At 44.7% G+C, this 41,927-nt stretch carries 34 protein-coding genes (1 of these 34 only partly in view); 18 read left to right on the top strand and 16 right to left on the bottom strand.

What is annotated here, in order from left to right; translation table 11 throughout:
- Window positions 1-762, top strand: the 3' portion of a protein-coding gene (locus EKG38_RS18690) for a PstS family phosphate ABC transporter substrate-binding protein (RefSeq protein ID WP_126521886.1). It extends 210 nt beyond the left edge of the window; the window shows 762 of its 972 coding nt (coding positions 211-972); the start codon falls outside the window, past its left edge; its stop codon occupies window positions 760-762.
- Between the two features lie 1,267 nt (window positions 763-2,029).
- On the opposite strand, the gene EKG38_RS18695 is transcribed toward EKG38_RS18690, so the two are convergent.
- Window positions 2,030-2,914 carry a collagenase gene (locus EKG38_RS18695; RefSeq protein WP_126521888.1) on the bottom strand — a complete coding sequence of 295 codons (885 nt, stop codon included), beginning with the start codon at window positions 2,912-2,914 and terminating at the stop codon, window positions 2,030-2,032.
- 200 nt (window positions 2,915-3,114) lie between these two features.
- Here EKG38_RS18695 and EKG38_RS18700 point away from each other — a divergent pair, with 200 nt between their 5' ends.
- The gene (locus EKG38_RS18700; protein ID WP_126521890.1) at window positions 3,115-4,908 is read left to right on the top strand and encodes a M1 family metallopeptidase; all 1,794 of its coding nucleotides are present in this window, start codon (window positions 3,115-3,117) and stop codon (window positions 4,906-4,908) included.
- An 860-nt stretch (window positions 4,909-5,768) separates the two neighbouring features.
- Here the strand turns inward: EKG38_RS18700 and EKG38_RS18705 are convergent.
- A complete protein-coding gene (locus EKG38_RS18705) occupies window positions 5,769-6,263 on the bottom strand; it encodes a glutathione peroxidase (protein ID WP_126521892.1) in 495 nt (164 codons plus the stop codon).
- Between the two features lie 309 nt (window positions 6,264-6,572).
- Between EKG38_RS18705 and EKG38_RS18710 the strand changes: the two genes are divergently transcribed.
- Both EKG38_RS18710 and EKG38_RS18715 read left to right on the top strand, forming a co-directional pair.
- Window positions 6,573-7,112 (top strand): YfaZ family outer membrane protein, encoded by a 540-nt coding sequence (locus EKG38_RS18710; RefSeq protein ID WP_126521894.1) that lies wholly within the window; start codon window positions 6,573-6,575, stop codon window positions 7,110-7,112.
- Window positions 7,113-7,398: 286 nt separating this feature from the next.
- A complete protein-coding gene (locus tag EKG38_RS18715) occupies window positions 7,399-9,069 on the top strand; it encodes a diguanylate cyclase (RefSeq protein ID WP_439332668.1) in 1,671 nt (556 codons plus the stop codon).
- Between the two features lie 55 nt (window positions 9,070-9,124).
- Here EKG38_RS18715 and EKG38_RS24995 read toward each other — a convergent pair whose 3' ends face one another.
- Entirely contained in the window at window positions 9,125-9,295 is a 171-nt protein-coding gene (locus tag EKG38_RS24995; protein WP_185826904.1) for a hypothetical protein, read from the bottom strand.
- Window positions 9,296-9,405: 110 nt separating this feature from the next.
- Here EKG38_RS24995 and EKG38_RS18720 point away from each other — a divergent pair.
- Both EKG38_RS18720 and EKG38_RS18725 read left to right on the top strand, forming a co-directional pair.
- Window positions 9,406-10,517, top strand: a protein-coding gene (locus EKG38_RS18720) for an IS3-like element ISSse3 family transposase (protein ID WP_126521896.1) whose coding sequence is annotated in 2 segments (ribosomal slippage) — window positions 9,406-9,667 and window positions 9,667-10,517 — 1,113 coding nt in all. Because the reading frame shifts where the segments join, the coding sequence is not laid out codon by codon here.
- Between the two features lie 406 nt (window positions 10,518-10,923).
- Window positions 10,924-11,376, top strand: coding sequence for a DUF924 family protein (locus EKG38_RS18725; RefSeq protein WP_126521898.1), 453 nt, complete (start codon window positions 10,924-10,926; stop codon window positions 11,374-11,376).
- 59 nt (window positions 11,377-11,435) lie between these two features.
- Here EKG38_RS18725 and EKG38_RS18730 read toward each other — a convergent pair whose 3' ends face one another.
- Entirely contained in the window at window positions 11,436-12,311 is an 876-nt protein-coding gene (locus tag EKG38_RS18730; RefSeq protein WP_126521900.1) for a LysR family transcriptional regulator, read from the bottom strand.
- An 84-nt stretch (window positions 12,312-12,395) separates the two neighbouring features.
- Here EKG38_RS18730 and EKG38_RS18735 point away from each other — a divergent pair, with 84 nt between their 5' ends.
- From EKG38_RS18735 to EKG38_RS18745, 3 genes are all read left to right on the top strand, one after another.
- Window positions 12,396-12,806 (top strand): PACE efflux transporter, encoded by a 411-nt coding sequence (locus EKG38_RS18735; protein ID WP_126521902.1) that lies wholly within the window; start codon window positions 12,396-12,398, stop codon window positions 12,804-12,806.
- A gap of 397 nt (window positions 12,807-13,203) precedes the next feature.
- Window positions 13,204-13,773 (top strand): OmpA family protein, encoded by a 570-nt coding sequence (locus EKG38_RS18740; RefSeq protein WP_126521904.1) that lies wholly within the window; start codon window positions 13,204-13,206, stop codon window positions 13,771-13,773.
- A gap of 141 nt (window positions 13,774-13,914) precedes the next feature.
- On the top strand, window positions 13,915-14,739 hold the full coding sequence (locus tag EKG38_RS18745; protein ID WP_126521906.1) for a mechanosensitive ion channel family protein: 825 nt from the start codon (window positions 13,915-13,917) through the stop codon (window positions 14,737-14,739).
- Window positions 14,740-15,271: 532 nt separating this feature from the next.
- Here the strand turns inward: EKG38_RS18745 and EKG38_RS18750 are convergent.
- Window positions 15,272-15,919 (bottom strand): trimeric intracellular cation channel family protein, encoded by a 648-nt coding sequence (locus EKG38_RS18750; protein ID WP_126521908.1) that lies wholly within the window; start codon window positions 15,917-15,919, stop codon window positions 15,272-15,274.
- A gap of 349 nt (window positions 15,920-16,268) precedes the next feature.
- Between EKG38_RS18750 and ltaE the strand changes: the two genes are divergently transcribed.
- Window positions 16,269-17,279, top strand: coding sequence for a low-specificity L-threonine aldolase (gene ltaE / locus EKG38_RS18755; protein ID WP_126521910.1), 1,011 nt, complete (start codon window positions 16,269-16,271; stop codon window positions 17,277-17,279).
- A 120-nt stretch (window positions 17,280-17,399) separates the two neighbouring features.
- On the opposite strand, the gene EKG38_RS18760 is transcribed toward ltaE, so the two are convergent.
- From EKG38_RS18760 to EKG38_RS18770, 3 genes are all read right to left on the bottom strand, one after another.
- Window positions 17,400-18,176: a hypothetical protein gene (locus EKG38_RS18760; RefSeq protein WP_126521912.1), complete on the bottom strand. Its 777-nt coding sequence runs from the start codon at window positions 18,174-18,176 to the stop codon at window positions 17,400-17,402.
- A gap of 126 nt (window positions 18,177-18,302) precedes the next feature.
- Window positions 18,303-19,934, bottom strand: a complete 1,632-nt coding sequence (locus tag EKG38_RS18765) for an alkaline phosphatase (protein WP_126521914.1) — start codon at window positions 19,932-19,934, stop codon at window positions 18,303-18,305.
- Between the two features lie 17 nt (window positions 19,935-19,951).
- Window positions 19,952-21,457 carry an alkaline phosphatase gene (locus EKG38_RS18770; RefSeq protein WP_126521916.1) on the bottom strand — a complete coding sequence of 502 codons (1,506 nt, stop codon included), beginning with the start codon at window positions 21,455-21,457 and terminating at the stop codon, window positions 19,952-19,954.
- Window positions 21,458-21,594: 137 nt separating this feature from the next.
- Between EKG38_RS18770 and EKG38_RS18775 the strand changes: the two genes are divergently transcribed.
- A complete protein-coding gene (locus EKG38_RS18775; protein ID WP_185826905.1) occupies window positions 21,595-21,750 on the top strand; it encodes a hypothetical protein in 156 nt (51 codons plus the stop codon).
- 58 nt (window positions 21,751-21,808) lie between these two features.
- Here the strand turns inward: EKG38_RS18775 and EKG38_RS18780 are convergent, their stop codons facing one another.
- From EKG38_RS18780 to EKG38_RS18790, 3 genes are all read right to left on the bottom strand, one after another.
- Window positions 21,809-22,024, bottom strand: a complete 216-nt coding sequence (locus tag EKG38_RS18780) for a hypothetical protein (protein ID WP_012141599.1) — start codon at window positions 22,022-22,024, stop codon at window positions 21,809-21,811.
- A gap of 159 nt (window positions 22,025-22,183) precedes the next feature.
- Window positions 22,184-23,485 (bottom strand): NAD(P)/FAD-dependent oxidoreductase, encoded by a 1,302-nt coding sequence (locus tag EKG38_RS18785; RefSeq protein WP_126521918.1) that lies wholly within the window; start codon window positions 23,483-23,485, stop codon window positions 22,184-22,186.
- A gap of 411 nt (window positions 23,486-23,896) precedes the next feature.
- On the bottom strand, window positions 23,897-24,259 hold the full coding sequence (locus tag EKG38_RS18790; RefSeq protein WP_126521920.1) for a cytoplasmic protein: 363 nt from the start codon (window positions 24,257-24,259) through the stop codon (window positions 23,897-23,899).
- A gap of 653 nt (window positions 24,260-24,912) precedes the next feature.
- On the opposite strand from EKG38_RS18790, the gene EKG38_RS18795 reads away from it, so the two are divergent.
- From EKG38_RS18795 to cspE, 3 genes are all read left to right on the top strand, one after another.
- The gene (locus EKG38_RS18795) at window positions 24,913-26,091 is read left to right on the top strand and encodes an efflux RND transporter periplasmic adaptor subunit (protein WP_126521922.1); all 1,179 of its coding nucleotides are present in this window, start codon (window positions 24,913-24,915) and stop codon (window positions 26,089-26,091) included.
- Window positions 26,092-26,269: 178 nt separating this feature from the next.
- Entirely contained in the window at window positions 26,270-29,386 is a 3,117-nt protein-coding gene (locus tag EKG38_RS18800) for an efflux RND transporter permease subunit (RefSeq protein WP_126521924.1), read from the top strand.
- Window positions 29,387-29,716: 330 nt separating this feature from the next.
- Window positions 29,717-29,929, top strand: a complete 213-nt coding sequence (gene cspE, locus EKG38_RS18805; protein ID WP_012141604.1) for a transcription antiterminator/RNA stability regulator CspE — start codon at window positions 29,717-29,719, stop codon at window positions 29,927-29,929.
- Between the two features lie 589 nt (window positions 29,930-30,518).
- Here cspE and yiaY read toward each other — a convergent pair.
- On the bottom strand, window positions 30,519-31,667 hold the full coding sequence (yiaY, locus tag EKG38_RS18810) for an L-threonine dehydrogenase (RefSeq protein WP_126521926.1): 1,149 nt from the start codon (window positions 31,665-31,667) through the stop codon (window positions 30,519-30,521).
- A gap of 380 nt (window positions 31,668-32,047) precedes the next feature.
- Here yiaY and EKG38_RS18815 point away from each other — a divergent pair, with 380 nt between their 5' ends.
- The gene (locus tag EKG38_RS18815; protein WP_126521928.1) at window positions 32,048-33,211 is read left to right on the top strand and encodes a porin; all 1,164 of its coding nucleotides are present in this window, start codon (window positions 32,048-32,050) and stop codon (window positions 33,209-33,211) included.
- A 264-nt stretch (window positions 33,212-33,475) separates the two neighbouring features.
- Here EKG38_RS18815 and EKG38_RS18820 read toward each other — a convergent pair whose 3' ends face one another.
- From EKG38_RS18820 to EKG38_RS18830, 3 genes are all read right to left on the bottom strand, one after another.
- Window positions 33,476-33,955: a YbaK/EbsC family protein gene (locus EKG38_RS18820; protein ID WP_126521930.1), complete on the bottom strand. Its 480-nt coding sequence runs from the start codon at window positions 33,953-33,955 to the stop codon at window positions 33,476-33,478.
- Window positions 33,956-34,104: 149 nt separating this feature from the next.
- On the bottom strand, window positions 34,105-34,584 hold the full coding sequence (locus tag EKG38_RS18825) for a LabA-like NYN domain-containing protein (protein ID WP_126521932.1): 480 nt from the start codon (window positions 34,582-34,584) through the stop codon (window positions 34,105-34,107).
- Between the two features lie 120 nt (window positions 34,585-34,704).
- Window positions 34,705-35,139 carry a GNAT family N-acetyltransferase gene (locus EKG38_RS18830; protein WP_126521934.1) on the bottom strand — a complete coding sequence of 145 codons (435 nt, stop codon included), beginning with the start codon at window positions 35,137-35,139 and terminating at the stop codon, window positions 34,705-34,707.
- A 323-nt stretch (window positions 35,140-35,462) separates the two neighbouring features.
- On the opposite strand from EKG38_RS18830, the gene EKG38_RS18835 reads away from it, so the two are divergent.
- The 3 genes from EKG38_RS18835 to EKG38_RS18845 all read left to right on the top strand — a co-directional run bounded on the left by EKG38_RS18835 (window position 35,463) and on the right by EKG38_RS18845 (window position 40,332).
- Window positions 35,463-36,578, top strand: a complete 1,116-nt coding sequence (locus EKG38_RS18835; protein WP_126521936.1) for an efflux RND transporter periplasmic adaptor subunit — start codon at window positions 35,463-35,465, stop codon at window positions 36,576-36,578.
- Window positions 36,578-39,685 carry a multidrug efflux RND transporter permease subunit gene (locus EKG38_RS18840; protein WP_126521938.1) on the top strand — a complete coding sequence of 1,036 codons (3,108 nt, stop codon included), beginning with the start codon at window positions 36,578-36,580 and terminating at the stop codon, window positions 39,683-39,685. Before EKG38_RS18835 ends, EKG38_RS18840 begins: the two co-directional genes overlap by 1 nt.
- A gap of 248 nt (window positions 39,686-39,933) precedes the next feature.
- Window positions 39,934-40,332 (top strand): MmcQ/YjbR family DNA-binding protein, encoded by a 399-nt coding sequence (locus EKG38_RS18845; RefSeq protein ID WP_126521940.1) that lies wholly within the window; start codon window positions 39,934-39,936, stop codon window positions 40,330-40,332.
- A gap of 82 nt (window positions 40,333-40,414) precedes the next feature.
- Here the strand turns inward: EKG38_RS18845 and EKG38_RS18850 are convergent, their stop codons facing one another.
- The gene (locus EKG38_RS18850; protein WP_126521942.1) at window positions 40,415-41,800 is read right to left on the bottom strand and encodes a hypothetical protein; all 1,386 of its coding nucleotides are present in this window, start codon (window positions 41,798-41,800) and stop codon (window positions 40,415-40,417) included.
- Window positions 41,801-41,927: the final 127 nt, after the last annotated feature.

The following is a 41,927-nucleotide window of genomic DNA, read 5'->3' on the forward strand; positions in this document are numbered from 1 at the left end:
ATCCAAATTCAAGCGGCAGGCTCCTCTACAGCGCCACCGGCACTGACAGAAGGTACTTCTCAATTTGGCCCTATGAGTCGTAAGATGAAGCCAAATGAAGTAGAAGCATTCGAGAAGCATTATGGCTATCAGCCAACGGCAATTCGTGTGGCTATCGATGCCCTTGCAGTATTCGTTCATAAAGACAACCCTATCAAAGGGTTAAGTATTGAGCAGATAGATGACATCTTCTCTGCTACTCATAAATGTGGCGGCAGCGACGTTAAGCGTTGGGGGGATCTTGGGTTAGAAGGAGGCTGGTCTGCCAGAGATGTGCAGCTTTATGGCCGTAACTCAGTGTCGGGTACCTATGGTTACTTTAAGAAAAAAGCACTCTGTAAAGGCGACTTTAAGGCTAATGTGAATGAACAACCAGGTTCCGCCTCTGTCGTTCAGTCGGTCTCTCAATCGCTAAACGCTATCGGTTACTCAGGTATTGGTTATAAGACGGCTGGCGTTAAAGCGGTAGCAATCTCTAAGAAAGGGACTAAGTTCATCGAGGCAACACCTGCGAATGCGGCAAGTGGTACTTATCCTCTGTCACGCTACCTTTATGTTTATGTGAATAAGCATCCAAACAAAGACTTAGCGCCTATGGACCGTGAGTTCCTTAAGTTTGCATTGTCAAAGCAAGGTCAGCAAATTGTTGAGAAAGATGGCTATGTTCCACTCCCTCGCAGTGTAACGGCAAAAGACTTAGAGAAAGCGGGTATCCGTCTTTAAGCACTAAGTACTAGTATTAAGTTCTACGCTCGCGCACTCATTCGATTTTAAAGAATGCGATTTAGAATAAAGTGATTTAAAAGGCCTCATCAGAGGCCTTTTTTGTGTTTGCAGATCGGTTTTCCCGTCATTCTGAACTCATTCATTGCAAAGAGCAGAATTCATATACTCTTCAGGTAGGAGTGACTTCAGCCGCAACTCCTCGTTACTCGCAACTCGTTACTTTCTTAGCTTTCAAATTTCAGGCAAAAAAAACGACCCGATTAAGGTCGTTACAAGTTCCAATATTTGGAATAGGGTGGGCAGTTACGCTAGAAACTACCAAAAAGTGGAGAATGATGATGAACAGTGAAAAAGCGGTAATCGATAACTATTAAGTACTAACCATCGAAGCCATAAATTCGGTTCATATACTCAGAGTGCGCCAATCTTAGAAAGTTCATTCGTTTTTTCAAAAACTGCAAAAATAATCAAAAAAACTCATTATTTTTATCTAGCGTCGGTTTGGCTGCTAGGTGAGGCGACTAGTTAGAGCTAAGGCGGTTCGTGAGAGCAGTGAGGCATAATCAATCGAACTGGGCTCAGGTAGAAAGCAGGCAAAAAAAATGGCAACCCTTATCGGGTTGCCATAAAAAGTTCGATAAACTTAAAAGAAGAGTCTGACTTAACGCTAGCAATGTCTGAATCTTCTTAGATAACCCAAATAGGTTACCAAGGGAGATGATGATGAACAGTGAAAAAGCGGTAATCGATAACTATAAAGTGCTAACCATCGAAGCCATAAATTCGGTTCATATACTCAGAGTGCGCCAATCTTAAAAAGTTCATTCGCTTCGTTTAAAAAAATCAAAAAAATTCAATATTTCTTATCTCACTGGGGAGCGGGCTATTCGGTGAGGCTGTTAGTTAGGACTGAGGCGGTTAGTCAACGCTAAGGCGGTTTATTAGAGTGGTTAGATATAATCCATCGAACTGATGCTGGAGATAGAAAACGGGCAAAAAAAATGGCAACCCTTATCGGGTTGCCATAAAAAGTTCGGTAAACTTAAAAAGAAGAGTCTGACTGAGCGCTAGCAGGGCCTGAATCTTCTTCAGATAACCCAATCGGGTTACCAAGGGAGATGATGATGAACAGTGACAAAACAAAAAATGATGCAATGTAACGGATTCATAAAATAAGACAGACCATTTTTTAATTGGTTCAATCTTTTATCCCTTTTTTCTCTATTTTTTATTATATCTTTTAAAACTATTGGAAATAGAGGGCTTAACTTAATGTTTTTAACCAGCGTTGAAACTCTTCATCCATACTGGTTCCCCATTCGTTAACCAGGGCCTGATATCGTGGATAGTCGCCCTTGCGGGTAAATGAAAGCATGGTATCGATCTTATCTTTATGTTGTTCCATCATAAAGCGTACTGCCAGATATCCCCATCTATAGACACGTTCGGTGCCGCCATTTTTTTCATAACTGGTGTTAAACAGCTCACTCAGTTGGTAGTTTTCTCCTTCGCTGGTGGGCCTTTTCGCGATGGAGATGGCGGGGGCATTATCATCGCCATGAGAGATGTACTCGCCTAAGCCTTCACTCCACCATACTAAGTGGGGGAGCAGAGGTGCTGGCTTTGGGCAGTATTCGGGGGCGCTATGGGAGTCATGTAGTGACGCACAAAAATCGCCATACAAGTTGAAGTGACCATCTAAATAGTGCACATATTCATGTGCCAGATTCCAGATCTGCCCCTTTTTTTCATAGGCAACAAATTCAGCTTGATTGTCAGCCCTGTGCGGCAACCCCTCTAAAAACATGCCTCCGTTGTCACTGGGGACATCGAAATGAGCCGTGACGTAGCGTTTGTACTCGTCGCTGGAGTGGTAGACATTGGCTCGCATGCTCACATTGTTATCATTAGTTACCGGTTTACCTTGAGTACCAAAAAACTGATGAAACTTAATCTCCTGCTTACTCATTAATTCGCACGCTTGTTCTATCTGAGCTTTCGTCAGTGCTTGAGAGCGGATCACTATGGTGTCGCTGCATGCATGGTTCTGTATAAGCACTTCAGATAATGGGGCGATTTCCTGACCTTGAACCACAGATGAGCACAAACATAAGATGCCGGCGATAGGGAGTAAATGAGATCTGTTCACTAAATATTTCCTCAAAATGATCTTTGTATACAATATTCATCGAGTGTTTCATCTTAGTGTATTTATGTCAATTACCATGACAAGCTAGGTTGTCATGGTTAATATACCCAAGTCACTTCTCGACATGCTGAATCCTGCATTTTGAGATCGTTTGGGTAAAAAAATACTGATTACTCTGCCGCTTTTAAAAGGAAGAACCTGTGCCAAATCGATGGGATAACAATCATGACTATCATTCATTTTCCAACGTAGATGAAGTTAGAGTTCGACACCTTGCTCTCACACTCGATGTCGATTTTCACGCTAAGCAGTTATCGGGTATCGCCGAACTCTACCTGGAATTTATCGATAAATCCTGTCGAGAACTTTGGTTGGATCTACGCGAACTATCGATTACTAAGGTGGTGGATGATAATGAAGATCTGTTAACCTTTAACATAGACGCAGAGGACCCTGTTTTAGGGCAAAGGCTTAATATTTCGTTAAAGTCGACGACCAGCAGAGTCAAGGTTCACTATCTGACTTCCCCTGGTGCACAAGGTTTACAATGGCTGACGCCGGAGCAAACCAGCGGTAAAAAACTGCCATTTCTGTTTAGCCAATCTCAGCCGATTAATGCCAGAAGTTGGATCCCACTGCAAGATAGCCCTAAGGCCCGAATAACCTTCGAAGCCAGTGTTACCGTGCCACTTGGTATGCGCGCCGTTATGAGTGCGATGAACGATGCCGATGCGGATTTTAACGGGCTGTTTACCTTCTCGATGGAGAAGGCGATGCCGACTCACTTGTTAGCGATAGCGGTGGGAGAGCTTGCCTTTGGAAAAATAGGAGGGAGAACCGGTGTTTATGCCGAGCCGGAAGTGCTAGCCGCTGCAGTAAGAGAGTTTGAAGACACCGAGCAGATGGTTGAAATTGCCGAATCCTTACTTGGACCCTATCCCTGGGGCCGATATGACATGATTGTATTGCCACCCAGCTTTCCGTTTGGGGGAATGGAGAACCCACGATTGGCATTTATCACTCCGACCTTAATAGCGGGCGATAAGAGTTTAGTTTCCACCGTTGCCCATGAGTTGGCACATTCATGGACCGGAAACTTAGTCAGCAACGCCACCTGGCGAGATCTGTGGTTGAACGAAGGCTTTACGACTTATTTCACTAACCGGATAGTCGAGGCGGTATTTGGTAAAGAGCAGGCTGAGCTAGAAGTGGTCATAGAGTATGGCCGCTTGAAAGAGGAGTTGGCGACAACAGAGTTTGATGCTCAAAACCTCCCCGCGAATGTGCAGACGCAAGATCCCAATGATGCCTTCAATCGTTTTACCTATGACAAGGCGTCCATGTTTGTTCACGATCTAGAGAAACGGCTAGGTAGAGCAGCATTCGACAAGTTTCTCTATCACTATGTTCAGCATTTCGCATTTCAGGCGATAACGACCGAAGTGTTTGTTGAATACGCCAGAGAGACATTGTTGGTCCAACACGACGATAAAATTACCGAGGCTGAGCTGTTAGAGTGGATCTATGGTTGTGGTATGCCTCCGTGTTTTACACCTCCTCAATCCGATAGTCTTGATAAGGTCGATGACGCGCTTTCAATGTGGTTGAAAGGGGCTAGCGCCGAATCATTAGCGACGCAGAGTTGGCGTGTACACCATTGGCAATACTTCCTGAATAGCTTACCGGAAGTATTACAGCAGGCTCAGTTGATGGAATTAGATGACTGCTTCAAGCTGACAGAGTCTACCAATGCTGAAATCGCATGTGACTGGTTCCGTGTGGCGATTCGAAACCATTATGACCCGGTCCTACCGGCATTGACTGAGTACTTAATCCGTATCGGGCGAGGTAAGTTTGTCAGACCCCTGTTCTCTGAACTTCAGGTGGCTGGCTACGATACAGACATTAAAGAGATTTATGCGAAAGCCAGAGAGGGTTACCACCCATCTATCGTCGTTCAACTGGATAAGAGTTTAAAGTTCCCCTCATCATGAAAAACAGATCGTCATGAAAAAATAGGTCGTCATGAATAGTACTCGTCATGAATAGTACAGTGCGGCTGTTCAGCTTGGTAAGGTGACGTTATCGGCGCGGATAGACCGCCTGTTTCGTGAAGCATAGGCTTTACAGTTTCAAACAGGCAAAAAAAATGGCATCCATTTTCTCTATCGAGGTGGGATGCCATAACATTCTTAATAAGAATCAGTATCTGGAATCGTTAAGCAATTAGCGCTAGCAGTTTACTTAACTCTTCCTACGGGTACTCAGTTGAGACCCTAATGGGAGGTGATGAACCATGATGAAAACATTAACATGTAACACTTAACTCGCTACATATACTCAGAGTGTCACTACGGGGAAAAGTTCAAATCAGGTCATAAATAGTTAAAAAATATTTTTGAATCGATAAATATTTTTCGCCATCATTTTGGTGAAGACAAAAAAAGGGCAACCATCTGGCTGCCTGATGATCTCGAAAGATCAAGGGGACCGCGCTAGAAGTCCCGGGAGAATGATGAACAAGAAAAAGCATTTCGCTGTTCATATATTTTGATGCTCCGGGGACGTAAAAGTTCAAAAAACAACCAAACTTTTTTGTGTTTTTTTCAATTTTTTTTTATCTTGTTGTTTATTTTAACCTGAACTAGGGTTAACGAATTAAGTAACTAATTGATAATTAAGGTACCTTAAGATATAGGTATGGCATTCTCGAACAATTGTCTCAGTTCAGATAACCCAGTGACGCAATTTAGGTGATTATCAAGGCGTTTATGTGAGTCAATAACGAGTTATTGAGAGCAAAAACAACGTAGATAGGTGCTTAAATGGCGTTATTGGGCGACATGGCTTAACCCTAGTTCAGGTTATTTAGTAAACTAATTATTCTTTTTTCTATCGAATCGGGTTTAGTGGTTGAGGCGTACCGTTCGAGTACCGCTCCGTTTGCATCGATTAAGAATTTAGTAAAATTCCATTTGATCCCTTCACTGCCCAATACGCCTTTAGCCGATGACTTCAGATATTGATAGAGCGGGTGTGCCCCTTCGCCATTGACCTCTATTTTTTCAAACAGTGGAAAACTGACTCCGAAGTTCAGCTCACAAAAAGATTGAATTTGATCTTCACTACCGCTTTCTTGTTCACCGAATTGATTACAGGGAAAACCCAGTACGACGAAATTGTCTGGTCCATACTTTTCGTAGAGCTCCTGCAGGCCTTTGTATTGAGGCGTGAAACCACAGGCACTGGCGGTATTCACTATGAGTAGCACCTTGCCTTTGAATTGAGAAAGCGAGACTGCTTCTCCCTGAATATCCTTGACCGAAAAATCATAAATGGATGTCGTCATTTGTTTTTCCCTATCTGTTATTCCTTATCTGTTATTCCTTATCTGTTTTATTGAATATAACAACATAATCAGTATTGCGCAACCAAGTTGCGCGCAACTCATTTTCCATGTTTAATCTCTTGGGACGCCGCGATACAGCTTGTCACATGAACTCCGGCTTTTGATTGAATGTTGTCATCTAAACGTGGATGTGACCATTTAATTACTGCTTTGTTTGTATTTGACTTTATTTATCTTTTTAAAACAAAGAGATATTCTTTGGGTGGGGCGATTTTGATATTATTGTGAAAACGAAAAATTGAGATTTATATGAAATTTAAAATGTGGGGTTGCGCGCTCCTTCTATCCAGTGTTGCCATTACCGCTCATGCCAGTGATTTAAGTGTTGGCCTGAACGATAATGTGATCTCCACCGATCTTATCTTCGACCTTAACAAGCACTCCAATGCCTCTGTGGGTTATATCTACTCTAACGATGGCGGTCACCTGGCCTCCGGTGCGATGCACATAGAGCACGATGCAGGCATACATCACTTTGAAATTGGTGCTAAATTCTCTTATGTTTGGGCAAAACACAGTGCAAATGGAAGTGTAGTGGGGATTGGCGGTCGCTACGCAATGGACCTAGGCTCAAATTTATCATTTCATGCCTCAGGCTATTATGCGCCAACGGTACTCTCTTTCGGTAGCGTCGATGGCCAGTACGAATTAGACAGCAAGGTGCAGTTCAAACTTAATCCGAATCTGGCGTTGTTTGCAGGTTATAGAAATATTCGTTTCCAATATGACAATGCCTCAAACTCAACGTTTGATAGTGGTTTCTATCTCGGCGGGCAGGTGAGTTTCTAAGTTTGCTGCCGGGTAAGATTATCTATAAGGTCGCTCGGCTTTTTACTGTGTTATCGCGCCAATAAAGGGCCGGTAACACGTCTATCCCTTCTTCTCTTTGGCTGTTCCGGCATCTCAATTCCCCCATCCATATTTGAAACTCAGTAAATATTCCTGATTATGTTGCAAACCTTTAGTCGTATTAATAGAATTACTGTTTGTTGTGAACGTTTTGTATCGGGGCTAGCTTCGGGGAGCCGGGAACAGCAACACCTATGTTGGCAAAAAATATGGAGGCTAATCGCAAATGTTCCATAGAGCGTGTGTTTCATTATTTCTGTGCTTGAGCCTTATCGGGTGCAGTTTCGCTACCTTCGCGGCGCCCTCCCTGGACCAATCGTTTCTGTTTCGCGCCTCTCCCCATGAAAGTGCTCCCTCTAAGCACAGCGATGTGATGACGTGGTTGTCATCATTGGAAAAAGCCAACAAGATCAGTCTAACGGGTGGGAGTTATTGGTTAGCCATGCCAGTTTTGATGTATGAAGCCGAGCCAGAGTGGGTGGTCAATGTTAGAAACTCAATCGTGGAGTCACTGGATTACTACGTTATCGGAGATGATGGCAGTTATCAAAAGGCACACACTGGCTACGATGCACCCTATGAATTTCTGTTCGATTATGGTCGTAAAGTTGAATTGAATTATGGTGTGGAGTACTGGCTAATCGTTCGAATAGAGAGCCGCTACTTCTCCTCTGTCCCCAAGGTAGAGCTAAAATCATACGACGAACATAAGAGAAGTTCAGATCTGGAGGCGATGGCGGTGATCTTGTGCCTCGGCGGCCTCTTATTTATTGCTCTATATAATTTACTCATTTACACCTCAATTTTAGACCGTGCCTTTCTCTATTATGGCTTATATGTATTGGTCTACTTTGTGGGGTGGGGCTTAACTTTCCATATCCCGGCTCACTTAATGAGCTTTCATAACTTAGAGCTTCACCATCTGTTCTTTATCGGATTGCCGATTTTTAATATCCTATTTTATAAGCACTTTCTCCAGCTTCCTGAATATTCACCTAAGTTATGGTTTTTAAGTAAAGTGCTGCTGTGGGCCTGCGTGATTGCCTTGCCTACCAGTATCTTTCTGGTCTCTCATACGGCGCTTATCGCCTCAGTGTTAATCATGCTCTGGATCGTGCTTGCCATCACCTGTGGTAACGTTTGTCTGCTCAAAGGGTTTTCCCCAGCGCGTTATTTTATCTTTGCCTTTACCTGCCTGTTACTGCCGGCCGTGATTATCTTGCCCGGTAATCTGGGGCTCACTCCGGATTTTTTTGCGTACGCCGAGTTGGCCACCTTAGTGGGCGGCACCGCCGATGCCCTGCTTTTATCATTGGCGCTGGCAAATAAGATAAAGTTACTCTCCGAAGAGCGGCAAACATACATAGAAACATTAGGAGAAGCCTGGGAAAAAGTGCGTCAAGATCAACTGACCGAACTACCGAATCGTCATGCGTTCGATGAATTTATGCAGTCTGAGGCACGACTAGGTAAAGATGCGAAGCAAACTCAACATCTGTTTTTATTAGATCTCGATGGCCTCCAGCAGGTCAATCACCAGCTTGGACATCAAGAGGGGGATTGTTTATTGCAGTATGCGGCTAAACAATTGACAGCGATCTGTGATGCGTTTGAAAGCACGAGTCTGTTTCGTATCGGAGGCGATAACTTTGTTATTCTGGTATCGGTCGAACAGACTCCCGATATCGAAGCCCGGTTAGCTGAACTCTCAATAACTATCGAAAAAGAGGGCGGTAAAGATACCGGGCTCAGCTATGGTTATGCCTTAAATCAGGATGCGAATGATGCCAGTGAGTGGTTGAGAACCGCAGATATGAATATGTATATTCGTAAGGCGGAAAAACGTCGACTCAAGCATAGCCAAAGCAGAACGATTCCAATGGATTCTCTGGTATAGCGCTTCGAGCCTGTGCCTATGTCAATGCTTAGCCTTAAGCCGCCAGCTCTCCTTTTTACTGCCACTTTTGCTCTTGATGCTCGCCTTCGAGCCCCTCGAAGTACTGACGCTTCTGAACTGCTTCTTGCCTGCGTCTGTGCTTATTTTGCTTAGTTCTCTGTTTACCTTGACTATTTTCGTCTTCATTCTCCCTGAGTGAATAACTCTTTTCATAGAAGCTTGTCATATTCATCTCCAATTAAAGCTGCGACCAATAGAATGTGTAACCCTCCCCTAAAATAGTCCCATGCATAATTAGAGTTCTCCCGGTACACTGAAATCTCAAGGAGAATGATAATGAAGAAATCACGCTATACCGAAACTCAGATAATTAAGATCCTGAAAGAAGTAGAAGGTGGTCGTCTGATCAAGGAAGTCAGCCGGGAATATGGTATTTCAGAGGCTACCTATTACAACTGGAAGAGTAAGTTCGGTGGTATGGAAGCCTCAGACATTAAACGCTTACGCGAGCTTGAAGATGAAAATCGACGCTTAAAACAGATGTTTGCAGACATCAGTTTGGAACATAAGATCCTCAAAGATCTCGTCGAAAAAAAGCTCTGAAGCCAGCGGTTAGGCGCGAACTGGTTGATTATGTGCTCAATGTACATCAAACCAGTATTCGTCTTGCCTGCCGCGTTGTTGGCATCAGTCCATCGGTATACCGCTATCAGCCTGATAAGTGCCGGGATGACCCCGTTATTGCAGCGCTTCAGGAGCATGCCGAAAAATATCCGGCATACGGGTTTGGCAAGCTGTTTAAAGTCCTTAGACGCAAGGGAAAGTCATGGAACCATAAACGTGTTTACCGCGTGTATTGCGAGCTTAAATTGAACTTCCGACGTAAGGGCAAGAAGCGCCTGCCTAATCGCAATCCCGCACCGTTAGCGGTTCCTGAGGCAATGAATCAATGTTGGTCGATGGACTTTATGTGTGACAGTTTACACTGCGGGCATCGCTTCCGAACGTTTAATGTCATTGATGATTTTAACCGGGAAATATTGGCTATCGAAGTCGATTTAAGCCTCCCGGCCCAACGCGTTATCAGAGTGCTAGAGCGGATTATTGCCTGGCGTGGTATGCCACAAAAGCTGCGGATGGATAATGGTCCGGAGTTTATCTCTCTGGCTTTAGCTGATTGGGCGGAGCTCAACCGAGTTCAACTGGAGCACATCAAACCGGGAAAACCGACACAGAACTCGTATATCGAGCGATTTAATCGCACATATCGAACAGAAGTTTTGGACATGTATCTGTTTAAAAGTCTCAGGGAGGTACGTGAAATTACAGATAATTGGATGAATGAATATAACGAAGAGCGGCCACATGATTCACTTGGAGATCTAACTCCGTGGGAATATTTGGCGAGCAAGAAACAGGGAGGAAACTCTACTTTTAAGTGGAACTAAAATAGGGAGGTTTACAAATGTATCGCTGTCCTTTTCTCATTTCTGTGTTGATTTGTTTTCTGAGGGAGTAACCGTGAGTTCAACAACGCGCCTTGAATTCAAAAATCAGAGAGGCTCTGAATGGAGCATTCTTCAATGAAGAGTGGCAATTATTTTATTGCTCAGTATTACAGGGCAAATGACTCTGTAAATAGGAGGTTGTAAAAGCAGCTATTGGGATTTCATATTACTAAACAAGAGCTAAACAAGAGCTAAACAAGAGCTAAACAAGAGCTAAACAAGAGCTAAACGAGAGATAAATTTTTGTGAACTCATCCCCATCTAGACTAAAGTCCAACATCTTAGTGCTTGCTGTGAATGATACTCTCGATTTTTATGACTGTATTGTTGAAGTGAGTGGTGCGAAATGGAGCAGTTTCTAAAACAGTGGTTTACAGAGTATGAAAAGGGCGAGGGAGTGGAGGCTAAGTCGCTTTCGACTCAAGTTCAATCAGAGTGGGGTACGCTTTTAGAGAAGGCCAAACAGGGGAAACTCAATGATTGGCAGAGAACACCACCCGGACGAATGTCACTTATTCTTTTGATGGGGCCGGTTGCTCATCTGTTAGCCGATACCGACGTGCATACTCTGCATGGCAAGGCCAGAGAGTTATGCCTGAAAGGTGTCGATCTGGGCTTTGATACCCAATTGGAACCTGTTCAACGTCGTTGCTTTTATGATCCACTCTTTTACTCGACCATAGCGGAAGATCGCCAGTTATTGATACGCTTACTCGAGGGGATGCAATCACAAGTCGAGGCACCGGAAAAACCTGTATGGTCGAACTGGTATGCTCAGGCTTCATCTTTAAACTCTTGACGTTAAAAGTGCCAGTAAGCTTTTCTGGAGTGCTTGAGGGCTACCTGCTTTCAAGCGCTTTAACTTAGTAGCCTTCTTAATAGCTTTCTAAGAGAGCGGTTAGCCGAGGTTTCCATCGCAGTATGTTGAATAACGTCCACATTTGCCTGCCAACCAAGCTGCTCGAATTGCACCGGAACTCTACAGAGCTGTTTTTTGTTAATGGCATCCTCCGCTAAATGCAGTGGAAGCAGTGTCCAACCAAACCCTGACTTTGCCAATTCCAGTAATACATAGTAGTTATCTGCATACCAAACATCGGGAGAGTGGGCTTGATTAAACCAGGTAACTTTTGAGCCCTGAGAGCCGATAACCAGTTGTCTGTGCAGTTTCAAAATATCGACATGGGCGGCATCAGTTTGTGCCAGAGCATGTTTTGGGCTAACTAATAGCTCGAATTGAACCGTGCCCAGAGTTTCGAAGTCGAGCATCTCGGGATAGACATTTTCGCTGAACACCAGACCGGAAGTCGCTCGTTTATCGGCCACTAACTGAATAACGTCCTGGCTCGATGCACAGAGAAACTCCAGTTGAAGTTGCGGGTGTTGTGCCTCCAGTTGTGGCAGAAGGTCGACCAACCCTGAGTAGGGGATCCCCTCATCGATAGCAAGAGTCAGTTTTAGCTCCTCCTCCGATTCTAATGCTTTTACCTGTTGATCCAAGCGTCTATGTTGCGCTATGACTGCTTTCGCCTGTGGCAGAAGCTTCTCTCCGGCCTTGGTGAGTTTTGGGTAACGTCCGCTTCTGTCAAATAACTGCAGGTCAGTGTCTATCTCCATATTCATGATATTTTGACTGACCGCTGATTGTACTTTACCTAACTTTCTCGCGGCCGCAGAGAATGAGCCCGATTCAACGGTGGTGACGAATGAGGTGAGCTGTTCAATGGTAGACATATCAGTAATTGTGATGGTATCCAATTTTTAAGTATCTTACATCCAGATGATAATGGCTTCAAGTTAAGAGATTGGAGTATTGATATGAAAACCAGAGAGAGAGTATTTCACGCAATTTTATTTGAAATAATAGCGTTGGCGATCGTGGTGCCCGCGGCCGCAATGTTCAGTGATAAAGACGCCTCTTCATTGGTTGCGGTGGGAGTGGGTTTAAGTGTTTACGCCGTAGTTTGGAATTATTTTTACAATATCTGGTTTGATAAGCAATTTGGTGCAGAGCGTTCATCACGTAGCTTGTTAATGAGGTTTGGACATACCCTTGGCTTCGAAGGTGGGATCATTTTTGTCACTGTGCCTTTGGTTGCATGGTTTTTAGGGATAAGTTTAACCGCAGCCCTGCTTCTTGAAGCGGCATTCTTAATATTTTTCTTTGTTTATGCGATTGTGTTTAACTGGTGTTATGACTATTTCAGAGCCCAGATGCAAATAGTATAAATCTGCGCTAATAGCCCTGAAACCGGGGGAGAGTATTCTGCAGCGATGATTATTAAGTTTTTACTGCTTTAGCTTTGATAATTACGCAGACAGATATAAAATACTCTTCGGCCGCGGGAGGGGCAAAATAACACTATGTTGATAAGGGCGAGGAGTGACAGGCTGGCAAGTGTCACTGTCTATTGCGTATTTTCCTGTTAAACATTTTGCAATCCGCAAGAATATTTCCTTTCCCTTTGTTAGTTCAGGCTACCCTTGCTGTTTCTGTTAAAATAAGTACTTAACATCGATAGAAAAATCATGAAGACAAGTATTTAAGTTGGCTTGTTCGGATATGATATAAATCTTTTAGTTTATAGTTTTAATTATTAACTATATAAGGCTGCGGGATAGAGTGATGAAACAACTTATGCTCAGTTTTCTATGTATTGCAGGCATGACACTTAGTTTTTCGGCATTTAGCTTGAGCGATAGCGACCAAGATGGCGTTCCCGATATGAAGGATGCCTGTCCTGACACTCGCCCAGGTGCTCGGGTCGATGCCGCAGGGTGTGAGAAAAAGACCGAATTTGAAAGTATATGCTTAAGCACAACTGCTGGTGAAGTTTATCCTCCCAGTTGTAGTGAACTCAGTGAGTTGCCGCTGAATTTTGAGTTTGCTAAGGCTGAAGTGCTGTTTTCTCAGTGGAAAACCTTGGCAAGATTAAAGCAGTTTCTGCAACGCTATGATGTGAACCTTTGCCTTCTGGGTTATACAGACGCTATGGGAAGTTTGGACTTAAACCAAAAGTTATCGGCTCAGCGAGCCACTGCTGTAAAGCAAATTTTGGTGGAGGATTATGGCTTTAGTGCTTCTCGTTTTATTGTAAAAGGGATGGGGAGTGAATCACCTGTTGCCAGCAATGAAAAGCCCGAGGGGAGAGCCTCAAATCGACGAGTCGAGTTTGTCGTAGATTTGAATAGATAGTTGAGCTGGATAAACTTTGAACTATAGGCTTTTTGATTTATAGATAATTGAATTTGATTTATTAGATGATTAAATTTAAATCATCTAATAGAGTTTTGATATGTCCAAACGGTGTTTGGTTAATTTTTAGGGAGTTATTTAATGGAAAACTTGGAAGGTTTGATCGAGCAAGCACCAGAGCTTATCGTGGCCTATGGAATGAAAATTATTTTTGCAATTGTCATCTTTCTTGTCGGTAAGTATCTGGCGGGTGTAGCTAAAAAAATATCAGATAAGTTAATGACTAAGCGAAAAATTGACCCAACTGTGGTCTCTTTCGTCTCTAATATTGCCTGGGCGTTGGTATTTGCGTTCACGGTCGTTGCGACATTGGGACAGTTAGGCGTTCAAACTGCGTCTTTAGTCGCCGTAATTGGTGCCGCCGGTTTAGCCGTTGGCCTGGCGCTGCAGGGTTCACTGTCTAACTTTGCTTCTGGCGTCTTGATGGTACTGTTTCGTCCCTGTCGTGTGGGTGATTATGTGGATGCAGCAGGTATCTCGGGTACCGTCGATGAGATCACTATTTTCTCGACCAAGCTGTTAACACCGGACAATAAGCTGATTATTGCGCCTAACTCGGCGATGATGGATGGGACTATTGTTAACTATTCTGCCATGGATACCCGTCGTGTCGACTTGGTGATAGGTGTGTCATACGATGCCAATTTAGCCGAAGCTAAGAAGGTATTGACTACAATCGTTGAGAATAACCAGTACGTCTTAAAAGATCCTGCTTATACGATTGCTATCTCAGAGCTGGCCGATTCTTCGGTTAACTTTGTTGTACGTCCCTGGGTTAAGGGCAGTGATTATTGGCCTGCATATTTCGAACTGCTTGAGCAGATTAAACTCGCTCTCGATGAAGCCAATATCGGTATTCCATATCCACAGATGGATCTTCATCTGAAGGAGACGCCTTCAGTGTGATCCGGTAGGGTTATCGGGTAAGCGTTAAGAACAGATAAGGTCGGCATATGCCGACCTTATCTATGTCTGGAACATTTATGCCTATTTGGCAGGGATGCACACTAATAGGCGTTATGTCTGGAACATTTATGTCGGTTTCCCAGGGAAGGATAGAAACCGGCTTTATGTCTGGAACATTTATGGAAGTCACCCATGGCCTAAAATGTTCCCTGCATTTACAGGCATTCCCTCCATCCATGGAGGTCAGATAGGGAGAAAGTGACTTTCGTTGTGTCTGGAACACTTATGAAAGTCACCCATGGCCTAAAATGTTCCCTGCATTTACAGGCATTCCCTCCATCCATGGAGGTCAGATAGGGAGAAAGTGGCTTTCGCTATGTCTGGAACATTTATGAAGTCCACCCATGGCCTAAAATGCTCCCTGCATTTACAGGCATTCCCTCCATCCATGGAGGTCAGATAGGGAGAAAGTGGCTTTCGCTATGTCTGGAACATTTGTGTCTGGCTTTTTTTTGAATGCTTAAGGCTAACTTTAATGTGACGCGCCATCATGGCCGTGTTCGTATTGGTAATCAAACTTGGGCATGCCCCAGTGAAATTTAATCGCCAACATTCTGAAGCTGAAACCAAATGATAAGCAGATAGCTAAGTTGATCGACTCGGCTATTTCAAAAGACTTAAGGCCAACATATAGGCCCGCGGTTAGCAGTGCTACTAAGGCGTAAAGCTCTTTCTTGAAAATCAAAGGTACCTGGTTACACAAGATATCGCGGATCACGCCACCAAATACTCCGGTGACAACTCCCATGACGACAGCGACAACCGGGCTAAAACCTAACATTAAGGTTTTCTGGGCACCTATGATGGAAAATACGGCTAAGCCGAGTGCATCGATAGCCAGAAACAGCTTGGACAGATAACGCATTACCGGTGCGATTAATACGGTTAATAGCGAAGCAAACGCTATGGCTATCAGGTAATGTACGTTCTCGACCCATATTAGCGGGTAGTTACCCAGTAGCATGTCTCTTAGGGTTCCGCCGCCTATCGCGGTGGCGCAACCAATAATCACAACACCAAAAAGATCCATCTGTTTTTTTCCGGCGGATAAGGCTCCCGTCATCGCTTCAGCAATGATACCGACAAGCCAGAGAAGGCTGATAAATTGAACTTCTTGCATTGGAATACGCCATCGTGAGAAAAGAGCAGAGATTTTGCACTAAAATCCCGGTGGTGGGAACTGACATTTTTTGTGTTTTGATATTAGTTTAACTAATCTATTTATGTACGGCTTAATTGTTGATCTCTGTTGTGTCGCGGGCTCTAGAGGTTGCCGCGCCTATTATTGCTAATCACCAATGTTGTTACGTTGTTAAAATGCTTGTTTTGGTTTGATATGGTTGAAATTCACCCAAAATAACCTTGTTATATTTGATGCCAGCACTCTGCTCTTTTAACAGTAGCACCTTGTCAGCAGTAAGGTTAGTATGCCTAATCTCGAAATATTTTATTTGTTGTAAAGGGGCCTGATGATAGATTTTCGTAGCGATACCGTGACCATGCCGACAGAGGCGATGCGTAAAGCGATGGCGACTGCCGAAGTTGGGGATGATGTTTATGGTGATGACCCAACAGTAAACCGTTTAGAGGCACAGGCTGCTGAAATGTATGGTTTCGATGGCGCCTTGTTTACCTCATCGGGTACACAAGCTAATTTGTTAGCCCTGATGTCACATTGTGACCGTGGTGATGAATATATCTGTGGTCAACAGGCACATAACTATAAATTTGAAGGTGGCGGCGCCGCGGTGCTTGGTAGCATCCAACCTCAGCCCCTGAACAATCAAGCCGATGGCTCGATTTTACTGTCGGATATCAAAGGAGCAATAAAGCCCGATGATGTGCATTTTGCCAATACGCGATTGGTGAGTTTAGAAAATACTATCGGCGGCAAGGTGCTTCCCCAGAGCTATATTGCCGAGGCGCAACAGTTAGCTTTTAACCATGGGTTGAAAATTCACCTCGACGGGGCTCGAGTGGCTAATGCGGCCGTTGCCCAGAATATTGCGATTAGCGAGATCACTCAATATTTTGATTCTGTCTCTATCTGCTTATCTAAAGGCCTTTGTGCTCCGGTGGGATCTATCCTGTTGGGTGATGAACGCTTGATAGGTAAAGCGAGGCGCTGGCGTAAAATGTTAGGTGGCGGAATGCGTCAGGCTGGTATACTTGCTGCGGCAGCGGGTTTAGCTATAACGGATCAGGTTGAGCGCTTAGCCATCGATCATGATAATGCCCGTTATCTTGCAGAGCAGCTGTCGACACTGACAGAGTTCAGAGTCGATATCCTATCGGTTCAGACAAATATGGTATTCGCACATGTAAATGATGGCGTGGATATCGCGTCTCTCGCAATGAAACTAAAGCTGAGCGGCATCTTGATAAGCTCTGGTTCCACACTTAGGTTAGTGACTCATGCCGATATAAGTCGCGCCGATATTGATACCTTTATTGATGAACTTAAGCGTTATCTGAAATAGCTTGGTCAGGCAATTTCCCCGATTGGTTTTATATGAAAAAAGTCTGCATCGGCAGACTTTTTTATTTGCAGGTCTGTGTATCTAAAGGCCAGTGTATGTCACGGCTAGTGTCTATAACGTTTAGTGAGCATGACTGCCTTGACCATCAGATAGCCGATTGCCATTACTGTCATAAAAACCTGAATTACCATGTTGGATAAATCCCTGAGTTATCATCTTAGCGATAAAAGGGTCTGATTCACTATCGCCGACATCGGCGAAATCCAAATCATTATAATCTCTGGTGAGGGCATCGAATTCGTTCTTGCTGATGGTGTTAGCCGAGATTAAGCGATAGGTTCTCCGTTGCTTGCCCTGCCCTAAGGTAAGTAGATAGGGGAGCGAAAGTGATGCTATCCACTCCAGCTCTATCTCTTGTCCATCTTGTTTGCCTCGGTATTTATTCACTGTAAAACATGAACGCCCGATACTCTCAGTCGGCTCTAGTTGTGATTTGAGCTTAGGCGATACTAAGTGGAAAAGTTGCTCAAGGTCATAGGTCATATTGAGAGAGCGGAGGTCGCTTGGCCGATAAGTGATTGAGCGCTGCTCCTGTGGAAAATAACGTACATATTCGCCATTTCTATCCCAAGCCTCAAACGCTATGGGGGATTTTTTGTAGATCACTCTATTCTGGCTTTTAATGAGTCGAATATCCCTATTGCTCACCTCACCGCCCGATTGAGGTTGGCCACTAAAAACGGCATATCGGACATCTATGTTGTCAGAGGTTAACTCTTCGCACTCAAATGAAGACACTGGCGTTTGTTGTAGCTCTTGATCCTCCGTTGCTGAATGGGCAAGAGAGGGGAGGCTAATCGAAAACAATATCGCAGCGCCAAGTAAAGTGTACTTCATGAAAACTCCACTACTTTTTTAAGGAAAAATAAAATCAAGGTCATCAAAACTCATCTTTGTGACCCTGATTGACTAAACCATATCTTTAAGTGCAATGATTTAGTTTGTTAATCTCTCTGTCGATATTTACTGGGTCGCTTGTGCTTTTACCACTAAGTTTGCCGCGTGATTCATCACATGGAAGATATGGTTTTGCTCTACCGTTCCCTGTATCAGGTGTGAGCCGGGACCGCTTGCGAATATCCCGACATCTTCACCGGCGTGAGTTTCACTTTCTAATGGAATGAGCGCCTCTTGATGGAAACCGGCATTAAGCGTGTCGACATAGTTCAGATCCACCCGACCCGTCTGGATAGGGTAACCATAACGCTCATCGCCACCCGTGTTTAGGTTGGCAAACCCGCGTCCATTGGTATATCCAACGGAGGTATAGGGCAGGCCGTTAGAGTCCGTCGAGTTGGTGACTATCGGCAGGCCTGCAGAGTCGTTTCCTTTCACCAGACCGAGTATCGGGTTACCACGGGTTGGATAGCCCGCAATGGTAAATACATGGCTGTGATCGGCGGTGACCATAAGCAGAGTATCTTTAGAGGAGGTCTTCTCCATCGCGACACGCACAGCTTCAGAGAGTGCAATGGTATCGTGAAGGGCTCTGGCTGCATTACCCGCATGGTGTGCATGATCGATTCGACCGGCTTCGATAATAAGCACAAAGCCTTTATCATTCTTCTTGAGAATGTCGATGGTTTTAGCCGTCATCTCGGCCAGTGAAGGTTCTCCCGTTACCCCTTGTGTCGTCCGGTCGTAGTCATACTCCATGTGGGATGAGTTGAACAGGCCAAGGGCATGGTCGGTCGTTGTTGGGTCTAGTGCCAGAAAACTGTCTCTGTCTTCAACGTAGGCCGCATTGGTGTATTTTGCCGTCCATTCTGCGGTGAGGTCTCGTGCATCTTTACGTTTACCTGTTTTACCTTCGCCGTCGATAACGGTATTTGGAATAAAGGCGCGTCGACCTCCCCCCATGACCACATTTATTCCAGTGCCGTAGCTATAGTCTAATAGTTGAGCGGCAATATCTTTACATCCATTTGTTATCGCTTCAGCGGGTAGGTCGGCATCACTTTCCCAGTTGCGCTCCGGTGAGTGAGCATAGGTCGCAGCTGGGGTTGCATGGGTGATTCTGGCGGTTGAGACTACCCCTGTCGATAAGCCGGCCATTGAAGCGAGCTCGAGTGAGGTCATCAGGTGCTGGCCCGAGGTTGAGCCGCAGTTTCCACGGATGACTCCCTCGGCCTGAGATATCACACCGACATCGGTTTTAACGCCTGTGACCATCGCCGTCATGGTACCGGCAGAATCCGGCGTTTGGCCATCGATATTGTAAGTCTTAGCCAGGCCGACATGGGGAAGGGTTTCAAAAGAGAGTGAGTTCTCCTCCCCCGTATCTCCTTTTAACTGCCCTTCAAGAATGCGCGCGGCGGTAATAGTGGAGATCCCCATACCATCACCAACGAACAATATGATGTTCTTAGCAGCGCCTGCTTGGTTGTTTACTTTGGTGTCGGCCGCTTTTGTTACGCGACGCTGGCCATCGATATACCACTCGTTAACGGCTGTCCAATCTTTACCATCACTGCCGTTACTACCATCGCTGCCATTGTTCCCATCGTTGCCGTTTACGCCATTGTCACCATCGCTGCCACATGCCGCCAGACCTAGTATTGCTGCCATAGACAGTACGAGTAATTTCTTATTCATTTTATTGCTCCAGAATTCTAGTATTTCGTGCCGCCAAGGGATTGGGCCTGATTGATGATATGGAAAATAACATTTTGCTCGATAACGCCCTGGGCCAGATGTGAACCCGGGCCTGTGGCATGTAAGCTGATATCTTCACCCGCATGAGTTTCACTTCCCATTGGAATAAGCGCCTGTTGCATAAAGTCTTTATCTTGAGTGTCTACCGATGAAAGATCGTCACGCAGACCAATCACGGCACCGGGACCATTGGTGTAACCTAACGTGGTGTATGGCTTTCCATCGTCGGCGCTGGCCAGGTTGCCATCGACATTGTGAACTAAGCCTAAGATAGGATTTCCGCGTTTCGGGTAACCGGCAATAGTGAATACATGGCTATGATCCGCGGTAACCATGATTAAGGTCTCTTCAGGATCGGTATTGTCGAGTGCGGCCTGCACCGCGTTTGAAAGCTCAACTGTGTCAGCCAGTGCACGGTGTGCGTTGCCAGCATGGTGGGCGTGGTCTATTCGACCCGACTCAACAATTAACAGGTAGCCCTGCTCATTCTTCTTTAGTATGTCGATAGACTTAGTGGTCATCTGTGTAAGCGAGGGCTCACCGGCCGTATCATCGGCCCTGTCTGCCTCATACTCCATGTGTGAAGAGTTAAACAAGCCCAGCAGGTGGTCCGTCGCACTTGTGTCTATGGCATCGAACTCGGCCTTATTCCACACGTAAGCAGAGTTGCTGAAGTTTTCGGTCCAGGTTCTAGTCAGGTCTACGCCATCGGCTCGACGGCCTGACTTGTCTTCGCCATCTGTAACCGTATTCGGGAGGAAGTTACGTCGGCCGCCACCGAGAGCCACAGAAAGCGCATTTGCTTCATCACGCATCACAAGCTGGTATGCGATATCTTTGCACTCATTTGCAATGGCCTCCGCCGGTAGATTGCTGTCAGCTTCCCAGTTACGTTCCGGGGTATTTGAGTAGGTGGCTGCCGGCGTTGCATGGGTAATACGTGCGGTACTGACAACACCAGTGGATAGTCCTTTTTCATTGGCAAGGTCGACGAGAGTGATCAATTCATTCCCTTTAGATGACAAGCAGTTACCGCGTAGGCTGGTATCGGAGACAGATAATACGCCTGCCTTAGACTTAACGCCTGTGGCCATCGCTGTCATGGTGCCTGCAGAATCAGGAGTCTGCTGGTTGGTATTATAGGTTTTAACTAATGCCGTATTTGGAAAGTTCTCGAAGCTGAGAAAGTTCTCTTCACCACCTTTATTGCCTTGAACTTGTTGCCCCTGATAGATCCTGGCGGCGGTCAAGGTTGAGATCCCCATACCATCACCGACAAAAAGAATGACGTTTTTAGCCTTCACTTTAGTCTGTTGTTCAGTTTTTTCCGCGACCTTAAGCGCGCTGGCTTTAAACCATTCGCTGTCAGTCTGCGTCGATGGTAACAGGGCAGCATTGGCTGCCATAGTCACTAAACTGCATGAAACGAGCGCAGCTACAGTTTTCATATTAATCACTATCATCACCCTTAAATTATTGAGTTTATTTTGAGACTAGCTGGTTAACGCGATGATAGTCGGTGATCTATATGACGAGCAGAGGACACTAATGTTGAGCTTTTGTGACTGTGAAATGAGTTAGGTTAGGGACTAGATGGGCTATGGTATTTCGTCTGGAGTTAATCAGTGACGGCAACACCTCTATTCTTGTTCGATGTGAAGTGAGAAATAAAGTGACTCATTTGTCGATGGTTTGCATGAATGTCGACGAGAAAGGTATGCCACAGGCACATGGGAAAAGAGCCAGCGCCGCTTAGCGGGCAATAAACATTACCTATTTCGGCCCGGAGCGATAACCGGGCCAACTATACAGAGTTAGTCTTTTTTGCTTAGATCGTCGTTAACCGATTTTACAGCATCGCGGGATGCATGACCTATGGCCTTAGTTGTGTCTCTCGTCGCATGACCAATTTCAGTTGTCACCTCTTTGGTGGTGTCTCCGATTATACGTCCCGTTTCTTTAAGCTCCGCACAGGCTGATAGGGTAATGAGAGTGGCAAGGATCAATGTTAGTGATAGTGATTTAGTCATGGTTACTCTTATGTGAATTGCTTATGCCAATAACTCAATAAGGTGATTGGTATGAGTGATAAATGTTGTCGATTGTTTGTTATTTTAACCTTTTTTTCAGAAATGAAAAAGCCTCCCTTCGGAGGCTTCATGTGACAACTGTTGGTTTACTCCCCGAGGTTAGTGAAGCTTCAGGTGAGGATGAATAATGCGGCTGATCCCCTTGGCAAACATCAGCAAGGTCCCTTTAAATACACCGTGAAGCTCGATCAAGTGTCTGCGATACAAGGAGGTATAGACGAACCTGGCTATCTTACCTTCGACCAATACGCCTCCTCCCATGAATGACATCAAGTTACCCACGGTATGAAATTTAGACAAGTTAACCAATGAGCCCAGATCTTTATAAACGTATTCGTGGCAAGGTGATTTATCTTCCAGCATCAGGCTGATGTTATCCGCCGTCATCAATGCCATCTGTCTTGCCGACTGGCCTCTTGGCGGGACCCAGCTTCCATCTTCCTGTGGGCAGGCTGCGCAATCTCCAATGGCAAAGATATGGGGATCGCGGGTTGTCTGCATATTTTGCTTAACCATAACCTGGTTGATATGGTTACTCTCAAGCTCACCAATTTCATTCAAGAAATCGGGTGCCTTAACTCCCGTTGACCAAATAACCATATCCGCAGGGATCTGTTGTCCCTCGGTAGTATGTAATCCTTCGGGGGTGACTTCACTGATACGGGTACTGGTAAGCACATTGACACCAATTGCGGTAAGCTCCTTCGCTACCGAATCCGAGATCTCTTTTTTCTCTACTTTAGGTAAAATTCGCTCATCGGCTTCGACCAAGGTTATCTCTAACAGGCTGCTATCGATTTTGTAACCAAAACCGCTGAGCTGATCGACGGCGTGATGCATTTCGGCAGACATCTCAACTCCGGTGGCCCCCGCTCCAACAACAGAAATTTTTATCTTCTCATCCAGCTGGTGGTGGCTCGCATAGCGCATGAATTTATTGAGTAACATGCTGCGGATCTGCATAGCCTGCTCTGTACTGTCTAAGAAGACACAGTGCTCGCGCACACCCGGGATCTTGAAGTCATTGGCAATACTGCCGATGGCAATAACCAGATAGTCATAACTGATACGACGTGCCGGCAACAGTTCTTCACCGGAATCATCCATAATAGGCGCTAAGATAACCTGTTTATTATCACGATCAATATTGGTCATAGCACCTTGCTGAAAATGATAACCATGATTGGCGGCATGACCTCGATAACTGAGGGCATCTATACCGATATCCAGTGCGCCGGTGGCAACCTCATGGAGCAATGGCTTCCAGACGTGGCTCTCGGCACAATCAATTAGAGTGACCCGAGCTTTCCCCTTTTTTCCAAGTTTACGACCTAGTTTTGTGGCGATCTCCATACCACCAGCACCACCACCGACGATGACTATATTGACCATTTCTTGCATGAGTTTAATTATCCTTTAACTAATTAATAATGAAGAGGTTTAATCATACATAGGATTGGCAGATGACTCTGTTTCGTTGTTTTCCAATCACGACCAATAATGTTTTCTAATTTTTATGAACAGATTAATGGCTGAAAAAGTGTAACAGTACCTATAAAAATCGGCAATTGGATAGAAATGAGTGGTAAAGTCGTTAGATTTTACAATGTTTAGTGTTAGTTATTGATTTTTTATGGTGTTATTTTTTTACCATTAAACTTATCTGGTGCTTTTCCTGGGGGAGGGAAAGTATGAAAGTGTGATCTGTGCAGAATTTGGTCGGGTTGGAACGTGAACTGCCTCATCAATTGAGGCAGTTTCATTATATATTAAAGGCATTTAATTGCTAAAGAGTGAAAACGTTCATCTATATTAAAGACCTGCGATCTTGTCGCTATAGTCTGCGATAAGGTGCTGCATAATCTCTTCGACTGATGTGTCTTTAGTCGCGTCATCCATAAATATTTTGAAAGTAACCAAAGCGTGGCCATCGCCTCTGAGTCGACTGGTTTGCATCGCAAAGTATGCGCTTTCATCCTCGGCTTCACGAACGACAAAACCATCAATCTCAAAAATACGGTGACCCGAACGGCCATGCCATTTAGTGATTCTGCTTAAGCCAATTTCGCAAGACTGATTAAATTCTACATGGTTTTGCCAGGTGGTTGGATGTGCAGGGTCCTTAATGTGTGGGCATCGAACTGTATAGTTGTAGACATGGGAAATTGCTGTCATATATTACCTACCTGTTTTCGGATACTGTTGCCATCATAGGCATCGCTATTCAATTTGGTCAACTTTATTTGTTCTTATTCATATACGTTTACTCTTCCGGTTAACGTAATAAGTCAGAAGTTATTCAAGCTGGTCTGACTCTTTTTTAGCATGAGTTTATTACCTATAACCTTGTGCTAGATCTCACTTTTACCACTGTTTTAAAACTTGCTTCGCTTTCGGTTAATAAAGCAACAGCTAATTGACAGTTTTTTGATTTATTTGGTCAATGATCATTAATACCAATCGGTATAAAGATGATTTTTCCTGAGAGTTTTTGAGGATTTGTGAATAGAGCTTATACCGATTGGTATTATCTATCAGTAAAGCTGATGCTATCTGATTTTCCTACTTTTGATTTTTAAAGGAGAATTCACCAGATTCAAAATCTAGAATAAAGCTAGGCTAAATATCTTTGCTTTTGCATCACTTTAGAGTCGTTTACCCGTATTGGGAGCTTAAGGCTTAAGGAATAGTTGCATTAAAAGGTTTGTCACCGTTTTTTGACTGTTAGTATTATGAAATAAACTTGTAAACAGGTTTCAATAAATCTTTTATCTGCTTATAATTTCTTGAAAATAATCTAAATTTATAAACTCTTATCGGAGGCCTGTATGGCTGTTCAAACCGTTTCAAAATTTAAATGGGGAATTCTCTTCATCGCAGGTTTACAGCTTACTGCATGCGGTGAGGCTCCGGCGCCCAGACAGGCCATGTTACCAAGTGTGATAGTCAACACCGCTAAAACGGAAGAGATCCAGTCAAAAACGGAGATTGTTGGCCGTACCAATGCGTCAGAAGATGTCACCATAAAATCTCAAATTCAGGGGCAGTTACTTCAAAGAACGTTCGTCGAAGGTGACGATGTGACTGCTGGGGATCTTCTGTTCGAGATAGACCCTGCTACGTACGTCGCTGAGTTAGCTCAACACAAAGCAGTGTTAAAGCAGGCATTCGCTTCGCGTGATGTCGCCGTCATGAACTGGGAGCGTGGTAGACGCTTACTGCCAGACGGCATGATCAGCGCTCAGGATATGGATGAACTCACCACGCGTAAACTCACGACTGCGGCAGGTGTTGTTCAGGCTGAGGCTGCGGTGCAAGGTGCCGAGCTGCAGTTAAGCTATACCAAGGTATATGCACCTATTTCCGGACGTATCAGTAATGCTATGGTCAGTACCGGTGACATCATCACCCCAAATTCAGACATGGCTAACCTGGTTCAACTGCAACCTATGTGGGTTAATTTTCAGGTTGCTGAAAAAGCCTTGATTAACGCTAAGCAAAACTTTTCTAAGGCGGCCGATAGAGAGATACAGATTTCGGATATCGTTATCAGCCTGCGACTGCCAAATGGCTCTATGTTTAACGAAACGGGTTTTATCGATTTTGTAAGTAACAGAGTCGATGCGGCGACGGGCACTTTACCCATTCGAGCCACATTCAAAAACGGTGCGAAAATGATGTTGCCGGGAATGTTTGTCACGCTCGTGATTGAATCTCCGGTAAAAGAGAACGCATTGCTAATCCCACAAGCGGCGGTTCAGGAAGATCAACAGGGCCGATTTGTGATGGTGCTAAATGATCAAGATATGGTTGAAAAACGAATTGTTGAACTTGGAGAGCGTTTTGGTATCGATTGGCGTGTGATAAGCGGATTGAATGATGGAGAACGCATCGTCGTAGACGGACTGCAGAAAATTCGCCCGGGTATTCAGGTGAAGGCGGTTGAGCAAGAAGTTGTGCCGTTTAAAGAGTCTCAGTCATCACCCGATAGTAATACGTCAAAATAAGGACCGCCATGATGAGTGATTTTTTTATAAACAGGTTCATAAAATTGAGCGTTTGTTTAGACGGGCAGGATCTGAATCTGAGTGAAGGGGGCTGTAATGATTAGTGAGTTTTTTATTAACAGATTCATAAGATTGAGCGTTTGTTTAGGCGGGTTGGGTCTGAATGAAGGGGACTGCAATGATTAGCGAGTTTTTTATTAACAGGCCTAAGTTCGCGTTTGTTATTTCGACTGTGTTGACCTTGGTTGGACTTATCTCGATTCCTATTTTGTCGGTGTCTGAATTTCCTGAAATTGCGCCACCGCAAATTAACGTGTCTACGAGTTATTCCGGTGCGAGTGCCGGTGTGGTTAAAGATACCATAGCTCAGCCACTAGAGGCTGAGGTCAATGGCGTCGAAGGCATGCTCTATATGGAGTCAAAGAGTGCCAACGATGGAAGTTATGCATTAAATGTGACATTCGAAGTGGGCACCGATGCCGATATGGCACAGGTTAAAGTACAAAACAGAGTGCAACAGGCGATGCCGCGTCTGCCCGAAGAGGTTAAACGTCAGGGGGTTAAAGTCGAGAAGCAGAGCCCGAATATGTTGATGGTCGTGAATCTGGTTTCCCCCAACGAGACCTTCGACTCGCTGTTTATTACTAACTATGCCGGATTGAATATCAAGGATGCGCTTGCTCGTCAAAATGGTGTCTCTAAGGTTCAGGTTATCGGCTCGCTCGATTACGCAATTCGGATCTGGCTCGATCCCAATCAAATGGCCAGCTTTGGCGTGACAGCAAAGGACGTTATTGCTGCTTTGCAGGAGCAAAATATTCAAGTGGCAGCAGGACGCATCGGTGCGGCGCCTGTGGATCCTGACCAGCAGTTTCAATACACCTTACAAACTAAGGGGCGCTTGAAAGATCCACAGGAATTTAAGGATGTTATGATCCGAGCGAACAACGATGGTTCCAAAGTCGTTGTCAGCGATGTGGCCCGTGTCGAGTTAGGTTCTCAAACCTATGATGCACAGGGTAAGTTAAACAATAAGCCTTCGGCAATTATTGCTGTTTATCAGTCACCTGATGCTAATGCATTGGAAGTCGCCGCCGGAATTAAAACCGAAATGGCTAAGCTGTCAGAGCGTTTTCCAACGGATCTGGAATACGAAGTGCTTTATGACACGACTGAGTTCGTTGAAACTTCGATTAAAGAGGTAGTACAAACACTCTTTATCTCTATCACACTGGTTGTGTTAGTTGTTTATATCTTCCTGCAGGATGCCCGCTCGACTCTGGTTCCCGGTATTGCGATTCCGGTTTCCTTGATTGGTACCTTTGCGTTCCTGCTTCTGTTTGGCATGAGCATTAATACCGTGTCTCTGTTCGCTTTAATCTTAGCCATTGGTATTGTGGTCGATGATGCGATCGTGGTGGTAGAGAACGTGACTCGTCTGATGCAGGATGAAGGCCTATCTCCAAAGGAGGCGACATCTAAGGCGATGAAGGAGGTTACCGGCCCCATTATTGCCACCACGCTGGTGTTGCTTGCCGTATTTGCTCCCACGGCCGTTATGCCCGGGATCACGGGGCAGATGTATGCGCAGTTCTCTGTGACCATCTGTATCGCCGTACTTATCTCCTCGATAAACGCGCTAACCTTGAGTCCGGCGCTATGTGCCTCACTACTCAGAGCACCTAAACAACATGAAACAGGTTTTCATGCCTCGTTTAATAAATACTTTGAACGTTTCACCGGTAAGTACATGGGACTCGTCTCATCATTGACCCGTAAACTTTCTTTAGTGGTTGTGGTTTATGTGTGTTTAATTGCGGTCACGGGCGGAGTGGCAAAAATCTTACCTTCAGGTTTTGTGCCTATGGAAGATAAGAAAGCCTTTATGGTCGATATCCAACTCCCCGATGGTGCATCACTTAACCGCACCGAAGAGGTGATGAAAGAGTTAGTCGAGTTGACTCTGGCTGAACCTGGTGTTGAGAATGTGATCCACGCCAGTGGTTTCAGTATCTTAACCGGTTCTGTATCGTCCAATGGTGGTTTGATGATCGTTACTCTCTCCTCCTGGGAGGAGCGAGATACTCCAGATATGGTCGAGGCGGCTATCGTGGCTAAGCTGCAGGTTAAATATGCGGCTAATCCTTCGGTGAAAGCCATGGCGTTCTCATTGCCTCCAATTCCAGGTGTGGGTAGCGTGGGAGGATTTGAGTTTGTGCTGCAGGATACTCAAGGTCGTTCACCTCAAGAGTTGGCTTCTGTTATGCGAGCCTTGATCATGGAAGCTAATTCACAGCCTGAAATTGCCATGGCGTTTAGTAACTTCCGTGCCGATGTCCCGCAGATGTATGTGGATGTCGATAGGGATAAAGCCAAGGCGTTAGGGATCTCATTGAACGAGATATTCACAACTATGCAGACCATGCTTGGGTCTATGTATGTGAATGACTTTAACCGTTACGGTAAGGTGTTTAGAGTTATTGTGCAGGCCGAAGGTGAGTTTCGTAATTCGGATAGGGATATTTCCAGTTTCTACGTGCGCTCGGCAAGTGGTGAGATGGTGCCTCTGAGTACGCTGGTGACGGTGACGCCTATCTTAGGCCCCGATGTGATGAACGCTTATAATATGTTCAACTCAACCACGATTAACGGTTTCCCTGCGGCTGGGTTTAGCTCTGGTGATGCGATTCAGGCGATGGAGCGTGCGGCTGCGATTAGCTTACCGACGGGGTATACCTACGAATGGACGGGTCAAACCTATCAAGAGATTAAGGCGGGTAACCTTGCGCCGTTGATCTTTGGTCTGGCGTTAGTGTTCACTTATCTGTTTCTGGTGGCTCAGTATGAGAGTTGGACTATTCCGTTTGCGGTCATGCTGGCGGTACCTATTGCTTTGCTTGGGGCCTTCCTCAATATTTGGCTGATGGGAACAGACTTGAACCTCTATGCCCAGATTGGTTTGGTACTCTTGATAGGCCTCGCTTGTAAGAATGCTATTTTGATCGTTGAGTTTGCAAAGCAGTTAAGAGAGGAGGGTAAGAGTATTCTCGATGCGGGTGAAACGGCTGCCAGACTGCGTTTTCGTGCGGTATTAATGACCGCCTTCTCCTTCCTGCTTGGTGTGCTTCCTCTGGTCATCGCGACTGGTGCAGGAGCGGGAAGTCGTCGTGCTCTGGGTTACTCTGTGTTCGGCGGCATGCTTGCAGCGACTATTGTAGGTACTCTGCTGGTTCCTGTGTTTTATGTGATGATGCAAAAGCTCAGAGAGCGAGTGAAAGGTGAGGCGAAAGCTTAGCAATAGGAGATAAACTCAGCTCTGAAAAAGGCTCACGAATTATCGTGGGCCTTTTTGTTATATCTTAAATCTAGCCCGCTGCCTCTTTACGGCTGAAACCCTTAATTTGGTTTATCTGAATAGTTTATGTTTACAAATCGTGAATTCGTGGTATTCTACGCATCGCTCTGTTGTTTGGAGTTATTAAAGAATCAAGTAAAGTAAACCCGCGTCAGATCTTCGAAAGTTTTTGTCCGTAGTGTTTCCCTTAGCTTCATCGTAATAATTCAACTTCTCAGCACTTCGCATTTTCGCGATATTTTTTTTAATGAATTTAATAAGGGGCAATACATGTCTAATTCAACTACTGGTACAGTAAAATGGTTTAACGAAGAGAAAGGTTTCGGATTTATTTCTCAAGAAAATGGCGGTGATGACGTATTCGTTCATTTCCGTGCTATCGCTTCAGATGGTTTCAAAACTCTTGCAGAAGGTCAGAAAGTATCTTTTGAAGTTGAGCAAGGCCAAAAAGGTCTTCAAGCTGCAAACGTAGTAGCTATCTAATCTGGAATTTATCCAGATAATAATTAAAGGCTGCCTTCGGGCGGCCTTTTTTATGTCTATCGATTATTGAAATATATTTCTGCTTTGTCATTACCTAAGCTAAGCATCTAAAATCTGCACCAGTGATTTAATCAGAGCGTTTTCTCCATACAAACACTCTATCCTCAGTCGATGTCATCTCAACCAATCTCATTTCATAAGAGTGTGATATGCATTCTTGACTGCATCCGGTAATCAAATAAAAACTAATAGAGAAAATAAATGAAAAAGGCCCGTCCACTCATATAGAGTAAACAGGCCTTCTAGCTTGCTGATTCTTTGCAGGGAAAAAGCTAACTGACGACAAGGTATAACACTTGTATCACTATGTGTAATTGTTTATATCGAAATTTTGAGTTAGATCGCTAGTTATCTCATCATTTGTCCATTTTGTTGGCATATTTGATGGTTATAGGCTAAGTGAAAGGGATAACCGGGCAAAAGAAAAGGCCCATTCCTAATGAAATGGACCTTTGGGTTACGCTCTCAAGTGCAGGGAGAAAACGAAACGACTTCATTTGCGCCTATTTTATTGGCGCAAAGAGTATTTTTACAAAGCGTTAGTAAAGATCTGACAGATCTCTTCATGTGTCGCTTGCTTAGGGTTAGTGAAACCACATGCATCTTTAAGAGCGTTATCGGCGAGTGTTGGAATATCTTCCGCTTTCACGCCTAACTTAGTGAGGTTTTCAGGGATCTTCACAGCCACAGAAAGTGCTTTGATAGCATCAATTGCCGCTTTAGCTCCTTGTGCATCATCCATCGCTGACACGTCAACACCCATAGCTTTAGCAACATCTTTCAGACGTGGTGCAGCAACTTGTGCGTTGTACTCTTGAACGTGTGGAAGTAGCAGCGCATTACATACACCGTGTGGAAGGTCATAGAAACCACCGAGTTGGTGTGCCATAGCATGAACATAACCAAGGCTTGCGTTATTGAATGCCATACCCGCGAGGAATTGGGCATAAGCCATCTGATCGCGAGCATCGATATTCTGACCATTATCTACAGCTTCAGCTAAGTTAGCTTTGATAAGCTCGATAGCTTTGATGGCACAAGCATCGGTAATTGGGTTAGCAGCGATAGAAACATAAGCTTCAACTGCGTGAGTCAGTGCGTCCATACCAGTAGCAGCCGTTAGGCCGGCAGGTTTTGCTAACATCAACTCAGGATCGTTGACTGATAGAATCGGAGTGGTGTGCTTATCGACAATGGCCATCTTAATATGACGGTCTTCGTCGGTGATGATACAGAAACGTGTCATCTCGCTGGCAGTACCTGCTGTCGTGTTGATAGCAACAAGCGGCAGTTGAGGTTTAGCAGAGACATCAAGACCTTCATAATCTTTAATGCTGCCACCGTTAGTAGCCACTAAGGCGATACCTTTAGCGCAATCATGAGGTGAACCACCACCTAGTGAAACCACAAAGTCACAGTCATTAGCTTTGAGTAATTCGAGACCAGCTACGACGTTACCCGTTGTTGGGTTTGGTTGAACGCCATCGAAGATTATGACTTCGATACCCGCTGTGCCGAGCTTATCTGCAACTTGTCCAACGAGACCAATTTCGACAAGTGGTTTATCGGTAACAATTAATGCTCTTTTGAAGCCTAATGTCTTGATATCTCCGATAGCTTCGTCAACGGCATTTTGTCCTAATACGTTGACCGACGGTATGAAAAATTTAGCAGCCATAAATTCACCTTTTATGCTTAAAGTTTAAAGTTGTAATATTCTGGTAACTAAAGTACCAACCTTGATTTGCCAAAGGTGTGATCGAACTCTAAAAAGTCGCGGTAATAGTATGGAAGTTGGTCCAAAGTTAGATCTGTATTACTAAATCTGTAAATTTATGACCAATGTAGCGGAATTGACTGTCTAAATTCTGAAAAATAAAAATACTTCTTAATTAAATTTCAATTTTATCCTTAACTTAGCTGGAAACAGCACCTGTTTTCTTGTTGTTAGTATTAAATTTGATACTTCTGAACATGAAGCTTCTGTTTCATCTAAGTCTTATCTTTAAAAAGAATGGTCTATACTTTTTCTACCGCTAGTTATCCCGGGAAAAAATTATGCGAAACAATCTACTCGCAAATTTAATCATTATATTAATTTGTGTAGGAGCTTTTAGTACAAGAGCTGTTGGGGCCGATATAACGCTCGAATCATTGAAGCTGCAAATAGAGAAGTTACAGGACCAGGTCAAACAGCTAGAGGAAGCACAACTCCAAGCGCAACAACAGCAAGTTCAAGTCGTGGCTGTCCCAGCTGTTGAGCCTGCGCCGGATAAGTTAACCAGTGATACTTCCAAGAAAACCAACAATACCATTAGCGCCTACGCGACGATGAGGCCGACTTTCGGTTACATCGATGAGGATGGTGACTCGTTTTATGATGTTCGTGATGCACTGTCTCGTGCGGGGATTAGGGCAACCAATGAGTTTATGCCTGGATGGACAGCCGAATTGCATGGCGAATGGAGCATAGACATGGCAAATAGTGGTGATTTTGGTAAAGCCAGAAAGGCATATGCCGCTGTGGCCAGCCCCTATGGCAGAGTGGGTATAGGTAAAGATAGACCCCCTCAATATCTTCTGATCGCCGAATATGTGGATATCTTCAATCACGCCAATAGTCCGTTTGCCTATGATGCCGAGAGCGTCTTCTTCGTCGATAATATGCTTACCTATCATTTGCAAACCGGCAAGTTTAGTTGGCTTGCGGCTGGACAGTTTGATGGCGGGAGTGGCAGCGATGATGCCGATCTGGTTAATCTTGGGGTTGGTTTTGATCATGGTGAGTTTCACGGGGCTATCAGCTATCTGATTGAGGATAGTCTGGCTTCTGAGGTGATCACCGGTGAGGATGAAGTGTGGGCTGCGTCGCTGGCTCATGGTTTTGATAATGGCCTGTATTTAGCCGCAGCTTATCAGGAGCGAACCTACAAAAGGGATCAAATATCTCAAGACCGTGATGGCCATACCATTGACTTGGCGGCGGCTTATCCTTTGGGTGAGCAGTTTAAGGTTAAGTTAGGCTACTTCGAATTTGATGATGGCTATGGGCAATTCATTAGTCGCAAGTTCGATGGTTACAACACCACGCTGGAATGGTTACCGGACGAAAATTTACGCTTCCATATCGAGTATCTGTATCGTGATATGGATTACTTCGAGGACTTCTCATCTTGGGTGGTTGGCTTCAGGTATGATTTTGCTAAAGAGTGGCAGTTTTGATTTAGAGATTTAGCATAGTGCTATATAACAGTGCGAAAGCAGCGGGAAGCAATTAAAGGAGCTTCCCGGTTGCAGGAGGTTGAGGTCACATCCAGCTAAAGCTCACATCTCACACTTTTTTCACCCACAGACATTCATGCAACCACTTTAATTGGCCTGCACTGGTCCTGTGAAAAGTGCAGCTCTCATCCTCAGTGGCAGTCTTTAAAGAAACGATAGGAACCTATGTGGAAATATTCATAGGTTCCTTATTGCCTGCCCGAGCTAATGGATGGTCTGATGGCTGAATCTAAGATGTTTGGCATCTTTAATCAGTCGAACGAAATCTTTCCTTTCCATATGGATAAAGCTACTGTGATCACCCGCCTCCAAATACAGCTCACTGGACTCCACTAGTAGATCATCGTAAACGGCATCCATATTGTAGACATCACCGATAGGTGGTATCGCACCATGTTCACAGTCATTGAACATCCGGTAGACGGCTTGTTCTTTTATCAGGTGGAAATCTCGATTAAGTTTTTCGCTGAGTGCCCCTAAGTTGATCTTATGATCGGCTGGGAGGACCGCCATCATTCTTCGTCCCTCATGGTCTTCCAGAATTACGGCTTTCGCCACTTGTGCCGGAGAGATATGAGCGGCAATCGCAGAACTCAGAGAGTTAAAGCTATGGGGGTGAGCCACGAGGTTATAGTTGACCTCGTTATCGCTAAGATAATCATTCAAACGTGTCGAAATAGTCATGATGTTACCTCAAAAAGACAATATGACCTTTCAATTATAGCTGCTCTGTCTCAACTCTACTCTCTATTGCTCTTTATATCGGGGAAAGGGGAGCGTTATCCATTTCTGCACTATATATCTGTACAATCTCTTTACTACAAGAATCTTCACTACAACAGCAGAGCGTCATCAATTTCATGGTATTGACATGCCGAGTCGATGAGTGACTTTGCTGTTAGCGTTGGGACGCCATAGACTTGGGTATCGATGCCATACTTTTGATGAATCTTTAGCATAAGGAGACCGAAGTCACCGTCGCCAGAGAGCAAAATAACGCTATCGACTTCGCTTGCAGCCTCCATGATATCGATGGTGATACCCACATCCCAGTCACCTTTCGCACTTCCATCACTTCTCTGAATAAAGGGCTTTAGCTTAACATCGAAGCCGATATGTTTTAGTGCATCCTGGAACTTTAACTGGCCATCATCACCGCGATGAATCGCATAGGCGGTTGCCGAAGATATCTCACCCTCATGACTAATATGTTGCCATAGTTTTCTATAGTTGAATTGTCGACCGTAGGCTTGTCGGCAGGTGTAATAGATATTTTGAACATCGACAAATATGGCAATCTTTTTAGGCGTCATAAGGTCTCTGGATCTGAAAGTGAAGTCGGATTATCTTTCTACTTCATTATGCTTCCAATCACAAGGAAAGCCTGCATTTTAAAGAGGCTGTAAAATCTCTCTTCGTAAAATGGTTCGATGTTATCCTTTTACATCCTTGAATTTCATCAAGACTAACTCCTTTCCCTGCCGTTGATATTTTGTGAATAGTTGCAAAATATCATTAGGCACATCGTCTGTCTGAATAAACTGGTGCTGTTGATAAAAGCCGACCAGGGAGGGGAGTGAGAAGATAAACGTTCTGTTGTTTTCAAATATGTCCGCCAGAGATACCATAATTTGGTGAGCTAAACCTTGCTCTCTATAATCCGGATGCACAAGCATGCCGGTGAGAAGCGTGAAACTGCCAATCGGTCTTAGCCTGACTGCCGCGATAACCTGCCGTTCATCTTCATCTTTTCGGGTATATAAAACACCGACGCTCTCTTTTTTACTCAGTCGGGCATAGGGTAAGAATCGCTTATAGAAAATATAGGCTTCGGCCCTGTTGTCAGTGTCTAACCAGCAAAGTTTCAATGTGGGTCCTCATTTTAAGGTTAACTTCCTCACCGTGAAGATTACCAGAGATCTGGCAAAAGCTTAATGGAGCCAAATCCTCGTGAGCCAAACTCACCATTGAAACCGGATTAACATCCAGTATCGCATGTTACGCGCTTGGGATTGTTTTAGAGTTAGGGTAAGTGGTTGGTTTTGTTTTTGTTGCTTCTAATGAGTTGTTACAAGATTTCCGCCAAAATCATCTTATCATTTGCGTTGCTTTACACAGCTTTACCCTACAAAGCCTGATTTTTCTTTAAAATAGTGGCAACTAATTTAATCAGCAATAAAAGAATTACTCGATGAAAAAAAGTCTGATCTTACTCCCTATTATTTTGTTGTTCGCCGCTATTGCTTCATTTAGCAGTTTCACCCAAGCGAAGAAGGCTGGGGATAAATCTACTCGCGCCCCCAGAGTTGTACCTGTGGTCACTGGCGTTGTCGAGCAACATATGCTTTCTCAAAAAATTGCCTTAATAGGAAAGTTAGCAGCGGACAAGTCGGTATTTATTGCCCCGGAAATGGCTGGCAAGATTAAGGCCATTAACGTCACGGCCAATCAAGAGATCGTAGCGGGACAACTGCTGATCCAACTCGAAGATGCTAAGCCTCAGGCCAACGTTGCCGAGGCGAAAGCGTATCTCTTCGATGAAAAACGTAAGCTTAAAGAGTTTCAGAAACTGATCAGTCAAAGTGCGATCACCCAAACCGAAATTGATGCACAGAAGGCCAGTGTCGATATTGCAAAGGCCAGACTCGCCGCTGCACAAGCTGAACTCGATTTTCATTATATTAAAGCGCCGTTTTCCGGAACCGCGGGTTTACTCGATTTCAGCTTAGGTAAGATGGTTACCGCCGGTAGTGAGTTATTGTCGCTCGATGACCTGTCTTTGATGAGACTCGACCTTCAGGTTCCGGAAAATTACCTGTCTATGTTAAGTGTAGGAATGGCAGTAACGGCGACGAATCGTGCCTGGCCTGGCGATCTCTTTACCGGTGAGTTAGTGGCTATCGATACGCGTATCAATCAGGAAACATTGAACTTAAAAGTTAGGGTTAGCTTTGAAAATCAAAGCCATAACCAAGGTCATAAGCTCAAGCCTGGCATGTTGATGTCGGCCAGCCTGGGCTTCCCTGCCGTATCTGAACCCGTTATCCCGGTTCAGGCCATCGAGTATTCCGGCACCAAGCGCTTCGTGTATGTTGTCGGCGCGGACCAGCTTGCCAAACGAACTCAAGTGACACTCGGTGCAAGAATTCAGGATGAAGTTCTGATCACTGAGGGTGTGGCGGTGGGAGAGCGCATTGTTGTCCAAGGCTTGGTCAATATGCGCGATGGCCTTAAGGTCAACGATCTCACCGAACAACTGGCATCGACAGACGATATGTTAAACGTGAACGCGGGAGACAGAGGTTAATGCTGATTTCAGATATCTCGGTTAAGCGTCCCGTTGTCGCGATTGTTTTAAGTTTACTTCTTTGTGTGTTTGGCGCCGTTGCGTTTTCAAAATTAGCCGTACGTGAAATGCCCGATGTTGAAAACCCAGTCGTTACGGTCATGACAACCTATGAAGGGGCTTCGGCGACCATCATGGAGAGTCAGATCACCACGGCACTCGAAGATGAACTTACCGGTATCAGTGGTATTGATGAGATCACCTCTGTGACCCGAAACGGCATGTCGCGTATCACCATCACCTTTGATCTGGATTGGGATCTTACCGAAGGTGTGAGTGACGTTCGTGATGCGGTGGCCCGTGCCCAACGTCGCCTGCCCGATGAGGCGAACGACCCTATCGTTTCTAAAGATAATGGCTCCGGAGAGCCTTCGGTTTATATCAACCTAAGCTCCTCTGTGATGGACAGAACCCAGCTAACCGATTACGCCCAGCGGGTATTGGAAGACAGGTTTAGTCTGATCACTGGTGTCAGCTCTGTGAGTATCTCAGGTGGTTTATATAAGGTGATGTATGTTCAGTTAAAGCCTGAGCTGATGGCGGGACGAAATGTGACCACTGCCGATATTATCGCAAGTTTGAAAAAAGAGAATGTGGAAACCCCGGGTGGTGAGGTCCGTAATGACACCACTGTGATGACGGTGAGAACCGCACGTCTCTATTATCACCCCGAAGACTTTGACTATTTAGTTGTACGAACGGCCAGCGATGGCACGCCAGTTTATCTTAAAGAGGTGGCTTCGGTATTTGTCGGTGCTGAAAATGAAAATTCGACCTTTAAGAGTGATGGTGTACCTAACTTAAGTCTGGGGATTATTGCCCAGTCCGATGCGAACCCGCTTGAGGTGGCGAAAGCGGCTCATAAAGAGGTCGAACGGATCCAGCAGTTTCTGCCAAAGGGGACTCAGTTGGTGGTCGATTATGACTCAACGGTATTTATTGACCGCTCAATCACCGAGGTCTATAACACGCTGTTTATCACGGGTGGACTCGTGGTATTAGTCCTCTATATTTTTATCGGTCAGGCACGTGCGACGCTTATTCCGGCGGTAACGGTACCGGTTTCATTGATCTCAGCTTTTATCGCAGCCAACTTCTTCGGCTTCTCAATTAACCTGTTGACCCTGATGGCCTTAATTCTCTCAATCGGCTTAGTGGTCGATGATGCGATTGTGGTGGTGGAGAATATTTTCCATCATATCGAGAGAGGTGAAGAGCCACTGCTGGCCGCATACAAGGGCACCCGTGAAGTGGGCTTCGCCGTTGTTGCGACCACAGCAGTATTGGTGATGGTGTTCTTGCCTATCTCGTTTATGGAAGGGATGGTAGGGCGACTGTTTACCGAATTTTCAGTCATGTTGGCCATGTCGGTGATCTTCTCATCGATAGTCGCGCTGACACTGACGCCTGTATTGGGGAGTAAGATCCTCAAGGCCAACGTTAAACCTAATCGTTTCAACCTGTGGATCGAAGGGATCTTTAGTAAGCTTGAGCGCGTCTATCGGGTGTTAGTGGCCAAAGCCGTACGTTTTCGCTTTGCCGCCCCGGTGGTGATTCTGCTCTGTATTATCGGCAGTGGTGTGTTGATGCAGAGCGTACCTTCTCAGTTAGCCCCACAGGAAGACAGGGGGGTTATCTTCGCCTTCGTTAAGGGGGCTGAGGGCACCAGTTATAATCGTATGACCGCCAATATGGATATCGTTGAGCAGAGATTGATGCCCCTGTTAGGCCAAGGTGTGATTAAGTCTTTCAGCGTACAGGCCCCCGCTTTCGGTGGACGAGCCGGCGATCAGACAGGCTTTGTGATCATGCAGCTCGAAGACTGGGAAGAGAGAGATATTAATGCTCAGCAGGCGTTGGGTGTCGTATCTAAAGCACTGCTGGGGATCCCCGATGTGATGGTGCGCCCAATGTTGCCTGGTTTCAGAGGCCAATCCAGCGAGCCGGTACAGTTTGTGATTGGTGGCTCCGATTATAAAGAGCTGTTCAAGTGGGCCGAAGTTCTGCAGGAGGAGGCGATACATAGCCCTATGCTCGAAGGCGCCGATCTGGACTATGCCGAAACAACGCCAGAGCTGGTAGTGAGTGTCGATAGGGATCGCGCGGCTGAGCTTGGGATCAGTGTCTCTGAGGTGTCCGAAACCTTAGAGGTGATGTTAGGCGGTCGTAGTGAAACTACCTTTGTCGAGCGTGGTGAGGAATACGATGTCTATCTCAGAGGCGATGAGGACAGTTTCAATAGCATGGCGGATCTCAGCCAGATCTATATGCGTTCGGCTAAGGGGGAGTTAATCACCTTAGACTCGATAACACATATCGAAGAGGTGGCCTCGGCCCACAAGCTCAGCCACACCAATAAGCATAAATCGATCACCCTGAAAGCCAACTTAGGCGAAGGCTATACCTTAGGTGAGGCACTGGATTTTCTCGATGCGACAGCTATCGAGATCTTACCCAGCGATATTTCGGTCAGCTATACCGGTGAATCGAAAGATTTTAAAGAGAATCAGAGCAGCGTGCTGATGGTGTTTGGCTTGGCTCTGCTGGTGGCATACTTAGTGTTAGCGGCGCAGTTCGAGAGCTTTATTAACCCTATGGTGGTGATGTTTACCGTGCCTATGGGGGTATTCGGTGGATTTCTGGGGCTATTCTTAACCGGTCAGGGCCTTAATATCTACAGTCAGATAGGCATGATCATGCTGATCGGTATGGTCACCAAGAATGGCATCTTGATTGTCGAATTTGCCAATCAGCTGAGGGACAGAGGCATAGAGCTGGAGCAGGCGATTATCGATGCATCGGCTCGTAGATTACGTCCTATCCTGATGACCGCATTTACGACTTTGATTGGCGCGGTACCGCTGATTATGTCAACCGGTGCTGGCTCGGAGAGCCGCATCGCCGTGGGTACAGTGGTCTTCTTCGGCATGGCATTTGCGACCTTTGTTACTCTTTTGGTTATTCCGGCCATGTATCGACTGATATCGGGTGCAACTCACTCACCGGGCTTCGTCGAAGATAAGCTTAACAGCGCGTTAGAGGCTCAAAGATTAGCCGAGATGAAGTAAGCTAGTATCTAGTATCTAGTAACTTAAAACTAAACCTTAATAATTAACATTATTGAGGTTTTTCTTTTAGGGAGATAGGCTTCTTTCACTAAGCCAGATGTTCATTACAGGAGTTCTACCGGAAGTATTAGTTCATATCATCCTCTTCAAGATCACCGATTTATCGAATATAGATATTCAACCAAACTCTCGAATGTTAATTTACTCCTGCCCCCTGTGTCAGGATAGTTATCATCGGAGTGATTTAAATGGATTTTGAACGTGCAAAGGCTTATCTGTTATCGAAGCCGCAAACTGAGTTGGATTTCCCATTCGGGGAAGGGGTTTATGTCTTTAAGGTCAAAGGTAAGATGTTTGCGACTCTCTCTGTCGGCAAGATGGGCAAAGAAGCTGAAACTAAGCCAGCTTCAGAGCTGCCTAGCTGGTGGATGAACTTAAAGTGCGATCCCGATGAGGCGGCGATACTCAGAGACATCTTTCCCTCGGTGATCCCCGGGTACCATATGAACAAGTCGCTGTGGAATACCGTTATTCTCGATGGCTCAATCCCACAAGGTGAAATTGAACGCATGATAGATAACTCATTTCTCTTGGTTGTGGCTAAGATGACCAAGAAAGATCAGCAATTCATTGGAGTGCAAATTTAACTGCCCCGCACAGAACGATTACAACTGTATTTCTATTTAGTTATAACCGAACTTAGCCTATTGCTCGTTATATAGAAAAGCGTTATAAAGCCGTCACAAAGCGATCAACCGATGAATATATTGCATCCGCGACTTTAGGATCTTTCACTATATCGTTCCAACGTGGTTTTCCTTCACAGAACAGTGCAGGCTGCATGTTTGATTTCCTTCGATACAGATTAAGGTCTCTAATATCTGAATTTGAAATACTCTCACACTCAACAACAGGAACTGAATTCAATGCAACAGTAAACTCATCAAATTGTTTTGTTCTTGATAATAAATCCAATTTAAGTAGGTGTTTTTTAAAAGAGTTTGAAGTTGATATCGCCTCGAATGAAGAGAGCTCTTTCGCTGCTGCATCATAATCCTGCAATTCGAAATAAGCCTTAACAAGCGTAATATAAAATTTCTCTTCTGTAACTGGGTAAGATATGTGTTCTTTTAACAATTTAGCTTCTTTTACTAAGCTTTTTATGCCATTAAAGTCACCTGAATTTGTTAAGTGACGTAGCTTAGAAAGCAATGACATAATGTAAAAATTACTATTGGGGCCTTGATATTTTTTATAAAATGCCATTGATTTATCACAAGCGTCAACACCTAATTCTAATTCCGATGAATAAATTTCATCTACATTAGCCGAGTTACTACATAACGCATAAGTAAAGTAAGCTGCATGGCCTAAATTATTCTTCTGTCGATAGTATTCAATTAGTGTTGAAAGATGGTTTAAATATAGGTCTTGGCGGTTAAACTTATTGGCAAACACCGTAAACTGTAAATAGTAATTGAGTGCATTTTCACCATAGTTAGGCAAATCACTATAAACATTGCTCATTATATTATATGAGTCTTCCAGCTTATTGTTTTTTATCGACTCTGTGAGCTCGATAATAAAGTAGTTTGTCTGATATGATGGGGGCATAGCATTAGCATCTATACTATTATAAATATCGCTAATACTAGCGGGAAGCGGGAAACTATTAATTACTGATGTCTGCTTAGACAATATAGCTAATACATATACTGATGGGTGGTCACTATCTAGCAGAGATTGGAGTAATTGAGCATTTTTAACCAATCTATCACTGATATTATTCGCCGACTGTTTTCCCTGTATATTTGACATTAGATACCAGTCATGCAAAAGACTAACCCACCTCTTAGAAGATATGTCAGAAATATTGCTCTCCACTAACTCCAGCAACTTTTCAATACCACTTAATTGATCTGCTTTACTGATATTAGACATCGCTATTAATCTAATATGCTCCAACAGGACCTCTTGATTTCTATTGACTGGATCGAGGTTGGAAGTAAGCAAACCAAACAACTTTTGCAACTCTACATTTGAAATTGTAGTCGTGCCAATTTCCCAATCGATAAGAGAGAAAAGTCGGTTGTCAGATAAGTCAGTAAGCTTCAATGTTAATTTGCAGGTAAAACTGATCCACGATTTGCATCTAAAAGTGATCCACCCAATTGGTGTTATATGACCATAATCATGGTCTATTTTCTAGCCTTTTTCTCCTTTGATTTTTTAGTTGATTCTT

It is taken from the genome of Shewanella canadensis, assembly GCF_003966225.1.
GTDB classification, from domain to species: Bacteria; Pseudomonadota; Gammaproteobacteria; order Enterobacterales; family Shewanellaceae; genus Shewanella; species Shewanella canadensis.

Coding starts and splice junctions, on each gene's coding strand:
- EKG38_RS18815 (WP_126521928.1), top strand. CDS start 32,048: ATGCGAAACAATCTACTCGCAAATTTAATCATTATATTAATTTGTGTA.
- EKG38_RS18770 (WP_126521916.1), bottom strand. CDS start 21,457: ATGATAGTGATTAATATGAAAACTGTAGCTGCGCTCGTTTCATGCAGT.
- EKG38_RS18845 (WP_126521940.1), top strand. CDS start 39,934: ATGGATTTTGAACGTGCAAAGGCTTATCTGTTATCGAAGCCGCAAACT.
- EKG38_RS18750 (WP_126521908.1), bottom strand. CDS start 15,919: ATGCAAGAAGTTCAATTTATCAGCCTTCTCTGGCTTGTCGGTATCATT.
- ltaE (WP_126521910.1), top strand. CDS start 16,269: ATGATAGATTTTCGTAGCGATACCGTGACCATGCCGACAGAGGCGATG.
- EKG38_RS18710 (WP_126521894.1), top strand. CDS start 6,573: ATGAAATTTAAAATGTGGGGTTGCGCGCTCCTTCTATCCAGTGTTGCC.
- EKG38_RS18800 (WP_126521924.1), top strand. CDS start 26,270: ATGATTAGCGAGTTTTTTATTAACAGGCCTAAGTTCGCGTTTGTTATT.
- EKG38_RS18785 (WP_126521918.1), bottom strand. CDS start 23,485: ATGCAAGAAATGGTCAATATAGTCATCGTCGGTGGTGGTGCTGGTGGT.
- EKG38_RS18760 (WP_126521912.1), bottom strand. CDS start 18,176: ATGAAGTACACTTTACTTGGCGCTGCGATATTGTTTTCGATTAGCCTC.
- EKG38_RS18775 (WP_185826905.1), top strand. CDS start 21,595: ATGGTATTTCGTCTGGAGTTAATCAGTGACGGCAACACCTCTATTCTT.
- EKG38_RS18745 (WP_126521906.1), top strand. CDS start 13,915: ATGGAAAACTTGGAAGGTTTGATCGAGCAAGCACCAGAGCTTATCGTG.
- EKG38_RS18705 (WP_126521892.1), bottom strand. CDS start 6,263: ATGACGACATCCATTTATGATTTTTCGGTCAAGGATATTCAGGGAGAA.
- EKG38_RS18730 (WP_126521900.1), bottom strand. CDS start 12,311: ATGTCTACCATTGAACAGCTCACCTCATTCGTCACCACCGTTGAATCG.
- EKG38_RS24995 (WP_185826904.1), bottom strand. CDS start 9,295: ATGACAAGCTTCTATGAAAAGAGTTATTCACTCAGGGAGAATGAAGAC.
- EKG38_RS18835 (WP_126521936.1), top strand. CDS start 35,463: ATGAAAAAAAGTCTGATCTTACTCCCTATTATTTTGTTGTTCGCCGCT.
- EKG38_RS18735 (WP_126521902.1), top strand. CDS start 12,396: ATGAAAACCAGAGAGAGAGTATTTCACGCAATTTTATTTGAAATAATA.
- EKG38_RS18780 (WP_012141599.1), bottom strand. CDS start 22,024: ATGACTAAATCACTATCACTAACATTGATCCTTGCCACTCTCATTACC.
- EKG38_RS18765 (WP_126521914.1), bottom strand. CDS start 19,934: ATGAATAAGAAATTACTCGTACTGTCTATGGCAGCAATACTAGGTCTG.
- EKG38_RS18795 (WP_126521922.1), top strand. CDS start 24,913: ATGGCTGTTCAAACCGTTTCAAAATTTAAATGGGGAATTCTCTTCATC.
- EKG38_RS18725 (WP_126521898.1), top strand. CDS start 10,924: ATGGAGCAGTTTCTAAAACAGTGGTTTACAGAGTATGAAAAGGGCGAG.
- EKG38_RS18820 (WP_126521930.1), bottom strand. CDS start 33,955: ATGACTATTTCGACACGTTTGAATGATTATCTTAGCGATAACGAGGTC.
- EKG38_RS18840 (WP_126521938.1), top strand. CDS start 36,578: ATGCTGATTTCAGATATCTCGGTTAAGCGTCCCGTTGTCGCGATTGTT.
- EKG38_RS18715 (WP_439332668.1), top strand. CDS start 7,399: ATGTTCCATAGAGCGTGTGTTTCATTATTTCTGTGCTTGAGCCTTATC.
- cspE (WP_012141604.1), top strand. CDS start 29,717: ATGTCTAATTCAACTACTGGTACAGTAAAATGGTTTAACGAAGAGAAA.
- yiaY (WP_126521926.1), bottom strand. CDS start 31,667: ATGGCTGCTAAATTTTTCATACCGTCGGTCAACGTATTAGGACAAAAT.
- EKG38_RS18740 (WP_126521904.1), top strand. CDS start 13,204: ATGAAACAACTTATGCTCAGTTTTCTATGTATTGCAGGCATGACACTT.
- EKG38_RS18790 (WP_126521920.1), bottom strand. CDS start 24,259: ATGACAGCAATTTCCCATGTCTACAACTATACAGTTCGATGCCCACAC.
- EKG38_RS18825 (WP_126521932.1), bottom strand. CDS start 34,584: ATGACGCCTAAAAAGATTGCCATATTTGTCGATGTTCAAAATATCTAT.